The sequence below is a fragment of the Streptomyces sp. NPDC031049 genome (assembly GCF_055571015.1).
The window spans coordinates 172072-226651 of record NZ_JBVIGC010000010.1; the positions used below are offsets into that span (position 1 = coordinate 172072).

Consider the following 54580-nt stretch of genomic DNA (forward strand, 5'->3'; position numbering starts at 1 on the left):
TTCGCTCCTCCCCTCCATCACAGCTCCCCCCCCCCCCCCCCCCCCCCCGCCCCCTCCCCCCCCCCCCCCCCCCCCCGGCGCCGATCAGCGGGCGCACGGGGAGCGGGGGCGTGCGCGCTGGGAGCAGGCGCGCGCGGAGAGCGGGGGCGGGCGCGCGGGGAGCGGGGGCGCGGGGAGCGGGGGCGCGGGGAGCGGGGGCGCGGGGAACCGGTGCGGGGCGACCGCCGTTGTACCGACGACGGTGGTGGCGGTCGGGACCGACCGGAAGCGGGAACGTCCGGAAGGCCGGAGGCCGCCCGGGAGGCCCGGGACTCGGGAGGCCGACGGGCCGGGAGCCCGGGGTCCAGGAGGCCGCAAGCCCGGGACACGGGAGGCCCTGGGCACGGGAGGCCCTGGGCACGGGAGCCCGGGGTCCGGGAGCCTGGGAGGCCCGGGGCCCGGGGCCCGGGGCCCGGGGCCCGGGAAGCCGGAGTGGAGGCTTCCGGGCAGGGCCGACCGGATCGGGGCCGGTACGGCGGCGCCGGAAGCCACTACCATCGGCCAGCATCGGCGGGCGCCCGCCCGACCCCCAGGCCAGGGAGCGAAACGTGCTGATCACCCATGACACCCGGTGTGCCCTCGACACCGTGGTCGATCTGGTGAACACCGCACCGGAGGACGAGTCGACGCCGGACGGGCTGCCGGACGTCGCCGCCCTCGCGGATTTCGTGGAGAACCACGAGATCAGCGACGTCGGAGTGCTCTCGGAGCTGGATCTGTCGGCGGTGCGCAAGATCCGGGGGCGCTTCGCCGCGGTGTTCGCCGCGCCCGACGCCCGGGCCGCCGCCGGGCTGATCAACGAGCTGGTCGCGGCGGCGGGCACCACCCCCCGGCTCACCGACCACGACGGCTACGACTGGCACGTCCACTACTTCGCCCCGGGCGCCTCGGTCGCGGACCACCTGGCCGCGGACTGCGGGATGGCCCTGGCCTTCTTCGTCGTCGCCGGGGAGCGTGAGCGGCTGCGCCGCTGCGAGGCCCCGGACTGCCGGCGGGCCTTCGTCGACCTCTCCCGCAACCGCTCACGGCGCTACTGCGACAGCCGCACCTGCGGAAACCGCCTGCATGTGGCCGCCTACCGCGCGCGCCGCAAGGAGGCGGCGGGCTGACCCTCCGGCGCCTTTGCCGCGCCGGGCTGCGGGGCCGTGCCGGCCTGCCGGGCGATGCGGTCCGACGCGCCCCCGGCGGGTGTCGCCGGGGAACGCGGGTACGGCTCACAGCAACAGCAGGTCGTGCAACGAAGCCATGAGCAGCAGACACCCGATCACCGCAAGGAAGATCATCAGCGGTGGCTGGGAAAGGGCGAAGAGACAGCCGCGCGGCTCGTCCTTCCGCGGCGCGGCGTCGCTCCCTGTCGTGTCCGGCTGCGTCGTGTCCAGCATCTCGCGGGCGATGATGGCGCAGTTCGCGCTTCCCGCGCGATCTCCGCACGTGTTGTGCACAGGAGTTCGCCGTTACGGTGATCTTCGGTTCGGGTTGTGATCACTTGCGGACGGCGGCCGACGTCCTCTGCCCGAAACCCGGCGCCGGCCGGGCTCAGATGCCGTGCTTCTTCAGGATCGCCTCGATGTCGCTGAAGTCGTCGTCGGCCGCCTGCTTGCCCGTGGGCCGGGCCGCCGGACGGGAGCCGGAGGAAGCGCCCGCAGCGGAGCCCAGGGAGGGCGCCGAAGCCGCCGGGGCCACCGCCTCGCCCTGTGCGGCGGCGCGGGCAGCCTGCCTGCGCTCCTTGCGGGTGCCGCCGCGCCGGCGCTCCACGGTGCGTGTGGTCAGGAACAGCAGCCAGGAGACGCCGAGCACCGCGAAGCCCGCCCAGGCCATGGGGCTGAAGGCGGTGTCGGCCAGCCACTGCACGATGCCGGTCATCACCAGGCCGACCGGGATCAGGGAGTAGGCGGCGATGCGGGCCGCCGCCAGGAAGCGCCTGCGGTACGCGGTGATCGCCGCGATGCCCAGGCCCGCCGCGGACACGGCGGAGCAGACGGTCTCGGCAATCATCCGGTCCTCCAGGGCTGGGCTCGCTCGGTCAGGGGCACTTCGTCCCTTCCATCCTGCACCGTCCGGGCCCTCCGGGGCCATGGCCGGGGCGGACATCAGGGACATCTCCGGGTCGGTCTCCGGGTCGGCTCCTCCCCGGGCCCCGGTGCGGTGGCGCCCCCTGACGTGCGGGAGGTCCGTTTGGGCCGCCGCTGCCGGGGCTGGGAGACTGTCGCCCATGAGCGACTCCTCCCCCGACCGTCCCACCGCCGTTCTCGACGTCTGGTGCGAGCTCCAGTGCCCGGACTGCCGCACCGCCCTGGACGACGTCCGCGCTCTGCGCGCCCGGTACGGCGACCGACTGGAGGTGCGGCTGCGGCACTTCCCCCTGGACAAGCACAAGCACGCCTTCGCCGCGGCCCAGGCCGCCGAGGAGGCCGCCGTGCAGGGGCAGGCCTGGCCGTACGTCGAGGCGGTGCTCGTCCGGGTGGCGGAACTGGAGCGACGGGGCGAGCCCGTGCTGGTCGAGACGGCCCGGGAACTCGGCATGGACGCCGAGGAGTTCGACACGGCGCTGATCGACGGCCGGCACATCCTGATCGTCGACGCCGACCAGGCCGAGGGCAAGGCGATCGGTGTGACCGGCACCCCGACGTACGTCATCGGCGGGGAGCGGCTCGACGGCGGCAAGAGCCAGGAGGGCCTGCGCGAGCGGATCGAGGAGATCGCGGACCGCCTGCTGGCCGGGCCGGAGGCCTGAGGACGACAGGGCGGCAGGGCGGGAGGACGGGAGAACGGCCTCCGACGGGGCACCGCACCCGGCGGCGCGGTCCCAGGACCACGGCCCGCGCCCTCCGGCGCTCCCGCGAGCTGCGCCCCAGGGCCCCGGGCCTCGGCCCCTCCCCTCCCCCACGACCGCCGGCCGCTACACCAGCGGTTTGTACAGGGTGTGCCGTGTGGTCCGGTAGCCCAGTGACTCGTACAGCCGCTCGGCCGCGGTGTTCCCGGCGAAGACGTTGAGGCCCAGGACGGTCCGGCCGGCGGCGATCGTCTGGCTCTCCGCGAGCAGCATCAGGGCGCGGCCGTGCCCCCGGCCGCGGTGCGCCGGGACGGTCTCGACGTCGAAGACGTAGGCGTCGTCCCGGCGCAGTGCCAGCCACAGGGTGCCGACCCGCACGCCCTCGTGCTCCAGCACGCTGAAGAGCATGTCCCGGGTGGCCGGCCCGTCCGGCAGCAGCGTCTCGTGGTCGCGGCGGGCCTTGGCGCGGGCCACCGCCTCGGGTATGCCCCGCTCGGTCCAGGTGCGCACGTAGTCCTCCGACTCGTGCGCCCGCCACTCCTCGTACTCGGCCTCCGTCATGGGCCGTGACCGGCTGCCCGCGGGAAGGACGGGCGCGGTGTCGCCGAGCCTCTTCTCCATGCCGCGGTTGCGCGGGACATAGCCGAGCATGTCGAACAGCCGCAGCGCCGCCTCGGCGTCGGCGGGCACGGACGTCTCGATCTGCCGGCAGCCCCAGCCCCGGGCGACCTCCTCCGCCGCCAGGGCGGCGACGGTTCCCCGGCCCCGGCGGCGGTCGGGTTCGTCGATGCGCAGGTGCAGGACGCGGGCCACGAAGTCGCCGAAGGAGGGCGAGGTGCCGAGATGGACGGCGCCGACGGGACGGCTGTTCACGCACACCTGGTAGCGGCGTGAACGCGTCCCGTCGGCAGCGCGCTGAAGCGGCTCGGTCGGCCGCAGGGTCGTGGTCATCAACGGGTTTCTACCCCGTCGCCGGCCCCCGCGTCAGCACGGTTTCCCGGGTCTCGCCGGACTCGCGCCGGGGGATCAGGGGTCCAGGTCCTGCCCGGAGCGCTCCTCGAAGATCCGCATGGCCTTGGCGGTCACCGGGCCCGGGGCGCCCGGCAGGTCGCGGTCGTCGACCCGGTGCACCGCCTGCACGTCCCGCAGCGTGGAGGTCAGGAAGATCTCGTCGGCCCGCTCCAGCACGTCCATGGGCAGGTCGGTCTCCTTGGCCCCCGTCCACTCCACGGTCAGGGCGCGGGTGACGCCCGCCAGGCACCCGGAGGCGAGCGGCGGGGTGTGGATCTCGCCGTCCAGGACGACGAAGACGTTGGAGCCGGTCCCCTCGCACAGCCGGCCCAGGGTGTTGCCCAGCAGCGCCTCGGAGGCGCCGTGCTCCCGGGCGCGGGCCAGGGCGACGACGTTCTCGGCGTACGAGGTCGTCTTCAGGCCGGCCAGCGCGCCGCGCTCGTTGCGGGTCCAGGGCACGGTGACCACGGCCGTGGAGTCGGGGCGGCGGGCGGTCTCGCCGACGGCGACGACCAGGGTCGAGCCCTCCTCGCCGCGGTCGGAGCCGAGCGGGCCGTGGCCGCCGGTGTAGGTGATGCGCAGCCGGGCCAGCGGCAGGGGGTTCGCGGCCAGGACGGCGTCGCAGGCGCGGCGGACCTCGTCGAGGTCGGGGTCGGGCAGGCCGAGGCCCCGGGCCGAACGGGTCATCCGGTCGAGGTGCCGGGTCAGCGCGAACGGCCTGCCGTCCACCGCCTTCACGGTCTCGAAGATGCCGTCGCCCACGGTCAGGCCGTGGTCGAAGACGGAGACCCGGGCCTCCTCGAGCTCCTGCAGCCTGCCGTCGAGCCAGATCCTCACGTCTGTACTCCCTCTCCACTCACCTCGTAGGCTCCCGACGCTACCGCCAGCAGCCGTGACGCCTTCAGCTCGGTCTCGCGCCACTCCCCCTCGGGGTCGGAGCCCCAGGTGATGCCGGCGCCGGTGCCGAAGCGCAGCAGGGCACCGCCGCCGGCCGCGCGGTCGATCCAGAAGGTGCGGATGCCGACGGCCAGTTCCGCCGTGCCGCGGTCGGCGTCCACCCAGCCGACGGCCCCGCAGTACGGTCCCCGGGGCGCCGTCTCCAGCGCGTCGATGATCCGCAGGGCGCTGGACTTCGGGGCGCCGGTGACCGAACCGGGCGGGAAGGCGGCGCCGAGCAGCTCGGGCCAGCCCGCCCCGGCGCGCAGTTCGCCGCGCACCGTGGACACCAGGTGGACCAGCCCGGGGTGCTTCTCCACGGCGCACAGGTCGGGCACCGTCACGCTCCCCGTGGCGCACACGCGCCCGATGTCGTTGCGGACGAGGTCCACGATCATGACGTTCTCTGCGTAGTCCTTCTCCAGCAGATCCGCCTCGGTGCGGCCGGTCCCCTTGATCGGCCCCGACTCGACGACCCGGCCGTCGCGCCGCAGGAAGAGCTCGGGTGAGGCGGTGGCCGTCTCCACCCCGTGGTCCGGCAGCCGAATCGTTCCGGCGTACGGCGCGGGGTTGCCGCGGGCCAGGAGTGCGGTGAGGGCGTCGACATCGGCGCCGGGCGGTACGGGCGCCGACAGCACCCGGCAGAGGTTGGCCTGGTAGACCTCGCCGGCCGCTATGTGCGCGCGGATGCGGCGTACGGCCGCCGTGTACGCCTCGCGGTCCAGTGACGACGTCCAGTCACCGACGGCCGGTCCCCGCCACCGGCCGGGCACGGGAGCGGGCACCGGCTCCACGCGGACGTCCTCGAAGCGGGCGCAGGTCAGGCGCCCCTCGAAGTCGGCGGCGACGGCCCAGAAACCGCTGGAGTCGAGGGCCGCGGGATCGCTGGTCACATCGCGGAGACCGGTGGCGACGCGGTCGCCGAAGCGGGCGAGGGGAGGGAGGTCGTGCACGCCGTCGAGTCTATGACCGGTGTCGCGGAGGTGAGCCGAACGTGTCCTTCCCGACGTCCTGACCAGGTCGGCGGTGGGGGGCGGCGCAGCACGCTGCACAAACGCGTTTTTGTACTGGCCCCGGAATCCGCTAGAGTTCAACACGTCGCCGGGACGCGGAAGCGGACCGAATCGACAGGCGGACGTAGCTCAGTTGGTAGAGCGCAACCTTGCCAAGGTTGAGGTCGCGAGTTCGAGCCTCGTCGTCCGCTCGAAGGAAGAGGGGGATCTCCGGGTCCTCCGCACTCCTGGTGGAGTGGCCGAGAGGCGAGGCAACGGCCTGCAAAGCCGTCTACACGGGTTCAAATCCCGTCTCCACCTCCAAGGACGATTAGCTCAGCGGGAGAGCGCTTCCCTGACACGGAAGAGGTCACTGGTTCAATCCCAGTATCGTCCACTGGTCCGCGAGGACCTCGATCCGCAAGGATCCCCGCGCGATTAGCTCAGCGGGAGAGCGCTTCCCTGACACGGAAGAGGTCACTGGTTCAATCCCAGTATCGCGCACGGTACGTGACCGTACGGTCACGGTCCCGAGGACGATTAGCTCAGCGGGAGAGCGCTTCCCTGACACGGAAGAGGTCACTGGTTCAATCCCAGTATCGTCCACAGCCCGGAGCCCCCGGCCGTCATGTGCGGCCGGGGGCTCTTTCGTGCGGGCTCAGCTGGAGAACAGCATGTGGCCGAAGCTCTTGTGCCGGCGGTGGCCGTGGTGGTGGCCGTGACCGGCGTGCGGGGCGCCCCAGGCCGGTGCGGCGGGCGCCGCGGGGGCGGCCGGGTAGGCCCCCGGGGCGGGCGGAGGCGGCGGGGCGGGCTGGGACCACTGCGACTCCAGCCGGGTGAGGGACTCCAGCTCGCCGTAGTCGAGGAAGATTCCACGGCAGCCGCTGCACTGCTCGATCTGGACGCCGTTGCGGTTGTAGGTGTGCATGGGGGCACGACACTTCGGACACTGCATGTCGGGCTCAACTCCTCGCCGGTCGGTCCTGCTTCGCGTATCGCCAGGACAGACTCCGTCCGGCCGCGTCCGGTTGCACCTGGTCCGCGTGACGTCGGCTCAGCCGGGAGGAAGCGACGCGATGCGCGCGCACGCGTCGACGAGCGCCGTCTCCGCCTCGTCCAGGGAGCGGCCCTCGGCGAGCGCCTTGGTGAGGGCACGGGCGGCGGTCTGCACGGTCAGGGCGCGGGCCGGGACGTCCAGGGCGGGCCAGGGGTCGCCGTCCGCCGGGACGGCCGGGCCTGCGGCGGTGCGGTAGGCGGTGAGGAAACGGGACCAGTCGTCGGGTGGGAGCAGTCCGCACGCGTACCAGGCGGCCGGGCGGGCGAGGTCCCAGGCCGGTACGCCGGTGCCGAGGTCGTCGACGTCGATCAGCAGCCAGGGGCCGTCGGGTGCCGGGTGGCGTATGAGCTGGCCGAGGTGGAAGTCACCGTGGCAGGGGGTGGTGGTGTCCGGCATGGGGGCCTCGTCGCGGGCCCAGGCGGGCAGAGCGGCCCAGGCGCGCAGGACCGGGGCGACGCCGGGACGGCCGGGGCCGGCGTCGCGGAGCCGGGCGACCGCCGAGGCCGCCTTCGCGGGTCCGCGCATGACCGGCAGTCTGCGGTGTGGATCGGCCGGGGCGCGGTGCAGCCGGGCGAGGAGCACCGCGGCGGCCTCCCACGGGGCGGCGGCGGGGTCGTCCGGGTCGACGGGGGTGCCGTAGGGCCAGAAGGTCACGAGCCGGCCGTGCAGGGCGGTGGGCGTCGCGGTGACCGGCGGCAGGAGCACGCCGGGGAGCCGGTCGGCGAGGGCCAGCCGGCGGGCCAGGGCGTCGGGGTCGGCGCCCGGGGCGTGGGCCTTGGCGACGGTGTCCGCGTGCCGGACGACGGTGGCGTCCGGGCGGTCGGCGAGGGTGGCGGTGCGGCAGGGGCAGCGTGGGGTGGAGCGCCGGTGAACGGCTGCCCCGACGCGAGCGGTCAGGGCGGGGAGGAGGGTCACGGGGCGAGCGTACGGGGGGCCTTCGGCGGTTGCGCCGGGACCGGCGCCGCAGCTGTCGCCGGGAGTGCTCGGGCGCACGGCAATGCCGGCGCAGCTCCCCAGCTGCGCCGGCATCTGTGCCGTCCGCCGCACCCCCGTCCCCACGGGGTTTCATGGGTGGGTGTCCCCGCCCGGACCGCTCTTCCGGGCCTGGGGTCACCGCTCAGCGCCCCAGCACCACACCCACGGACGACGCCTGTGTGGCCACTGTCTCCCACCCGTCGAAGACGAGGAGGAGCAGGGCCGCCAGGGGGAGGGCCATCAGCGTCGCCACCAGCGGGTGGCGGCGGCCCTGGCGGCGCGGGCGGAACGCGGTGGCGTACGCCCTGCGTCCCTGCATGCGGATCAGTGCCCGCGGTGCCGTCTGGGCCATGGCCCCTCTCCTGACCGTTCGATTCGCACGTGTCGTCATTGGCAGCGGCGGGCGTCTGACCTCGGGGGACGAGTGCTGCACCCGCCGCTTGACCTCAAATCTAGGGGTCCGGCTCCCCCGGCACGTCATGCCCTCGTACCGATTGCCGGGCCTCCCGGAGGATGAGCCCCGTCGCGCGGCGTACTCCCCTGGGTGGAGACGGCGGCTCACGCCTCCGGGTCTTCCCGGAGGGGCCGCCCCGCGCGCCCCCGCTGATCCGCGGACCCGTCCGGAGCCCGCTCCGAGCCGTCCTCCCGGGGCACGGGCTGTTCGACCAGGGCCAGCACGCGGTTCGCCATGAAACGCGCCGTGCGCACCACGGCACCGGTGCGGGTGACTTCGCTCACTTCGACCACCCCTCGCCGCACCGCCGTCTCCACCCGGCGCCCCGCCCTGCTCGCCACCACCTCGTACGTCCGCGTCGTGTCCCCCGCGTCCACGACTATCTCCACCCGGTCACCCTTCACAGGCCAATCCCCCTTACCCGTCGAGTCGTTGGGGCACCGGCCGGGGTCAACCCGGCCCGCCCTCCCCACCCCTGACCACCTTTCAAGTCTCCCACCCACCACTGACAATCGACCGGGCCGAGAGGGCGCGGCCTCTGCGCGCAGGCGGCCGTGGAAACGTAAGCTGTGGCTCGTCACAGGGACCGGGCAGCGGGGATGAACATGGCGATGATGCGCCTGAGGCGCGAGGACCCGCGCGTCGTCGGCTCGTTCAGGCTTCACAGGCGGCTCGGCGCGGGCGGGATGGGCGTGGTCTACCTGGGCTCCGACAAGAAGGGGCAGCGGGTCGCGCTGAAGGTCATCCGGCCGGACCTGGCCGAGGACCAGGAGTTCCGTTCGCGCTTCGCCCGTGAGGTCTCGGCGGCGCGGCGGATCAGAGGCGGCTGCACCGCACGGCTGGTCGCGGCCGATCTGGAGGCGGACCGCCCGTGGTTCGCCACGCAGTACGTGCCCGGGCCCTCCCTGCACGACAAGGTCGTCGACGAGGGCCCGCTCGGCGCGGCCGACGTCGCCGCCATCGGCGCCGCCCTCTCCGAGGGCCTGGTCGCGGTGCACGAGGCCGGGGTGGTGCACCGCGACCTCAAGCCGTCCAACATCCTGCTGTCCCCCAAGGGGCCGCGCATCATCGACTTCGGGATCGCCTGGGCCACGGGCGCCTCGACCCTCACCCACGTGGGAACGGCGGTCGGCTCCCCCGGGTTCCTCGCGCCGGAGCAGGTGCGCGGGGCGGCCGTCACCCCGGCCACGGACGTGTTCTCGCTGGGCGCCACCCTCGCCTACGCCTCCATGGGCGACTCGCCCTTCGGCCACGGCAGTTCGGAGGTGATGCTGTACCGCGTGGTGCACGAGGAGCCGCAGCTGCACGGCGTACCGGACGCGTTGTCCCCGCTCGTGCGGGCCTGCCTGGCGAAGGACCCCGAGGAGCGGCCCAGCACCCTTCAGCTGTCGCTGCGGCTGAAGGAGATCGCGGCCCGTGAGGCCCAGGGGCTGGGCCTGGCCGACGTGCGCCCGCCGGCGCCGCGCGGCGCGGAGTCGGACCGGGCCGCGGGGCGGCTCGCCGACACCTACCCGGAGCGGTCGCACCGCCACCCCCAGGGGCAGCCGGGAGGGCACGGCACTCCCGCGCCGCGGCGCCCGGCGGACCTGCGGGGCGGCGACCCGCGGGGGACCGACCCGCGGGGGGCGGACGCTCGGGGCGCCGGATCGCGCGCCACCGGCCAAGGACGCTCCGGCACCGGTACGCCCGCGCGGGGAGCCTCGGCGCGCGGCGGCACTCCGTCCCGGGGCGGTGGCAGCGCGTCCCGCGGCGGCTCCGGTCCGCGGTCCGGAGCCCGGCCGACGCCCGCCGCACGCCGTGGCACCGGCACGTCGGGCAGCACCTCCGGCGGGGGCCGGCCGCGGCGTTCCGACAACGGGGGGCGGCCGACACCGTCGCGCGGCGGAGGCGGCCGTCCGTCGTCACGTCCCACGGGGACCGGGCGCAGGCCCGCCAACCCCCGCCTGCTGCGCCAGCGGCTGTTCGTCTTCGTCGTGGTGACGCTCCTCGTCGCGCTCGGCATCGCCGTGGCGCAGGGCTGCCAGGGCCCGGCGCGCGGACTGGGCGGCGACGGCCCCGGCGTACGCAGCGCGCCGAGCGCCGTACGGCACGCGCCCGGCGGCGTGGGACACGCGTCCGGCGCCGTGGAGCACGCGACCGGCGTCGCGGGAACCGGCCGGCCCGCGTAGCCCGTCGGAGGAACCGCTCGCCTGCGTAGCCCGTCGCGGGAACCGCTGGGCTGCGCAGCCGGAGCGGGCTCTGGCGGCGTAGCCGGACCGCGCTCGGCCTGCGCAGGCGGAGCGGGCTCGGGTCCGGGCGGCCGGTGCCGGGTCAGGCCGTCGGTCGCCCCGTGGCCACCGCGTAGAAGGCGACCGCGGCCGCCGCGCCGACGTTGAGCGAGTCGACGCCGTGCGACATGGGGATGCGCACCCGGTCGTCGGCGGCCTCCAGCGCCCGGCGGGACAGACCGTCGCCCTCGGCGCCGAGCATCAGGGCCACCCGGTCCATCCGGTGCGGGGCGGCCTCGTCGAGGGCCCTGGCCCTGGCGTCGGGGGTGAGGGCGAGGAGCGTGAAGCCCGCCTCGCGGACGGTCTCCAGGCTCCTGGGCCAGCCGTCCAGGCGGGCGTACGGCACGGAGAAGACGGCCCCCATCGACACCTTCACGCTGCGCCGGTAGAGCGGGTCGGCGCAGTCCGGGGAGAGCAGGACGGCGTCCATGCCGAGCGCGGCGGCGGAGCGGAAGATCGCGCCGATGTTGGTGTGGTCGTTGACCGACTCCATCACCACCACGCGCCGGGCGGTGCGCAGCAGGTCGGCCGCGGCGGGCAGCGGCTTGCGCTGCATCGAGGCGAGCGCGCCGCGGTGGACGTGGTAGCCGGTGACCTGTTCGGCGAGCGCCGGGCTGACGACGTAGACGGGCGCGGGACTCGCGTCGATGACGTCGCGCATGGTGTCGACCCACTTGGCGGACAGCAGCATGGAGCGTGTCGCGTAGCCCGCGTCGACGGCCCTTCTGACGACCTTCTCGCCCTCGGCGATGAACAGGCCCTCGGCGGGCTCGCGCCGACGGCGCAGCTCAACGTCGGTGAGGTTCGTGTAGTCGTGCAGACGGGGGTCGTCGGGGTCCTCGATCGTGACCGGTTCGGCCATCACTCGGTGCCTCGCGGGCCCACGCCGACGACCTCGCCGACGACGATGACGGCAGGCGGCCTGACCTCCTCGGCGACGACCGTCTCGGCGACGGTCGCCAGGGTCGCGTCGACCCGGCGCTGGGCGGCGGTGGTGCCCTCCTGGACCAGGGCGACCGGGGTGTCGGGGGACCTGCCGTGTGCGACGAGGGTGTCGGCGATCTTCCCGATCTTGTCGACGCCCATGAGGATCACGAGCGTGCCGGTGAGCCGGGCCAGCGCGGGCCAGTCGACGAGGGAGCGCTCGTCGTCGGGGGCGACGTGGCCGCTGACCACCGTGAACTCGTGGGCGACGCCGCGGTGGGTGACCGGGATGCCGGCCGCGCCGGGCACCGAGATGGAACTGGAGATGCCGGGCACGACCGTGCAGGGGATGCCCGCCTCGGCGAGCGCCTGCGCCTCCTCCATGCCGCGGCCGAAGACGAACGGGTCGCCGCCCTTGAGCCGGACGACCGCCTTGCCCTGCTTGGCGTGCTCGATCAGCGCGTTGTTGATGGCCTCCTGGGCCATGAACCGGCCGTAGGGGATCTTCGCCGCGTCGATCACCTCGACGTGCGGCGGCAGCTCGGCGAGCAGGTCGCGCGGGCCGAGGCGGTCGGCGATGACCACGTCGGCCTCGGCGAGCAGCCGGCGTCCGCGGACCGTGATCAGGTCGGGGTCGCCGGGGCCGCCGCCGACCAGGGCGACGCCCGCCTTGCGGGTGCGGTGGTGCGGGGCGACGAGGGTGCCGTCGCGCAGGCCCTCGACGACCGCGTCGCGGATGGCGGCGGTGTGGCGGGGGTCGCGGCCCCGGGCGTCGGTGGTGAGGACGGCGACGGTCACGCCCTCGCTGGTGCCGGTGGCCGGGGTCCAGGCCGTGGCCTGGTCGGCGTCGTCGGAGCGGACGCACCAGACGCGGTGGCGCTCCGCCTCGGCGGAGGCCCGGGCGTTGGCCTCGGGGTCGCTGGTGGCGATCAGGGCGTACCAGGCGTCCGCGAGGTCGCCGTCGGCGTACGGGCGCCGTTCCCAGGTGATCTCGCCCGCGTCCGCCATCGCCTCGACGGAGGGGGTGGCCCCGGGGGAGACGAGGACGATGTCGGCGCCGGCCGCGATGAGGGCGGGGAGGCGGCGCTGGGCGACCTGACCGCCGCCGAGGACGACCACGCGGCGGCCGGCGAGGCGGAGGCCTACGGGGTAGGCGGGGTGTTCGGCCATGAGGGGACGGCTCCTGTTGGGGCGGCGGTGCGTGGCGCTGACGTGCGGATTTTACGCGGCGGCCGGGCAGCGCGGCGCTGGTGGTCCGGTGGCTGGACTTCGTTGGCGGGTGCGGGATCGTGTGCCGGTCGTGCCCACCCGTTCCGCCGGGGGCACCTCCCAGGCCCTCAAGGCACTGGGGGAGGAACGGGTGGGCACGACCACCGGTACGCCGACGACGGGCCCGGCGCGGTCCTGCCGGGCGGTCCCCGGCGAACCGCTACTTCTCGGTCACCCCCGCCGAGTCGAACGTCGCGACCTCGTGCATCGCCCGTGCCGTGCTCTGCACCATCGGCAGGGCGAGCAGGGCGCCGGTGCCCTCGCCGAGGCGGAGGTCGAGGTCGACCAGGGGGCGCAGGCCCAGCTTGTTGAGCGCGGCGACGTGGCCGGGCTCGGCGCTGCGGTGGCCCGCGATGCAGGCGGCGAGCACCTCGGGCGCGATCGCGCGGGCGACGAGCGCGGCGGCGCCCGCGCTGACGCCGTCCAGGATCACGGGCGTGCGCAGGGAGGCACCGCCGAGCAGCAGGCCGACGATGGCGGCGTGCTCCAGGCCGCCGATCGCGGCCAGCACGCCGATGGGGTCGGCCGGGTCGGGCTGGTGGACCTCGATCGCGCGGCGCACGACCTCGGTCTTGCGGGCGAGGGTCTCGTCGTTGATACCGGTGCCGCGGCCGGTGACCTCGGCCGGGTCGGCGCCGGTGAACACGGAGATCAGCGCGGCGGAGGCGGTGGTGTTGGCGATGCCCATCTCTCCGGTGAGCAGCGCCTTGTTCCCGGCGGCGACCAGGTCGCGGGCGGTCTCGATGCCGACCTCGATGGCCTGCTTGGCCTCCTCGCGGGTCATGGCGGGACCGGTCGTCATGTCGGACGTGCCCGCGCGGACCTTGCGGGGCAGCAGACCGGGCGTGGCGGGCAGGTCGGTGGCGACGCCGACGTCCACGACGCACACCTCGGCGCCCACCTGGGTCGCGAAGGCGTTGCAGACCGCTCCCCCGCCGAGGAAGTTGGCGACCATCTGGCCGGTGACCTCCTGCGGCCAGGGGGTGACGCCCTGGGCGTGCACCCCGTGGTCGCCGGCGAAGACGGCGACGGCCGCGGGCTCGGGGATCGGCGGCGGGCACTGCCGGGAGAGTCCGGACAGCTGTGCGGAGATGATCTCCAGCATGCCGAGCGCGCCGGCCGGCTTGGTCATGCGTTTCTGGCGTTCCCAGGCCTCGCCGAGGGCCTTGGCGTCGAGCGGGCGGATCTGGGCGACGGTCTCGGCGAGCAGGTCGTGGGGTTCCTCTCCGGGCAGGGCGCGGCGGCCGTAGGTCTCCTCGTGCACCACCCAGGACAGCGGACGGCGCTTGGACCAGCCGGCCTGCATCAGCTCCGGCTCGTCCGGGAACTCGTCGACGTACCCGACGCACAGGTAGGCGACGACCTCGAGGTGTTCGGGAAGTCCGAGGGCGCGGACCATCTCGCGCTCGTCGAAGAAGCTGACCCAGCCGACGCCGAGGCCTTCGGCGCGGGCGGCGAGCCAGAGGTTCTCGACGGCGAGCGCGGAGGAGTACGGCGCCATCTGCGGCTGGGTGTGCCGGCCGAGGGTGTGCCGGCCGCCGCGGGTCGGGTCTGCGGTGACGACGATGTTGACCGGGGTGTCGAGGATGGCCTCGATTTTCAGTTCCTTGAACTGCTTGGCCCGGCCCTTGGGCAGCGACTTGGCGTAGGCCTCGCGCTGACGCATCGCCAGTTCGTGCATGGCCCGCCGGGTGTCGGCGGAGCGGATGACGACGAAGTCCCAGGGCTGCGAGTGGCCGACGGACGGCGCCGTGTGGGCGGCCTCGAGGACGCGGAGCAGCACCTCGTGCGGGATGGGGTCGCTGCGGAAGCCGTTGCGGATGTCGCGGCGTTCGCGCATGACCTTCAGCACGGCTTCTCGTTCGGCGTCGTCGTAGGCGGGAGCGGCCGGGCCGGTGGGCTGCCGGGCCTTGGCCGGCTGCTCCTGCCGCTGCGCCGGCTGCGGCTGCTCGTCGGCGTCCTCCTGGCCCGCGTCCCGGGTCTCCAGGTCGTCGGCGCTCTGGGCGGCCTCGGGTACCTGCTCGGGCTCGGCCTCCCGGGGGCCCGGGACGGCGGTGTCCGCCTCCGGCTCCGCGGGGAGGACGAGGGCCTGCGGCGGCGTCGGCGCCAGATGCGGGGTGGTGGGCACCTGGCCCTCGACCGGGACGAACTGACCCAGGCTCTGGTCCTGCGCGTGTGCCTCCGGGGCGGCGGTGAGGCCTGCGGCAGCCTCGCCGGTGACCTCGGCGGTCGTCGCGCCGGGCGCTTCGGCCGCCTCGGTGGCGGCGGGGGCTTCGGTGGCCACGGTGGCGGCGGGGGCGTCGGCGGTGCCGGGCTGTGCGGGCTCGCCGGCCTCCGCCGGCGGTACGGCGACGGGCTCGGCGGACGCCGCCTGTGCGCTCACCCCGGCCGGCTGCGCGGCGGGGTGGGGCTCGGCGGTGGACTGCGGCTCGGCCACGGGCTGTTGCCCGGCCGGGGGCTGGTGTCCGGCCGCGGGCTGTGGCGCCGGGGGCTGCGGTACGTCGGAGGCCACGGCCTCGGGCTGCGCCTGCGCGTCCGGCAGCGACTGGGGGCCCTGGGCGGCGTGGGCCTCGGCGGCGGCCGGCTCGGCGGTGGGAGCCACCTCGGAAGCCGGGGTCGCCTCCGCGGAGGAGGGCGCCTCGTGAGGATGGCCGGCGGCGGGGGCGGCGGGCGCCTCATGAGCTTCGTTCGCCGCCGGGGCCGGGTTCGCCTCAGGGGCGGCGGGCGCCTCAGCGGCGTCGATGCCGTCGGGAGCCGGGTTCGGGTGCGCGACCTGGTTCGGGTCCTGGGCAGGGTGCGGCTGCACGGCCGTGTGCGCCTCCACGGACGGGTCCGCCTGGCCGGCCGGCTGCGCCTGCGGCGACGGAGCGGCCGACGCGACCTGCTGCGCCTCGGGGGCGGCGGGCGTGGCCTCTTCCGGCAGGGCGGGGTCCGTGACGACGGCCTCGGCCGGCTCGGCGCCGGCCTCCTCGACGGCACCCTCCTCGCCCACCGACTCGGAGCCGGGCTCGGCGTCGGCAGGGGCGGGCGCGGGCACGTCGGCGGCCTGGTCGGGTCCGTTGACGGCCGCGACGGCAGGATCGTCCGGGACCTCGGGGGCCTCGGAAACCATCTGGGCCTGCATGGCTTCCTGGGTCTCCTGAGTCTCCTGGGTCTCTGCGGACTCCGCGGGCGCCGTCGGCCCGGTCGCCTCGGTCACCTCAGGGCTCGGCGCGGTCTCCGGTGCCTGCTGCGCCAAGGACTCCTGGGCCGGAAGCTCCTGGGCCGGGGACTCCGGCGTCTCCGGACCGGCCCCGGAGACGACCTGGGCCTCCGCCGGCGTACCGGACTCAGCCGACGCGCCGGAGTCGTCCTGAGTGCCGGGACCTCCGGCCTGGGCGGCGGGCTCGCCGGCGTCGCCGGGGTTCCCGGCGCCGCCACCGGTCTCCGGCCGTGGCCCGCCCGTGGCCGCGACCGCCTCGGTCGCCACGCGGGCGACCACCGCGTCGGCCGCGCCGACGGGCCCCGCGGCCCCCTCGGGCACCGGCGCCTGCGCCTGCGCCTGCGCCTGCGCCGGGACAACCGTTTCGGCAGGCTCCGCCCCCGCGCCCACAGGGTCCTGCGTCGCCGCCGGTGCGCCCCAAGGGACCGCTCCCTGCGGGGGCATGGCGGCGGCCTGCGGCGCGTCGAGGTACTCGGGTCCGGAGGCGGGCGCGGCCACGGCGGCCTGCCGCACCGGGGCCGCGGCCGGGCCCCGGTCGGCCAGGGAACGGACCGGGCTCGCGGAGGCGTCGGGGATGGGCGGCCCGAGGTGCAGCGGCCGGCGCGCGTGCGCTGCCGGAGCCGGCTCCTGGACCCGGTCCTGAGGCTGGGTCTGCCCCTGGGCCTGGGCCTGAGTCCGGGGTTCGCCGTGGGCATGGGTGTGGGCCGGGTCGGGGAGGCGGACGCCGTTGAGGTCGACCGAGCCGCTGTCGCGGCCGGACGTCTCGTGCGGGCCCGGCTCGTGCACGGCCTCGACGACCGGCTCGGGCGCGGGCGGCGGGACCTCGTTGCCCCAGGCGCCCTGGGCGCCGGGCAGCAGCAAGAGGTCGTCGTCCTCCGCGGTGGTCTCGGAGAGGTAGGCGTACGCGTCGGACGCGGGAGCGTCCGGCTGCTCACCCGTGCCTGCGTTCTCCGGCAGTCCCTCGCCCGGGACCTGGCCGGTGTCGGTCATGCGTACCCCTCGCCCCATCGGTTAGTGCTTCCTACGACCAGCTCACCCGGAACGGCGCACCGACCGCCCCCGCAGTGAAGAACGAGCGTGCGTGCCCAGCGGCACGAACGACTCGCCGGAAAAGGCGACAAAGCCATTGAGTGGCATTCTTGCGGTCGTTCGCCCGCCACGACAGCTCGATCCGCGACGGTCCGCTGTGGACTGCGCCACGTTGCGTGTCCTCAGGTTCTGCCGTACCACACCCGGCCCGAAACAGGTGGGTTTTTTTGGACATCGGCCGACGAAGCGCCGGTGCCCGAGTGCGGTACAACGATCGGCCAGCCTACCGCGCGCGGTACGACAACCTGATCACGGGGCGCGGTCCGGCGGCCACGCCGCGGTGCCGGCCGTCGGTCCGGCCGGCACCCGTCAGCGAGGCGACTCGCGCCGCAGGATCTCCGCGCTGAGCAGGAACGCGACGCTCCGCTCCGTCTCCGTCCAGGCGCGGGTGTCCAGGCCGACGGACTGGAGCAGGGCGCACTCGACGCGGTAGCCGTGCTCCGTCAGGTCCCGGCCGACGAGTTCGGCCGCGTCCCGGGTCGCGGCGTGGGTGACGATGCGCTGCGGACGGCGGTCGGCGACGGCGGAGACGACGGCCGCTCCCCCGCCGCCGACGCGGACGACGTCCGGCTCGGGGAGGTTCTCCAGGACGTGCGGGGCGGTGCCGTGCACCACTTGGAGCTGGACGCCGTGCCGGCGGGCGGTGGACTCGGTGCGGGCGCAGGCGGCCACGTCTCGGTCGACGGCGAGGACGGCGGCGCCGGCACGGGCGGCCTCGGTGGCGAAGGCACCGCTGCCGCAGCCGATGTCCCACACGAGGTCGCCGGTGCGCGGGCCGAGCCGGGCGAGCTGGGCGGCGCGCAGCAGGTCGGTCTCGCCCTCGCCGAGGTCGCCGCCGTAGGCCTCGGCGGGCAGCGACCAGCCGCGCGGTCCTGCGGCGGGGTCGCGGCCGGCGATCCAGCCGCCGCCCTCGCCGGTGCCGCCCCGGCCGACGGTCCCGCCGACGACGATGACGACGTTGGGGTCGCGCCAGGTGTGGTCGGCGGCCTTCTCGGAGGTGACGACCGTGACCTGTTCGCGCGCGGTGCCGAGTTCCTCGCAGATGACGAAGGTGCGGTGGACGCCCTCCAGCAGCAGCCCGAGTTCGGCGGGGCCGGCGCCCGGTGAGGTGAGGACGGCGACCTTGGTGTGGGCCCGGCATACGTTCACCGCGCGCCGCAGCGTTCGAGGGTGGGCGACGACAACATGAGCGTCGTCCCAGGGCATACCGGCGCGGGCGAAGGCGGCGGCGACGGAGGACACGGCCGGGACGACCTCGACCTCCAGGCCGAACTCGGGGGCGCGCAGGGTCCGCACGACGCCGAAGAAGCCGGGGTCGCCGTCGGCGAGTACGACGGCGGTGCCGCGGTGGGCGGCGATGCGCCGGGCGGCGAGGGCGACGCTGCCGAGGCGGATGCGTTCGGCGGCCGGCGGTACCTCGGGCAGCGCCAGGTGGTGGCCGGCGCCCGCCACCAGGGTGGCGGCGCCGAGGGCGGAGCGTGCCGCGGCCGTCAGCGGCGAACCGTCCCAGCCGATCACCGTGACCCGGTCGGCCATCGTTGTCAGTCTCCAGGAGTGTGCGCAGGTCGTGGCGGACAGTGCCCGCGGGCGGGCTCCGTGAGGGTATCCCGTGGTGCCGGGGCGAGGGGCGGCGGTCCGCGGTCCGCGGCCGGCCCGCCGGTCAGTTCCAGTCGTCGAAGGACGTGAAGCCGCCGGCCAGCTGGTCGCCGACGCCTTCCAGGTCCTCGGGCAGCAGACTCCAGACGATGAGGTCGGTGCGGACATCGGTCCACTCGCCGCTGTCGGTTCTGGTCCGCGCTATCCAGGCGTTGCGCAGGACGCCCTCGCTGATGCAGCCGATCTTCTGGGCCACCTGCTGGGAGGCGGTGTTGCCGGCCGCGGTGCGCAGTTCGAGGCGCTCGAACTTCTGGTCGTGGAAGAGCCACTGCGCGGTCGCGAGGGCGGCCTCGGAGGCGTAGCCCTCGCCACGGGCCCAGGGCGCGACGACGTAGGAGATCTCGGTGGAGCGGACGCGCCAGTCGGTGTTCCGCAGTTGCACGATGCCGACCAGGCGCTGGGTGAGGAACTCGGTGACCGCGAAGACGATGCCGCGGCCCTCGGTGCGCTCCCCGGGGGCGTGTTGGGTGATCCAGGCGCGGGCGTGGTCCTCGGTGCAGGGGTGCGGGGCGGAGGTCCAGGAGGTGACCAGTTCGTCGTTCATCATCTCGGCGAACGCCTCGGTGTCCGGCTCTTCGAGAGGACGCAGCACCAACCGCTCCGTGCTGAGGGAGATGTTGGGGAAGGTGCTCGTCATGCGCCGCTCCGTAACCTTCGAAAAACCGTCGGCGCCCGGAGAGCGCCGACACCGTCGGGTCATGCTGAACTGCCCAGCATGCAGCATGAAAGCACCGGACCGCACCACGGGGTCGACTCGTGCGCGGAGTCGGCCCCGGGTGTGTCGGGCGGGCCGGATCAGAAGGAGGCGACCACGGAACCGGCGTACGTGTCCGCGATGAACTTCTTCACCTCGGGCGAGGTGAGGAGCTTGGCGAGCTTCTCGACGCGCGGGTCGTCCTCGTTGCCCGCCTTGACCGCCAGGAGGTTGCTGTTCGGGTTGTTCTCGGCGGACTCCAGGACGAGCGCGTCCTCGGACGGCTTGAGGTCGGCCTCGATGGCGTAGTTGCCGTTGACGACCGCGGCGTCGACGTCCTTCAGCAGGCGCGGCGTGGCCGCGGCCTCGACCTCCTTGAACTTCAGGTTCTTGGGGTTCTTCGTGATGTCGGCCGGGGTCGCCGCGTTGCCGACGCCGTCCTTGAGCGCGATGAGCCCGTTGGCGGCGAGCAGTTGCAGGGCGCGGCCCTCGTTGACGGTGTCGTTCGGGACGGCGACGGTCGCACCGCTCTTCAGCCCGTCGGCCTTCTTCACCGTGTCCGAGTAGAGGCCGAGCGGCTCCAGGTGCACGTCGACGACGGAGACGATGTGGGTGCCGTTCTTCCTGTTGAAGTCGTCGAGGTAGGGCTGGGTCTGGAAGAAGTTGGCGCCCACCGAGCCGTCCTCCGTCGCCGTGTTCGGCGTCACGTAGTCGGTGAACTCCCTTACCTCCAGGTCGAGGCCCGCGTCCTCGGCCAGTTCGTCCTTGACGAAGGTGAGGATCTCGGCGTGCGGGACGGGGCTCGCCGCGACGACGAGCGGGCCGGAGGTGCCGGAGGCGGAGTCCTGGCCCGCGCCACAGGCGGTGAGGCCCAGGGTGAGGGCTCCGGCGGCGAGGACGGTGGTGGTGATCTTGGCGGTGTTACGCACGAAAAGTGCCTTTCCTGAGGTGGTGCGACCCCGTCATGGGTGTACGGGGAGTCTCGGGGGCGCCGGGGCACCCGGCCTTGGAGGCCGGACGGCCCTGGCCTGCCTCGGAGGCCGGACGGCCTGGCCTTGCCTTGGTCGTCAGGCGACCTTGCTCACGTCGGCCGTGGCGGGCTCCTCGGCCTTCAGCAGCCGCGGCCTGGGCGCGGGGCCCGAGCGGGCGCCGCGGCGGTGCAGGGCACGGGCGGCGTGGTCGCCGGCGAACTGGATGAGGGAGATGGCGATCGCGAGGACCGCGACGGTGACCCACATCAGGCCGGTCTCGAAGCGCTGGTAGCCGTAGCGGACCGCGAGGTCGCCGAGGCCGCCGCCGCCGACGGTGCCGGCCATGGCGGAGTAGCCGATGAGGGCGATGACCGTGGTCGTGGTGCTGGCGATCAGGGACGGCAGGGCCTCGGGGACGAGGACCTTGCGGACGATCGTCCAGGTGTTGCCGCCCATCGCCTGGACGGCCTCGACGAGCCCGTGGTCTACCTCGCGGACGGCTGTCTCGACCAGCCGCGCGAAGAAGGGGATGCCGCCGATGGCCAGCGGCACGATCGCGGCCGTGCTGCCGATGGTGGTCCCGGTGATCCAGCGGGTGAAGCCCATCAGGGCCACCATCAGGATGATGAACGGCATCGAGCGGCCGATGTTCACGATCTGGCCGGTCACCTTGTTCACCAGGGTGTTCTGGAGCAGGCCGCCCTTGTCGGTGAGGACGAGCAGGACACCGAGGGGCAGGCCGGCCAGGACGGCGATCAGGGTGGACCAGCCGACCATGACCAGCGTTTCGGTACAGGCCTGCTCCAGCAGGGGCTGCATCTCGGACCAGGTCACTGGGCACCTTCCTTCACCAGCGCGGGCACGGTGTCCGCGCCGTCCGCGGGCTCCACGACGTCGATCTGCAGGCCCTGCTCTCGCAGGAAGCCGACGGGGACGACGTTGTCCTCGTAGCGGCCGGGCAGTTCGATGCGCATCCGGCCGACCTGGAGGCCGCCGACGGTGTCGATGGCGGCGCCGAGGATCGATATGTCGATGTTGTAGGTGCGGGCCAGCTGGGAGATGACGGGTTGGGTCGCGGCCTCGCCGTGGAAGGTGACGTCCAGGACGGTGCGGTCCGCGCCGGTGGCGTCGCCGCCGACCGGGAAGAGGGCGGCGGCCAGTTCGGAGCCCGGGGTGGCGAGCAGGTCGCTGACGGTGCCGGACTCGACGATGCGTCCCTTCTCCATGAGGGCGGCCGAGTCGCAGATGCTCTTGACGACGTCCATCTCGTGGGTGATGAGCAGGACGGTCAGTCCGAGCTGCCGGTTGAGGTCGCGCAGCAGCTGGAGGATGGAGCGGGTGGTCTCGGGGTCGAGGGCGCTGGTGGCCTCGTCGGAGAGGAGCACCTTGGGGTCGCCGGCCAGCGCGCGGGCGATGCCGACGCGCTGCTTCTGGCCGCCGGAGAGCTGGGCCGGGTAGGCACCCGCCTTGTCGGCGAGGCCGACCAGGTCGAGCAGTTCCAGGGCCTTGCGGGAACGTTCCTTCCCGGACGTGCCGAGGATCTCCAGCGGCAGTTCGACGTTGTCCTGGACCGTCCGCGAGGAGAGCAGGTTGAAGTGCTGGAAGACCATGCCGATGCGGCTGCGCGCCTCCCGCAGCTCCTTGCCGGCGCGCGGGCCGCGGCCGGCGAGCGCGGTGAGGTCCTGGCCGGCGACGGTCACCGTGCCGGCGGTGGGGCGCTCCAGGAGGTTGATGCAGCGGATGAGCGAGGACTTGCCGGCACCGGACTGGCCGATGACGCCGTACACCTCGCCTTCGCGGACGTGCAGGTCGACACCGTCGAGGGCGGTGACCTCACGGCCGCGTGAGCGGTAGACCTTGCTCAGGCCCGATGTGGTGATCACGTGGGTTTCCGTCACTGTCGAGTGCGCGGGCGCGGGTGGGCCCGGCACGGGTGCTTTCGGTCAGGGACGCGGCACGGTTCTCGCTGCGCGGGGAACCGGGAGAAACGTGTGCGCGGGGCAGGGGCTCGGTCGCCCGCGCCGGGCGCGGCGGCGGGCAGGAGCGGGCGCTCGCTTCGGGGCGCGAGGCTCAGATGGTGCGGGGGCCCTCTAGAAGGCGCACATTCGGCACATACGGCGCGAACGACACAGACAACGAGCACCGGGCGTCATGGTCGCCTCGGTCGCAGGGATGCGGTCGCTCGTCGTGGTCATGCGTTCAGTAAAGCAGACGTGTGCTGCTGACCGGACACGGGTGTCCGGATGTTGGACGGTGGTGGACCGGAACGCGGACCCGGTGGGTGGCGGCGGGCACGGGCGGCGGTCCCCGGGCCCGCCGGTGACCAGGGGCCACAAGGCGGAGGGGCCGCGCGGACGGGCCGGTGCCGGGCCGGGTGAAGGGCCGGAGTGTGGCCAAGGCCACGGCGGCGGGCGGTGGCCGGGGCCGACGGTATGGGTCCGGTTCCGCCGTAATAGGCTCGCCGCCATGCTTGACGTGCTGACGCCGGCGACGGGTGTCGCCGCGCTGCTGCTCGCCGCGTGGTGCGGCTGGGCCGCCTACCGTGACCAGCCGACGAAGGACTGGCACTTCATCGGCATGGGCGTGGTGACGCTGCTGGCCCTGATCCAGCTGGTGGCCGGGATCGTGCTGCTGGCGCGCGGGCAGGAGCCGGAGCAGGGCACGACCATCTTCGTGGCGTATCTGCTGGGCGCCTTCGCCTGCGTCCCGGCGGCCGGCTTCATGTCGCTCGCCGAGCGCACCCGCTGGGGCTCGGTCACGGTGGCCGCCGGCGGAGTCGTCCTCGCCGTCCTCGAGGTGCGGCTGTATGACATCTGGGGAGGCTGAGGTGTCCGCGACGCGGAACGGGCCGCCGAAGACGCGGCAGCGGCTGGTCGGCGGGCCCGGGATCCTGCTGGTGTGGCTGTACGGCGTGATGGTCGTCGGCGCGGTGTCGCGCTCGGCGTACCAGATCGCGACCGAGTTCGACCGGGCGCCGCTCGCCTACTCGCTGTCCGCCGTCGCGGGCGGCGTCTACGGCTTCATCACCTACACGTTGGTGCGCGGCGGCGAGACCGCCCGGCGCGCGGCGCTGGTGTGCTGCGTCGCGGAGCTGGTCGGGGTGCTGACGGTGGGCACGTGGACGCTGGCCGATCCCTCGGCGTTTCCGGACGCGACGGTGTGGTCGGACTACGGGATGGGGTATCTGTTCATCCCCGTGCTGCTGCCCTTGTCGGCGATCTACTGGCTGCGCCGCGCGCGGGCGCGGCAGGGGGCGGCCGGCTGAGACGGACCGGCGGCCGCCCGCCCTCGGGACCGCCGGCCGGCGGTCAGGCCGTCGCCGCGTAGGCGCCGGCCTGCTTCTCCAGGACGATCATCGGGACGCCGTCGGCGCCCTGCGCGGTGCCCACCGTCTGGTAGCCGACGCGGCGGTACAGGCGGAGGTTGCTCTCGCTGCGGTGGCCGGTGTGCAGGCGGAAGCGGGTCGCTCCGTGCCGCTCGGTGAGCGCCGACTCGGCCGCCTTCAGCAGACGGGCGCCGATGCCGTGGCCCTGGAGGCGGGGGTGGACGCAGAGCTTGCCGATGGACGCGGAGCCGTCCTTCGTCAGATGTCCGCGCACCGAGCCGACGACCTCGTCGCCGAGCCGCGCGACGAAGACGCAGTCCGCGGCGACCTCGTCCCGGACGGAGTCGAGGGTCTGGACGAGCGGGTCGATGCGGTAGTTGCCGTAGAGCGCCGCCTCGCTCTGGAAGCAGAGGTACTGCAACCGGAAGATCTGCTCGGCATCCCGGTCGGTCGCCGCCGAGATGGTCACGCTCATGCCCATGTGCGCATGCCTCCCGCTCATCTGATCACCTGTCGTCCCTCACTCCTATCCCCGTCGTCAGCGGGCCGCAACCTCCGGCGTCAGCAATCGGCGCAGACATCCCAGACATCGGGAACGTTCCGGCCCAAGACTCCCCTGTGAGATACCCAACTCCCCTGCGATCTCCCGGTATGTCAGGTCCTGGGGCGACAGCAGCGCCTCCATCAGCCGGGGGCAGCGGCCGGGCAGCCGGCGCACCGCGTCCCGCAGGGCGCGGCGGCGGGCGGCGGCGAGGGCGAGCTGTTCGGGTTCGTGATCGGCGGCCCCCAGGGGCTCGGTGTGGTACGGGCGTTCGCGCCGGGCCGTGCGGCGGGTGCGGCGCGCCTCGATGCGGACGGCGCTGCGCAGCCAGCGGTGGGGATCGCGGGGCGGGCCCTCGGCGTGCAGGCGCTCCAGGAGGCGCAGCCAGACCGCCTGCTCCAGGTCGCCGGGCTCCGTCCCGGTGGCATGTGCCTCGGCCAAGGCCTCGGCGGTGAGCAGTGGCCGCAGGGTGGTGACCAGGTCGTGCGTCATATGCAGTGCGACCCGGTCGCCCGGGCGGTGGTTGTCCCGGGCGACCCGAGGTTCACTCCAAGCGGGTGCGGGCGCTCAGTCGTTGACGAACTCCTCGCGGGCCAGCAGGCCGGTGTCCGGGTGGTCGGTGAAGACCCCGTCGATGCCGGTGGCGAAGTAGGCGCGGTAGGCGCCGAAGACGTCCCCGTAGGCGTCGGCGTCGGTGCCCTTGCGGAAGTCGGCCGGCAGGAACGGGTTCTCGTTGCGCAGCGTGTAGGGGTGCAGGAGGAGGCCGGCGCGGTGGGCGTCGCGGACGAGGGTGGTCGGCTCGGTCAGCCGGCCCGCCGCGTCGCGCGGGATGACCAGGTCGAGGGTCGGGCCGATGCCCTGGGCGTAGGAGGCGATCTCGCGCAGGCCCTCGGGGGTGATCAGGTCGGCGACGGTGCGCGGGTCGCCGCTCTCCTCGAAGTCCCAGGGGCGACTGTCCGCGGTCCACAGCAGGACGACGAGCGGGGTGGCGACGAGCCTGCTCAGGCGCTGGATGCTGGTGGGCTCGAAGGACTGGAGGATGACCGGCGCGTTCCTGCGGTCCTTGCCGTGCCGGCGCAGCACCCGGGCGACCCGCTCCTCCAGGCCCAGGCCGAGCCCGCGGAAATAGGTGGGGTGCTTCAGCTCGGGGTAGATCCACACCTGCTTGCCGCGCTTGCGGGTCTGCTCGTCCTGCCAGCGCAGCACCTCTTCGAAGGTGGGGATCTCCCAGCGGCCGTCGTAGAGGGTGTTGTGCGGCCGGTTGGCCGGGATGCGCTCGGTCGCGCGGAGCGTCTTCAGCTCGGCGAGTGTGAAGTCCTCGGTGAACCAGCCGGTGACCGGGGTGCCGTCGAGCCGCTTGGTGCGCTTGCGGTCGGCGAACTCCGGGTGGTCGGCGACGTCCGTGGTGCCGCCGATCTCCGGTTCGTGCCGGCAGACGAGGTGACCGTCCTTGGTGGGCACCAGGTCGCCGGCCTCGACGATGTCGGCGCCCATGTCGAGGGCGAGCTGGTAGGCGCCGAGGGTGTGCTCGGGCCGGTAGCCGCTGGCGCCGCGGTGCCCGATGATCGTCGGCACGGGCAGGCTGCCCAGCCCGCCGCGTCCGCGGCGCCCGGCGCCCCGCGTGTCGTCGGCTCTCGCCGTGCCGGACATGCCCAGGACGGCTCCGCCCGCGCCGAGCACCGCCGCGCCGAGCAGTGCCCGCCGTCCGGTGCCGCCCGCGTGTCCGTTGGTCTCCTGCGTGCCCATGAACGCCCTTTCCTGCCGCTTCGTCGATGGCGGCCCGATCGTAGGGGCGCGTACATGACGTACGGGAGGCCTCGGGCGGAACGGGCGGGTGACACCCGGTGACGCACGCGGACGACACCAGATGGCGTAGACGTGTCGTAACCGCCGGCCGGTCGGCTTCACGCGACCGGGGCCGGGAACCCGGGCGGTGCCCACCGCCGCGCCGCGCGGGAGGCGACATGCCTCACATGTTCCGCCCGGGTTACCGGCGGGCGACGGCGCACCCGCGCAGGTGAACCGGGGTCAACAGTGCGTAAGACCTCGGTGAACCCGGCGTGCGCGACCACCGGTGCCGCGAGTAATGTCCTCACCTGCACAGACTCATACCTTGACCACGGAGGGCCCGTTGTCCCGCTTCGCGCTCATCAAGGCAGTGCTCGGTCCGATCATGCGCCTGATGTTCCGCCCACGGGTGGAGGGCGCGGAGCACATCCCGGGCGACGGTCCGGTGATCCTGGCCGGCAACCACCTCACCTTCATCGACTCCATCGTCCTGCCGCTGGTCACCAAGCGGCAGGTGTTCTTCATCGGCAAGGACGAGTACGTCACCGGCAAGGGGCTCAAGGGCCGCCTGATGGCGTGGTTCTTCACCGGCGTCGGCATGATCCCCGTCGACCGGGACGGCGCCAACGGCGGTGTGGCGGCGCTGATGACCGGCCGCCGGATCCTGGAGGAGGGCAGGATCTTCGGGATCTACCCGGAGGGCACCCGCTCCCCCGACGGCCGCCTGTACCGCGGCCGGACCGGTATCGCCCGGCTCACGCTGATGACCGGGGCGCCCGTCGTCCCGTTCGCGATGATCGGCACGGACAAGCTCCAGCCGGGCGGCGCGGGCCTGCCCCGTCCGGGCCGGGTCACGGTGCGCTTCGGCGAGGCGATGGAGTTCTCCCGCTACGAGGGGATGGACCGCGACCGCTATGTCCTGCGGGCCGTCACGGACTCGGTGATGGCGGAGGTCATGCGGCTGTCCGGCCAGGAGTACGTGGACATGTACGCCACGAAGGCGAAGAAGGCGGCGTAACCGCCGCGCGACGCCGGAACGCCGACGGCGGGCCCTCTTCCGGGGCCCGCCGTCGGCGTTCGGGTGCGGGAGGCACGGTCAGGCGTGGTCGACGCCGTCCTCCAGTTTCTGGCCCCGCAGCAGGAACCAGGCGGCGACCGCCGCGGCCAGCAGCACGACGGCTCCCACGCCCGCGGCGAGGGTCAGACCGTCGACGAAGGCCTGCCGGGCGGCGTCGAGCATGGCCGCGGCGGTGTCGGCGGGCAGGTGCTCGGCGGCCTCGACGGCACCGCCCAGCGACTCGTGCGCGGCGGCGGGGGTGCCGGCCGGGCCGGTGAAGTCCCGGTAGACGCCGGTCACGATGGAACCGAGCAGGGCGATGCCGAGGGCTGCGCCGAGTTCGTACGCCGTCTCGGACACCGCCGAGGCGGCGCCCGCCTGTTCCGTGGGCACGCTGGAGAGGATGACGTCGGCGGTGACGGTGAACGAGAACCCGGCTCCGACGCCGACCACCAGCAGGGCCGCGCCGAGCAGCGGGTAGCCGGTGGACTGGCCGATGACGGTCAGCGCGGCGAGTGCCAGGCCGACGGCGGCGAGACCGCCGGAGACCACCACCCGCACCGAGAACCGCCGGGCCGCCCGGCCCGCGACGAGACCGGCCGCGACCGCCCCGATCGCGGCGGGCAGTTCGGCCAGCCCCGCCTCGAACGGCCGCCTGCCCTGCACCAGCTGGAGGTACTGGGAGAGGAAGAACACCAGCCCGGACAGGCCCAGGATGGTCAGCAGGTCGGCCAGGACGGCACCGCTGAAGCCGCGGCTGCGGAACAGCCGCATGTCGAGCAGCGGCGTCGGCAGCGTCAGCTGGCGCCGGACGAACCCGTACAGCGCGGCGGCGCCGGTCAGTCCCGCGCCGAGCGTCGCCCAGGCGAACCCGTGCGCCGCGGTCTCCTTGACGGCGTAGACGACGCCGACCATGCCGATCAGCGACAGCGCGACGCTGACCAGGTCCCAGGGGCCGGGGTTCGGATTGCGGGACTCCGGCAGCAGCTTGACGCCGACGAGGACCAGGACGGCCATCACGGGCAGGTTGATCAGGAAGACCGAGCCCCACCAGAAGTGCTCCAGCAGGAAGCCGCCCGCGATCGGGCCGACCGCGGTGCCGGCCGAGGCGGTGGCGCCCCAGATGCCGACGGCGAGGCTGCGCTCGCGGGGGTCGTGGAAGAGGTTGCGGATCAGGGCCAGGGTGGCCGGCATCAGCGTGGCGCCGGCGACACCGAGCAGCGCCCGGGCGACGATCATCAGCTCTGGCGTGGTCGCGTAGGCGTTGAGCACGGAGACCGCGCCGAACGCCGTGGCGCCGAGCAGCAGGATCTTCTTGCGTCCGATCCGGTCGCCGAGGCTGCCCATGGACACGAGCAGTCCGGCGATCACGAACGAGTAGACGTCGCCGATCCACAGCAACTGGGTGCCGGAGGGCGCCAGGTCCTCGCTGATGTAGGGGGTCGCGAGACCGAGGACGGTCGCGTCGACGGCCACCAGCAGCACGGCCAGGACGAGGACGGACAGCGCCAGCCAGCGGGCGGGGCGCTTCACCGCCCCGTTCGCGTCGGCCGGCTGCAGGGTGCTGGTCATGGTTCCTCTCTTCGCAGTGCGCCGCCGAGCAGCAGCTCGACGATCGAGTGGGTGAAGTCGTTGCGGGCCACGCGGCCTTCCATGACGGCCCAGGCGCCGGAGGCCAGCAGCCCGTACAGCGCCTCCGTGAGCCAGGCCGGGGTGAGGTCGATGCGGAACTCGCCGCTCTCCTGGCCGCGCCGGAAGAGCGCACCGAGCCGGGCGTCGATGCGGGCCCAGCCCTCGTTCTGCTCCTCGCCCTCGAACAGCTGGTTCTCGGAGTAGAGGAAGGCGAGCAGGCCGGTGGAGGGCTCCAGCTCCCGGACCAGCCGGCGCACCGCGTCGGACGCCGGTCCGTCGTCGGGGCGGGCCGCCTCCAGGGCGGCCTCGCACTCGGCGATGCCCAGCGCCTCCAGCGCCCGGACGAGGGCGTCGCGCCCGGCGAACTGCCGGTGCAGGGTGGCGCGGCTGATCCCCGCGGCCCGGGCGACCTCGTCCATGGTCGCCGTGGATTTGCGGGTCAGCAGGGCCGCGGCGGAGCGCAGTACGTGGTCACGGTCGACAGCCATGAGACAACCATAGACCATGTGAGACATTCTTGTCTCATGCTGGGCATGAGTGACTCATATGCGGGCTGTGAATGACCGGCGCCGGCCGGCTTGCTCAGTGCCAGGGCAGCTGCCTGCGCCGCTCCCAGTAGGCGCGCGGCTCCTCGGCCAGCTCGGCGAGGCGGGCGACCTGGTCGTCGTCGAGGTCGACGACGGCGGCGTGCAGGTTGGAGCCGAGCTGGTTGACGGTCGCCGCGCCGGACAGCACGACACCGGCCCAGGGCTGCCGCAGGATCAGGGCGAGGGCGACCGCGTCGCAGCCGAGGCTCGTCTCCTCGGCGACGGCCTTCAGCGCGGCCGGCGCGTGCTGCTCGGCCAGCCGGCCGTTGGCCATGCCCTCCTTGACGATCACCGTCAGCCCGGCGGCGTGCGCCTCGGCGAGGGCGGGCCCGGCGGAGGTCTCGAGCGCGTTGTACGTCGACTGGACGGTACGGAAGAGGGGCTCGCCGTCGACGGTCACGGCGAGCGCGGCGCGGATGGCGTCGGCCTGGGCGGGGCCGCTGGTGGAGAAGCCGACGGAGACGCCCCGGTCGGCGGCCTCGGCGAGCCGGGCGTGCAGGGCCTTGTCGGTGAGGGCCGGGCTGTCCGGGGTCACCGAGTGGATCTGGTACAGGTCGAGCCGGTCGCCGAGCAGGGCCTCGGTCTCGGCGCGCTGCCGTTCGTAGGTGGCGAGGCCGTGGTCCTTGACCTCGTGTCGCTCGGCGTCGGTGGACCAGTCGGCGGTGTAGGTGTAGCCCCACTTGCTGCCGATCACCACGTCGTCGACGTCGGGGCGCTCCCGCAGCCAGTCGGCGAGGAACTCCTCGGAGCGGCCGTAGGAGCGGGCGGCGTCGACGTAGCGCACGCCCTGTGCGTAGGCGGCGTCCAGCAGGTCGTGGGTGCGGGTGCGCAGCGCCTCGACGCCGCGGTCCTCGCCGAGGTCCCGGTCGCGGCCGAGGTTGATGTAGCCCGGACGGCCGACGGCGGCCAGCCCCAGGCCGATGTGGCAGGTCGGGGTCGTCGCGGTCGCGAGGCGGGCGAAGGGCATCGCGGGCTCCGTTCGGTCGCTGCGGTGAGGCGTGCGACCAACGTAACCCGCGATGCCCTTCGCTTCAGATCCCGGTGGGTGCGGTGGGCCGTCGGGCGGGGGTGCCGGGTGTGCCCCGCGCTCCACCGGGCGGCGCCGCCCTCAGGCCCGCCGCTTGGCGCCCGCCCACTCGTGCTGGGCGGCCACGTCCGACTTGACCTCCGCCAGTTGCACGGCGACCGCGCTGGGTGCCGTGCCGCCCCTGCCGTCGCGCGAGGCCAGGGCGCCCGGCACGTTGAGGACGGTGCGGACCTCGGGGGTCAGGTGGGGGGAGATCTTGGCGAACTGCTCGTCGGTGAGGTCGTCCAGTTCCTTGCCCTCGGCCTCGGCGACCTTCACGCACTCGCCGGCCACCTCGTGCGCGACCCGGAACGGCACCCCCTGCTTGACCAGCCACTCGGCGATGTCGGTGGCGAGGGAGAAGCCGGCCGGGGCCAGTTCCTCCATGCGCTCGCGGTGCACGGTGAGGGTGGCCGTCATCCCGGTGAAGGCGGGCAGCAGGGTCTCCAGCTGGTCGATGGAGTCGAAGACCGGCTCCTTGTCCTCCTGGAGGTCGCGGTTGTACGCCAGCGGCAGCGCCTTGAGGGTCGCCATCAGGCCGGTCAGGTTGCCGATGAGGCGGCCGGACTTGCCGCGGGCCAGCTCGGCGATGTCCGGGTTCTTCTTCTGCGGCATGATCGAGGAGCCGGTGGAGAACGCGTCGTGCAGGGTCACGAAGGAGAACTCCTTCGTGTTCCAGATGATGATCTCCTCGGCGATCCGGGAGACGTCGACACCGATCATCGCGGTGATGAAGGCGAACTCTGCGGCGAAGTCGCGGGCGGCGGTCCCGTCGATGGAGTTGCCGGCGCTGCCGTGCTCGAAGCCGAGGTCCCGGGCGACGGCCTCCGGGTCCAGGCCCAGCGAGGAACCGGCCAGGGCACCCGAGCCGTACGGGGAGACCGCCGTGCGCTCGTCCCACTGGCGCAGCCGTTCGGCGTCCCGGGACAGCGCCTGGACGTGGGCGAGGACGTGGTGGGCGAACAGCACGGGCTGGGCGTGCTGGAGGTGGGTGCGGCCCGGCATCGCCACGTCCGGGTGGGCCTCGGCGAGGCCGATCAGGGCGTCCTGGAGGTCGGCGATCAGTCCGCCGATGATCCGGGCGTGGTCCCGCAGGTACATCCGGAAGAGGGTCGCGACCTGGTCGTTGCGCGACCGGCCGGCGCGCAGCTTCCCGCCGAGGTCGGGGCCGAGCCGCTCCAGCAGTCCGCGCTCCAGGGCGGTGTGCACGTCCTCGTCGGCCATCGTGCCCACGAAGGAGCCGTCCGCCACGTCCGCCTCGAGCCGGTCGAGGCCGGCGATCATGCGGGTCAGCTCGTCCTCCGTGAGGAGGCCCGCCTTGTGCAGCACGCGCGCGTGGGCGCGCGAACCGGCGATGTCGTACGGCGCGAGCCGCCAGTCGAAGTGGACGGACGCGGACAGCTTCGCCAGGGCCTCGGCGGGGCCGTCGGCGAAACGGCCGCCCCAGAGCCGTACGTCACCGCTGTTGCTGCTCACTTGCGCTGCTCCTCAAGGGTTCCGCGGGTTGTCTCACGCTACATCACTGTGATGCATGATTATGCAGGGTCCTGCATGAATCGTCAATCGCCCGGGGCGGTGGGCGCCCCCACCCGGGGCCGCCGGCGGCAGAATTCCTTAGACAGGCGAATGATCAGCCCCCATAATCGTTAGTCATGGGAAAGACCTATGAGCGCATAGACGGCCGGCTCCGCACCTTCATCGAGGAACAGCCCCTCTTCTTCACCGCCACCGCTCCCCTCGCCGCCGACGGGACGGTCAACCTGTCCCCGAAGGGCCTCAAGGGTTCCTTCGCGGTGCTCGACGAGCACACCGTGGCCTACCTCGACTTCGCCGGTTCCAACGCCGAGACCGTCGCGCACCTGCGCGAGAACGGGCGGATCACCCTGATGTGGTGCGCCTTCCAGGGCCCGCCGAACATCGTGCGGGTGCACGGCCGCGGGGAGCCGGTCTTCCGCGACGACCCCCGCTTCCCCGGGCTGCTCGCCCGCTTCCCCGACATCGACACCACCCGGCACGGCCTGCGCGCGATCATCGTGGTCACCGCCGAACTCGTCCGCGACACCTGCGGGTACGCCGTCCCCTTCATGGCGTACGAGGAGGACCGCGACCTGCACGGCAAGCGTTTCGCCCGGGAGGACGACGCCTCGCTCGACGCCTACTTCACCAAGAAGGAGCACATCGCGACCAGCCTGGACGGACTGCCCGGGCTGCCGTTGCCGCTGCCCCCGTCTACGGTCTGAGCCATGCGCCCAGGTGTCGTCGCCGTCCTCGTCTCCGCCTCCTTCCTCGCACTCGGTGCCGCGCCCGCCGCCGGGCCGGCGCCCGAGCCGCTGCCCGCCCGGATGGCGGACACCGGCGGCGGCACCCAGCTGATCACCGCACTGGCCCCGGACACCCGGTCCACCACGGGCACGGTCACCTGGTGGGACCGCGAGGGCGACACCTGGGTCGAGGCGGGTTCGGCCCCCGCCCGCTTCGGCGCGAACGGCCTGGCGGACGGGGAGAAACGGCGCCAGGGCACGAACACCACCCCCACCGGGCTGTACGACCTCCCCTACGCCTTCGGTATCGAACCGGCACCGCCCGGCACCACGTACCCGTACCGGCCGGTGCGGCAGGACTCCTGGTGGTGCCAGGACAACGACTCGCGCTCCTACAACCGCTGGACCGAGCCCCGCCCGGCCGACTGCGCCGCCGCCGAGGCCGAGCACCTCGTCACGTACGGGACGCAGTACGCGCACGCGATGGTCGTCGGCTTCAACTACGACCGTCCGGTGCGCGGCCGGGGCGCCGGCATCTTCCTGCACGTCGACGGGCGCGGCGCGACCGCGGGCTGTGTGTCGGTGCCGGCCGACGCGATGCGCCGCATCCTCGACTGGGCCGAGCCGGCCGCCGATCCGCACATCGCCATCGGCACCGCGGACGGGCCGACGGCGCTCACCCGCCACTGAGCGCCGGGGCGGGCTGAACACTCCGCGGGAGCGGCACGTATCTGTGGGCCAAGGGTCTTGTCCCACGGAGGAACCGTGACCACCACGCTCGCCGGCGGCCGCGCCGCCCGACGCCAGACCATGCGGCGCATCCGTCCGCGCCGCTCACCGGCCGTCCCCCTGCTGCTCGCCGTGTGGGCGGGCGCGGCGGGCGTGTTGTGGCTGTGGTGGCGCAACACGCCCGCCATCTCCGACGACACCGGCCGGATCCTGAACGCGGGGCGGATCACCGGGCTGCTCGCCGGCTACCTCATGGCCCTGGTGGTCCTCCAGATGGCCCGGGTGCCCGCGCTGGAGCGACGGGTGGGCTCGGACCGGGTCGCCCGGTGGCACGCCATGACCGGCCGGTACACGCTGTGCCTGCTGGTCGCGCACGTGTTCCTGATCATGTGGGGCTACGCCCTCCAGTCGGGCCGGGGCCTCGGCGACATCGCCGCGCAGACCGCCGACTCCGTCACGCAGCTGCCGGACATGGGCAAGGCCGCCGTCGGCACCGGCCTGCTGGTGCTCATCGGCCTGGTCTCGGCCGGCCCGGTCCGGCGCCGGATCCCGTACGACGCCTGGTACCACGTGCACCTGCTGACGTACGCGGCGGTGTTCCTGACGTTCTGGCACCAGCTCACCACCGGGAACGACTTCGCCGTCGAGCCGGTCGCCAAGACGGTCTGGTACGCGCTGTACGGCTCGGTCACGGCGCTGGTGCTCTGGTACCGGGTGCTCACCCCGCTCCGGTTGAACCTGCGGCACCGGATGCGGGTCGAGGCCGTCATCGAGGAGACTCCCGGGATCGTCTCGGTGCTGATCGGCGGGCGCAGGCTGCACCGGATGGGCGCGGAGGCCGGGCAGTTCTTCCGCTGGCGGTTCCTGGCGCCCGGGATGCGGTTCAGCTCCCACCCGTACTCGCTGTCGGCGGCGCCGCGTCCGGACATGCTGCGGATCACGGTCAAGGCGATCGGCGACCACAGCAGCCGGCTGCGCGAGCTGCGGCCCGGCACCCGGGTGTGGGCGGAGGGCCCGTACGGGGCGCTCACCGCGCAGCGCCGCAGCCGCGGCAAGGTGCTGCTGGTGGCGGGCGGGGTCGGCATCACGCCGATGCGCGCCCTGTTCGAGACGCTGCCCGGCGCGGCCGGCGACATCACCCTGCTGTACCGGGCCAACAGCACCCAGGACCTGGCCCTGTGGGACGAACTGGCCGCGATCGCCGACGAGCGCGGGGCCCGGCTGATGTACGCGGTCAACAGTCCCGACGGGGAGCGGCCGGACATCTCGGCGGATTCCCTCAGCCGGAAGATCCCGGACATCGACCGCCACGACGTGTTCCTGTGCGGGCCGCCCGGCTTCGCGCAGTCGGTCTACGAGGCACTGCGCGGCGCGGGGGTCCCCGCCCGGCGCATCCATCACGAGTCGTTCGAGATGTGAGCGAGAGTCAGGAGCCCAGGCAAGATGAGGAAGAGCCATCCGGTCCGGCGTGCCGTGCTCGCGGGCGCCGCGACCGTCTCCGGGATCGTGCTGCTGCTGTCCATGAAGCCGGCCTCCGACCCGGGCTCCGCCGCGGCGGCGGGCGGTGCGGCACCGCCGGTGGCGGCCCAGTCGCCGCAGGGCGGCCGGGACGGCGCCACCGGCACGGTCCTCGGCGACGCGGTCCGCACCCAGTACGGTCCCGTACAGGTCCGGCTGACCGTGGAGGGCGGGCGGATCACGCGGGCGGAAGCCGTGCAGGCGCCCGCGGGCGGGCAGTCCGACCAGATCAACGCCAAGGCCGTCCCCGCACTCAACCAGGCCGCCGTCACCGCGGGCAACGCCGACATCGACGCCGTCTCCGGAGCCACCTACACCAGCGCCGGATACAAACAGTCCCTCCAGTCGGCGCTGGACAAGGCGGCGGCTGCGGCCGGCGCGGGACAGGGCGCCCAGGACCCGCAGGCCCCGCAGAACACCCCGGGCGCGGGCTCCCAGGACGCCCGGACCGTCACCGGGGCCGCCGCGCAGACCCAGTACGGTCCCGTGCAGGTCCGGATCACCGTCAGCGGCGGCAGGATCACGCGGGCGGAAGCCGTGCAGGCGCCCGCGGGCGGGCAGTCCGACCAGATCAACGCCAAGGCCGTCCCCGCACTCAACCAGGCCGCCGTCACCGCGGGCAACGCCGACATCGACGCCGTCTCCGGAGCGACCTACACCAGCGCCGGATACAAACAGTCCCTCCAGTCGGCGCTGGACCAGGCCGGTGGCTGACACGGTGGCCGGGCCGGCCGGGGCTCCCGCGGTGCGGCACGTGGAGGAGGCGATGGGCACCGTCTTCTCCTTCGACGTGCGCGGCGGGGAGCCCGCCGTGGTGCGCGCGGCGCTGGCCGAGGCGGTCGCCGGGCTGCACCGGGCCGACGAGGTGTTCAGCACCTACCGTGACGACAGCCAGGTCAGCCGGCTCGCCCGGGGCGAGCTGACGCTCGACGACTGCGACGCCGAGGTCGGGGAGGTGCTGGAGCTGGGCGCCGAGGCGCGGCGGCTCAGCGGCGGCTGGTTCAGTACGTCGTACCGGGGCCGCCTGGACCCGACGGGCATCGTCAAGGGCTGGGCGGTGGAACGCGCGGCACGGCACCTGCTGGCGGCGGGGGCGAGCGGGGTCAGCGTCAACGGGGGCGGGGACGTGCAGCTGCTCGGCGTGCCCGGGGGGCACCGGCCGTGGCGGGTCGGGGTGTCGGACCCGGTGCGGCCGGGCGGGCTGGCGGCGGTGGTCTCCGCGGCGGGAGCCGAGGAGCTGGCGGTGGCGACCTCCGGTACTGCGGAGCGGGGCACGCACATCGTCGACCCGCGCACGGGGCGCTCCGCGGTGACCGACCTGGTGGCGGTGACCGTGGTGTCGCCGTCCCTGACGTGGGCGGACTGCTGGGCCACGGCGGCGTTCGCGATGGGGTCGGGGGAAGGGCTGCGGTGGCTGGAGTCGCTGGACGGCGTGGAGGCGCTGCTGATCACGGCCGGCGACGAGGTGCGCTGCACGGAGGGGCTGGGGGCGTGGCTGGGCTGAGGCGCGGAACGGGTCGACGTCCGGCTGGGCTGAGGTACCGGGGGTGTCGCTCACCGGCGCCGGCGGGGTGCCGCCCGGGGAGCGCCCCGAAGGGGCGCGGGGAACTGCGCGAGCAACCACCCCCCGCCCGCACCCGGCACACCACGGCCCCACCCCTTTCCGCAGCCGCCCACAACCCGGCCGCGCCCCTCAGTGGCCGTTCTGGGCCAGCCTCAGCAAGTGGTCCGCCAGCGCCTGACCCCCCGTCGGCTCCCGGCTGATCAGCAGCAGCGTGTCGTCGCCGGCGATCGTCCCCAGGATGTCGTGCAGCTCGGCCTGGTCGATCGCCGAGGCGAGGAACTGCGCCGCCCCGGGAGGCGTCCGCAGGACCACGAGGTTCGCCGACGCCTCCGCGGAGATCAGCAGCTCCGCGGAGAGCCTGCGCATCCGCTCCTCCTTCGCCGACTCCCCCAGCGGGGCGCGCGGCGTGCGGAAGCCGCCCTCGCTCGGCACCGCGTAGATCAGGTCGCCGTCGGTGTTGCGGATCTTCACCGCGTTCAGCTCGTCCAGGTCCCGGGAGAGCGTCGCCTGCGTGACCGTCAGCCCGTCATCGGCGAGCAGCTTCGCCAGCTGGCTCTGCGACCGCACCGGCTGCCGGTTGAGGATGTCCACGATCCGGCGGTGGCGTGCGGTGCGCGTCTGCGGCACGGCGGGCCCGGCGGCCCCGTTCTGCCCGTGGTCCTGCGCCTGACTCATCGTCGTCTCATTCTCCGGATCGTCCGTCCCCGTCGGCCCGCTGGGCCTTGTCAAGGATGCCGGGCAGCGCCCCGAGGAAGGCGTCCACCGCGTCGTCGCCGAGGGTCAGCGGCGGCATCAGCCGTACGACATCGGGCGCGGGCGCGTTCACCAGGATTCCGGCGTCCTGAGCCGCCTGCTGCACCTGCGGCGCGAGCGGCCCGGTGAGCACGATACCCAGGAGCAGTCCCGCGCCCCGGACATGGCCGATCAACGGGTGCCCGAGCGCCTCGATGCCGCCACGGAGCTTCTCGCCCTGCCGCTTGACGTTGTCCAGCAGCCCCTCGTCGCCGATGGTGTCGAGCACGGCGAGCCCGGCGGCGCAGGCGACCGGGTTGCCGCCGAAGGTCGTGCCGTGCTGGCCCGGCCGGAGCAGCTCGGCGGCCCGCCCGAAGGCGATCGTCGCGCCGAGCGGCAGTCCCCCGCCGATGCCCTTCGCCAGCGTGACGACGTCCGGCAGGACGCCCTCGTGGGCCTGGTAGGCGAACCAGTGCCCGGTGCGGCCGACACCGGTCTGCACCTCGTCCAGCACGAGCAGCGCCCCCGTGGCCGCGGTGATCGCGCGGGCCGCCTTCAGATAACCCGCCGGCGGCACCACGACGCCGTTCTCGCCCTGGATCGGCTCGATGATCACCAGGGCGGTGTCCTCGGTGACCGCGGCGGCCAGCGCCTGGGCGTCGCCGTAGGGCACGTGGGTGACGTCGCCGGGCAGCGGCAGGAACGGCTGCTGCTTGGCGGGCTGGCCGGTGAGGGCGAGGGCGCCCATGGTGCGGCCGTGGAAGCCGCCCTCGGTGGCGACCATGTGGGTGCGGCCGGTCAGCCGGCCGATCTTGAGGGCGGCCTCGTTGGCCTCGGCCCCGGAGTTGCAGAAGAACACCTTGCCGTCGCGGCCGAAGAGCTGGAGCAGCCGTTCGGCGAGGGCGACCGGCGGCTCGGCGACGAACAGGTTGGAGACATGGCCCAGCGACGCGATCTGCCGGCCGACGGCCTCCACGACCGCGGGGTGGGCGTGGCCGAGGGCGTTGACCGCGATGCCGCCGACGAAGTCGAGGTACTCCGTGCCGTCGGCGTCCCACAGCCGCTCCCCCGCGCCGCGCACCAGGGGCAGCCGGGGGGTGCCGTAGTTGTTCATCAGCGCGCCCTGCCACCGCGCCGTCAGTTCCTGATTGCCCGTCATGCGAGCTCCCCCTGGTGTTCGTCGGGCACGACCATGGTGCCGATGCCCTCGTCGGTGAAGATCTCCAGCAGGATCGAGTGCTGGACCCGGCCGTCGATGACCCGGGCGGTGGTGACGCCGTTGCGCACGGCGTGCAGGCAGCCCTCCATCTTCGGCACCATGCCGCTGGACAGCTCGGGCAGCAGTTTCTCCAGCTGGGAGGCGGTGAGCCGGCTGATCACCTCGTCGCTGTCCGGCCAGTCCTCGTAGAGGCCCTCGACGTCGGTGAGGACCATGAGGGTCTCGGCGCCGAGCGCCGCCGCCAGTGCCGCCGCGGCCGTGTCGGCGTTGACGTTGTAGACGTGGTGGTCGTCCTCGGAGCGGGCGACCGAGGAGATCACCGGGATGCGGCCGTCGGCGAGCAGCGCCTCGATCGCGCCGGTGTCGATCCCGGTGATCTCGCCCACCCGCCCGATGTCGACCAGCTCGCCGTCCACCCGGGGCCGGTGCTTGGTGGCGGTCATGGTGTGGGCGTCCTCGCCGGTGAGGCCGACGGCGAGCGGACCGTGCCGGTTGAGCAGCCCGACGAGTTCGCGCTGCACCTGCCCGGCCAGCACCATCCGTACGACGTCCATGGCGTCCTCGGTGGTGACGCGCAGGCCCGCCTTGAACTCGCTGACGATGCCGTGCTTGTCGAGGGCGGCGCTGATCTGCGGGCCGCCGCCGTGCACGACGACGGGCTTGAGGCCGGCGTGCCGCAGGAACACGACGTCCTGGGCGAAGGCGGCCTTGAGGTCCTCGTCCACCATGGCGTTGCCGCCGAACTTGATGACGACGGTCTTGCCGTGGTGCCGGGTCAGCCAGGGCAGCGCCTCGATGAGGATCTGGGCCTTGGGGAGCGCGGTGTGCTTCCTCGTCGTGCTCATGAGCTGTAGGCGCTGTTCTCGTGGACGTAGTCGGCGGTGAGGTCGTTGGTCCAGATGGTGGCGGTTTCGGAGCCGGCGGCGAGGTCGGCGACGATGTGCACCTCGCGGTAGCGCATGTCGACCTTCTCCCGGTCCTCGCCGACGCCGCCGTTCTTGCAGACCCAGACGCCGTTGATGGCGACGTTCAGGCGGTCGGGTTCGAAGGCGGCGGAGGTGGTGCCGATGGCGGACAGGACGCGGCCCCAGTTGGGGTCCTCGCCGTGGATCGCGCACTTGAGGAGGTTGTTGCGGGCGATGCTGCGGCCCACCTCGACGGCGTCGCCCTCGGTCGCGGCGTTCACGACCTCGATCTTGATGTCCTTGCTGGCGCCCTCGGCGTCCCGGATGAGCTGCTGCCCGAGGTCGTCGCAGACGGCGCGGACGGCCTCGGCGAAGTCGGCGTACTCCGGGGTGACGGCGGAGGCTCCGGAGGCCAGGAGCAGCACGGTGTCGTTGGTGGACATGCAGCCGTCGGAGTCGACGCGGTCGAAGGTGACCTTGGTGGCGGCGCGCAGGGCCTTGTCGAGGACGTCGGAGGGGAGGTCGGCGTCGGTGGTGAGGACGACCAGCATGGTGGCGAGGCCGGGGGCGAGCATGCCGGCGCCCTTGGCCATGCCGCCGACGGTCCAGCCTCCCCCGGTGACGACGGACGTCTTGTGGACGGTGTCGGTGGTCTTGATGGCGATGGCGGCCTTCTCGCCGCCGTGCTCCGACAGCTGGGCGGCGGCGGTCTCGACGCCGGGGAGCAGCTTGTCCATGGGGAGCGGTACGCCGATGAGCCCCGTCGAGCACACGGCGACCTCGCCGGCGCCCACGCCGAGCAGTGCGGCGGCCTTCTCGGCGGTGGCGTGGGTGTCCTGGAAGCCCTTCGGGCCGGTGCAGGCGTTGGCGCCGCCGGAGTTGAGGACGACGGCGGACAGCCGGCCGCCCTTGAGCACCTGCTCGGACCAGAGCACGGGCGCGGCCTTGACGCGGTTGGCGGTGAAGACGCCGGCGGCGGCGCGGCGCGGCCCGTCGTTGACCACGAGGGCCAGGTCCGGGTTGCCGTTCTCCTTGATCCCGGCGGCGATGCCCGCCGCCGTGAATCCCTTGGCTGCCGTCACACTCACGGCGCAACTCCGATCGTCGTCAGTCCGGTGGTCTCGTCGAGACCGAGGGCGATGTTCATGCTCTGGACGGCACCGCCCGCGGTGCCCTTGGTCAGGTTGTCGATGGCGCTGATGGCGACGACGCGGCCGGCGCCGGCGTCGTGGGCGACCTGCACCTGCACGGCGTTGGAGCCGTACACGGACGCCGTGGCGGGCCACTGGCCCTCGGGGAGCAGGTGGACGAAGGGCTCGTCGGCGTAGGCCTTGTCGTAGGCGGCGCGCAGGGTCTCGGCGGTGACGCCGTCCCGGGCCTTGGCGCTGCACGTGGCGAGGATGCCGCGGGGCATCGGCGCGAGGGTCGGCGTGAAGGAGACGGAGACCGGCTCGCCGGCGGCGGCGCCGAGGTTCTGGATCATCTCGGGGGTGTGCCGGTGGACGCCGCCGACGCCGTACGGCGACATGGAGCCCATGACCTCGCTGCCCAGCAGGTGCGGCTTGGGCGCCTTGCCCGCGCCGGAGGTGCCGGAGGCGGCGACGATCACGGCCTCGGGCTCGGCGAGGCCTGCCGAGTAGGCCGGGAAGAGCGCCAGGGACACGGCGGTGGGGTAGCAGCCGGGTACCGCGATGCGCTTGGACCCCTCCAGCGCGGCGCGGGCACCCGGCAGTTCGGGAAGGCCGTAGGGCCAGGTGCCGGCGTGCGGTGAGCCGTAGAAGCGCTCCCAGTCGCCGGCGTCCTTCAGCCGGAAGTCGGCGCCCATGTCGATGACGAGGACGTCCGGTCCGAGCTGCTCGGCGACGGCGGCGGACTGGCCGTGCGGCAGCGCGAGGAACACCACGTCGTGCCGCCGGCCGCGCCCGGCGAGGACCTCCGGCGTGGTCTCCTCCAGGACGCGGTCGGCCAGCGGCAGCAGATGCGGCTGGAGCGCGCCGAGCCGCTGGCCGGCGTTGGAGTTGCCGGTCAGGGCGCCGATCTCGACCTCGGGGTGCGCGAGGAGCAGACGCAGCAGCTCTCCGCCCGCGTATCCGCTCGCTCCGGCCACCGCCGCACGTACCGCCATGGAAACCCTCCTCCTCGATGGCATGACTATACGTATCGCCGCAGTTTTATGCAATCGCTGCCCAGGTAGCCGGCGGGTGTGCGGCTCCGCCGGAGGCCGGGGGCTCAGCCGAGCGACGCCCGTCGCAGCTCGGTGATCGAGGCGTCGATCGCGTCGGCGAGGTCGGCGACGCCCGGCAGGGCGTCCGGGTCGGTGCACACCCCGACGCCGACCGTGCCGGCGTAGGAGATCGCCGAGACGCGCAGGGCGTGGTGCTGGGCCGGTTCCGCGGCGGAGTGGAGCCGCTCGACCGGCCGGCCGATCACGGTGAGCGCCGAGCGCGGCCCGGGCACGTTGGAGATCGCCAGGCTGAATTCGTGCGGTCCGGCGGTGAGGCGCCGGACGGTGTGCCCGAGCGGCGGGCAGCGGCCGAGGGCGTGGAAGAGGTCGTACAGCTCCTGGGCGTCGCCGGCCGTCTTGCCGGCGGCGGTCTCGGCGCTGATCCGGTCCAGGCGGGCCAGCGGATCGGGCTCGGTGAGCGGCAGCCCGACGTTGAGGAAGGAGTCGCGGTTGCCGAGCCGGGAGGGGTCCTCGTCGCGGTGGTGCAGGCTGACCGGCACCTGGGCGCGCAGCCGGCCGAGGCGCTCGCCGGTCTCCGTCAGCCAGCGGCGCAGGCCGCCGCAGACGGCGGCGAGCAGGACGTCGTTGACCGTGGCGCGACGGGGCCGGGACACCCCGATCCCCTTCAGTTCGGCGAGCGGCGCGGCGGCGAAGGCCAGCTCGCGTGCGGCGCCGATCCTCGCGTCGAGCACCGAGCGGCCCGCCCGGTGACCGAGTTCGCGCAGCAGCGTCCCCGGGAGCCGCCGCAGTTCGTGACCGCGCGCCCCGGTGGCGGCGGCGCGGGGCGGCCGGGAGGGCACCGGGTCCGACGGCTCCCACAGCACCTCGTCGAGGAAGCGCAGGCAGCTGATCCCGTCGGCCATCGCGTGGTGGATGCGGGAGACGATCAGCTCGCGGCCGTCGGCGAGCGGTCCGACGACGTCCAGTGCCCACAGCGGGCGGCCGTGGTCGAGGCGCTCGGCCATCAGCGCGCCCGCCACCGCCCAGGCGGAGCGCTCGTCGAGCCCCGCGGTGCCCGCGCGGCGGTTGACGTGGGCGGCGACGTCGAACGCGTCGTCGGGTACCCAGCGCGGGCCGGAGAGGTCGACGCGCTCCCGGCCGGGTGAGCCCGCCGCGAGCCTGGAGTCGACGCTCGCGCGCAGCCGGGCGACGTCCAGCGGGCCGTCGCCGGGCCCGAGGACGGCCATCTTCAGCGTGTGACCGGCGATCGCGGCCGACTCCGTCCTCAGCAGGAGCGCGTCGTCGGCGCTCAGCCGGTGCGTTCCCTCCACACACCGACCCTACGACCGGACGTGCCTGGCGGCGATCCGAACGCCGGGCGCACGAGGGGGCGGGCCCGGACGGATCCGTCCGGGCCCGCCGTGCACCCTGCCTCCCGCCGGCGGCACGTCCGTGCCCGCCGGCCCGGCGCGGGCTAGCTCCGCTTGATCCGCAGGAACGTGACCGAGTTCGCCGGGAACGTGTACGTGAACTCGTCGGCCACCCCCGAGAAGGTGGACGTCACCGGGCTGACCGGGGTGTCCGTCTCGGTGTTGACCGCGTCCGGGTCGGCGGCCAGCGTGGTGACGCGGGCCTTGGGGGCGACCTTCGCGCCGCCGAGGTCGACGGCCGTGCGGGCGGCCTTGTCCTGGGCGTTGACCACCTTGAGGATCAGCTCACCGGTCCGCTCGTCCTCGGTGACGACCTGGCGGAACGGCTCGGCCGGCTTGTCGTCGGTGAAGCTGCCCCACTCCTGGCCGTCGAGGTAGAGGGTGACCTGCCGGTCCCTGACCTTGACGTGGATGTCGTAGGTCCGGCCGGTCTCGATCGACCCGGCCTTGGACAGGAGGGTCGACTTGCCGCCGTCCACGGCCTGTTCGACCGCGGACTGGGTGTTGTTCCAGCCGCCCAGGTTCCACCAGTAGTAGTTGCCGGTGTCCTTGACGCCGAAGGCGATCAGGAAGCCCTCCCTGCCGGACTTCTTGGTGGCCTGCACCCTCAGGTCGTAGTTCTTCCAGGCCGGATCGCCGGCCGTGACCAGCGTGTTCTCCGCCGTCTCGTCGGTCTGGAGATAGGCGCCGTCCTGCACGGTCCAGTTGCCGCCACCGGTGTGCGTCCACCGCGAGGCGTCACCGGAGAAATCCTCGCTCAGCAGTTCCGTGCCGTCCGCCGCGGTGACCGTCACGTCGTCGTAGGCCGCGCTGGTCGCCCACGTCGACAGGCCGACGGCGCCGGTGATGGGGCCGCTGACGTCCGGGCTGGTGGTCTGCGTGGAGGGCACGACACGGTCGCCGACGTTGTTCATGAACAGCTTCTGGACCTCGTAGTTGGCCGAGCCCCAGGAGGCGTGGTTGTTGAACCAGATCATGTCCGGCGACCACTGGACGTAGTCCTCGTTGGCCAGCAGCGGCGCGTAGGAGGCGAGTTTCACGATGTCCGCGTTGCGTTCCAGACCGGTCATGAACGCGGCCTCCGCCAGGCCGTTCTTCCAGGCGTTGCCCTGGGAGGCGTACTCGCCGAGGAAGACCGCGGGGCCCTGGCGGTCGTAGGAGTCGTAGCGGTCGTTGTTCTGGAGGAACCACTGCGGGCTGTTGTAGTAGTGCTCGTCGACCATGTCGACGCCGCCCTCGCGGTTGAGCTGCCAGGCGGTGTCGAAGACGGTGCCGGAGTCGTCCGGGCCGGAGTTGGAGACGACGGTGATGTCCGGGTACTCCGCCTCGATGGCGGCCCGGAACTTCTGGAAGCGGTCGAAGAACTCCCGCGGGAGGTTCTCCTCGTTGCCGACGCCGATGTGGGTGAGGCCGAAGGGCTTGCGGTGGCCCATCTCGGCGCGCACCCTGCCCCATTCGGAGGTCGCCGGGCCGTTGGCGAACTCGATGAGGTCGAGCGTGTCCTGGATGTGCCGCTCGAGCAGTTCCTCGTCGTCGGTGGCCCGGTTCTGGCCGCAGCCGGTGACCAGGGCGGGCACGACCGGCAGCGGCATGGCGCCGATGTCCTCGGCGAAGCGGAAGTACTCGTAGTAGCCGAGGCCGTAGCTCTGGTTGTAGCCCCAGAAGTTGGCGTTGGTGGCGCGCTCCTCGACGGGTCCGACGGTGTCCTTCCACTGGTAGGAGCGCTTGCGCTGCCAGCCGGAGGCCTCGCTGTAGTCCTCCATGGAGCCGGTGTTGACCAGGCAGCCGCCGGGGAAGCGCAGGAAGCCGGGGTCGAGCGCCTCGATCTTCTCGGCGAGGTCCTTGCGCAGACCGTTCGGCTGTCCCTTGTAGGTGTCCCGGGGGAAGAGGGAGACCATGTCGAGGGCGGCGGCGGAGGTGGTGGCGACCGACAGCCGGCCGCGGTTGCTGGTGCGGGTCGCGGTGAAGGTGGCGGTGTACTTGCGCCAGTCGCCCCGTGCGGCCACCTGGCGGGCGCGGGCCAGGGTGCCCGCGGCGTCCTTCAGGGTGACGGTGAGGGTGGTGGGCGCCTCGGCGCGGGCCCACACCGAGAAGTCGTACTTCTTGCCCTTCTCGACGCGGATGCCGGTGTTGTACCCGGCGTTGGTGACGGACGAACCGGCGCCCAGGGCGAGGTAGTTGCGGTTGCGCTCGTTGAGCCGTCCGGCGTCGTTTTGGACCTCGGCGGTGCCGTCGGCGGTCCAGGAGGTCAGGGGCGTGTAGGAGCCGTTGTCGGCCGTCGAGTACTCGAAGGACCGGTTCTGGACGAGTTCGGCGTACAGGCCGCCGTCGGCCGCCCGGTTGATGTCCTCGTAGAAGACGCCGTACATCGTGTCGTCGATCGCGGGGCCGGCGGCGTCGGGGTCGACGGTGATGGCGTAGTCGGTGACCGCTTCGGCGTGGGCGGGCATCGGCAGCAGGGCCGATGCCGTCAGGAGGGCGGTGGCGCCGAGACCTAGTCTCCAGCGGGTGCGTGGCATGGATACTCCGCGGCTCTGAAAGGGTCCTGTCGGGTTCCTGTCGGGTCCTGCTCGACTGACTTGCCGTCCGACATTTCGAACGTTGGTCAGCACTTCGAACGGCAACATAGGGAGGGTGCGACAGGGCGTCAATGGGTCGCGCGGCAACGGGTGATGGCGCGTGTGCCGGAGAGGGAGTGTCGATGGGCGAGTTCTGGCCGGTGCCGGACGTACTGGCGTACCTCGCCGGCACCTGGCGGGTACGGCGGTCGGTGCGCGACCTCGCCGGCGGCGACGAGGGCCGCTTCGAGGGGACGACGCTCTTCGCCCCGCCGGACGAGGGCGAGGGGCTGCTGCACCGGGAGCGCGGCACGTTCGTCTGGCGGGGCGAGGCCAGGCCCGCCGAGCGCACGCTGCGCTTCCTGCCCGGGAGCACGCCCGGCACGGCCGACGTGCGCTTCGCGGACGGCCGGCCCTTCCACGACCTCGATCTGACGGCCGGACGGCACGTGGCGGACCATCCGTGCGCCGCCGACCTCTACCGGGGCGAGTTCACCGTCCGGGACGCCGACCACTGGCGGACGGTGTGGCGGGTGGGCGGCCCGGCCAAGGACCTGCTGCTGACCACCGACTACGCCCGCGCGGGCTGACCCTGCGCCCCCTCGAAGCGGAGGTTCCAGCGGCCCGCCCCGCCGGTCACGGTCGTCGTCGACAAGGGACGCACGTCCAGGTTCCAGTACGTCGAGGGCGGCGCCTTCAGGACGTACACCAGGGCCGCGCGGATGACGGAGGGCTCGGCCACCGCGACGACCCCGCAGCCGTCCTCCACGGGCCGGGTGTCCAGCCAGCCGCCGACGCGGGTGATGAACGCCACCAGGGACTCACCGCCGTGCGGGGTGCCGCGGGGGTCGGCGAGCCAGGCGTCCACCGCCTCCGGCTCGCGGGCCATTGCCTCGCCGAGCGTCAGCCCGCGCCAGCGGCCCATGTCGCAGTCCCGCAGGGCCGGCTGCACCAGCGGGGCGTAGCCGAGGCCGTCGCCGGTGGCACGGCTGCGCGGCGTCGGCGAGCAGTAGCGCAGCTCCGCCGCCGCCAGCGGTACCAGGTCCCGGGCGACACGCTGCACCTCGTCCCAGCCGGCCTGGTCCAGCGGCCGGTCGTCCTCGAAGCGCTCCGCGAGCAGCGGTGAGCTGCGCGCGGCTGCGACGAACGTGACCCGAAGCGGCATGCGGCGATGGTGAGCCGCGGAAGTGCGCAGGTCAAGGGGGACGACACAGGGGTCACCGAGGGTGGACGGAACCTTACTTCGGGGTCAGGATCAGGCGGGCGAACCAGCGGAAACCGGGCCTGCGCCCGAGCCGGGGCCCGGGTCCGGGTCCGGGTTCGGATTCGGGTTCGGGTCCGGGTTCGGGTTCGGGTCCGGGTTCGGGAAGTACAGCGCCATCCACTGGTCCGGCTTCTCCAGCGGGGCGAACCCGAGCTTCTCGTAGACGCCGTGCGCGTCGTGCGTGGCGAGCAGGACGCGCTTGACGCCGTACGGCCGCAGATGCTCGCGCACGGCCGCGACCAGCGCCGTGCCGATGCCCTTGCCCCGCACCGGCCGGTCGACGTACACGTCGCACAGCCAGGCGAAGGTGGCCCGGTCGGTGATCACCCGGGCGTACGCCACCTGCTGTCCGGACGCGGACTCGTACACCCCGAAGTTGAGCGAGCCGGCGATCGCCGCGTCCTGCTGCCCGCGGGGCCGCCCGAGCGCCCAGTACGCGTCGGTGGACAGCCAGCGGTGCACGCGTCCGGTGTCGACGCGAGCGGTGTCGGTGGAGATCTCGTAGCCCTCGGCGAGGGGCGGAACATCGGTCATGCGGCGAGATTCGCAGGCCGGGGGCGCCCGCGTCGAGCGGTTTCGGCCCCGCCGGGCGGCAGGCGGGTCAGCGGTCCGTCGCGGCGCTCGGGGCGGACAGCCCGTCACAGGCCGCCCGCAGCCGCCGCACCCCCTCCGAGATCTCCCCCGCGCCCGCCACCGCCGCGAAGCTCAGGCGCGTGTACCCGGCCGGGGGCTCCGCGCTGAAGTACGGGCGGCCGGGCGTGATCGCGACGCCCGCGCGCAGGGCGGCCGAGGTCAGGGTGGACTCGGCGGTGCCGTCGGGCAGCCGCAGCCACAGGTGGTAGCCGCCGCGCGGGACGTGCGGGAGGGCGAGCCCGGGCAGTTCCCGGTGCAGGGCGGCCGTCATCGCGTCCCGTCGGGCCTTCAGCTCGGCGGAGATCGTCCGCAGATGGCGCGGCCAGGCCGGCGAGCCCACCAGTTCCAGGGCCGCCTCCTGCAACGGCCGGGGCACGAAGAACGTGTCCACGACCTGGATGGCCCGCAGCCGCTCCAGCACCGGCCCGCGCGCGGCCAGCGCACTGACCCGGAAGCTGGGTGAGGTGGCCTTGGTCAGCGAGCAGACGTGCACGACGACGCCGTCGGGGTCGTCGGCGGCCAGCGGGGGCGGCAGCGGACCGGCGTCCTCGTGGACGAGCCGCCGGACGAAGTCGTCCTCGACGACGAAGGCGCCGGTCTCGCGGGCGATGCGCAGCACCTCGCCACGCCGTCCGGGGGCGAGCACGGCGCCGGTCGGGTTCTGGAACAGGGGCTGGCAGACGAAGACGCGCGCCCCGGTCGCCCGGAAGGCGTCGGCCAGCAGCGCGGGGCGCACGCCGTCGGCGTCCACGGGAACCGGCACCGGGCGCAGCCCGGCCGCGCGGGCGATGGCCAGCATGCCGGGGTAGGTCGGCGACTCGACCAGCACGGGCGAGCCGGGCGGGGCCAGCGCGCGCAGGGCGGTGGTCAGCGCCGACTGGCCGCCCGCGGTGACCAGCACGTCGGCCGCCGAGACGGTCCCGCCCGGGCCGCCGATGCTCCGCGCGAACCACTCCCGCAGCTCCGGCAGCCCCTCCATCGGCGGCCGGCCCCACGCGCCGGGCCGGCGCCCCGCCCGGGCCAGGGCCGCCGCCATCGCCCGCTCGGGCTGGAGGGACGGGTGGAGGTAGCCGCCGTTGAACTCGATCACGCCCGGCGGCGGGGCGGCCAGCGACACCAGGACGCCGGAGGCGTCCACCGAGCGCGGCACCAGCTCGGCGGCGGCGTCCGCGCTGAGGGCGACCTCCTGCCAGGAGGTGTCCCCGGCGGGAGCGGCGGCGGGCCGGGGCCCGGCGCGGAACGCCCCGGCGCCGGGGCGGGTCACGACCAGTCCCTCGGCGGCGAGGTGGGCCAGCGCCCGCGAGACGGTCACCGGGCTCACCCGGAACCGTTCGACGAGCGCCCGGCTGGAGGGGAGCTTTTCGCCGGGTGAGTAGCGGTCAAGCTCCTTCCGCAGCTCGCCCACCAGATCACCGGCACTGCTACGCTGTTGCATGAGAGCACAGAGTAGCGCTACCGCAGCCAGCGGGATAGCGGTCGGCGCCCCCGGCAGCCGCCCCGTCGGCACCCTCCAGGCCGCGCTGGGTGTCACCGCCTTCTCCCTCACCTTCCCCGCCACCGCGTGGGGCCTGGAGGGCTTCGGCCCCTGGTCCCTGGTCGCCGTGCGCAGTGTCCTCGCGGCGCTGATCGCCGGGGCCTGTCTGCTGGCGGTGGGGGCCGCGCTGCCGGACCGGCGGCACTGGGCGGGCCTCGCGGTGGTCGCCGCCGGAGTGGTGCTCGGCTTCCCGCTGCTGACCACGCTGGCGCTCCAGACGTCGACCACGGCGCACGCGGCCGTCGTGGTCGGCCTCCTCCCGCTGACCACGGCGCTGCTGTCCGCGCTGCGCATCGGGACCCGGCCCTCACGCACCTTCTGGCTCGCGGCCCTGGCGGGAGCGGCTGCGGTGGTCGCCTTCACCGTGCAGCAGAGCGGCGGCGCCCTGACCGCGGCCGACGCCTACCTGTTCGCGGCGCTGCTGGTGTGCGCTGCCGGGTACACCGAGGGCGGCCGGCTGGCCCGGGTGATGCCGGGTTGGCAGGTGATCGGCTGGGCGCTGGTGCTGTGCCTGCCGCTCGCCGTGCCGGCCGCGGCCGTCGCGCTGGCCTTCGAGCCCCTGCGGCTGACCGCGCACAGCGTGACCGGGGTGCTGTGGGTGGCGGCGGGGTCGCAGTTCCTCGGGCTGGTCGTCTGGTACCGGGGCATGGCGGCCATCGGCATCCCCAAGGCCAGCCAGTTGCAGCTGGCCCAGCCGCTGCTCACACTGGTGTGGTCGGTGCTGCTCCTGGGCGAGCACCTGACGGTGGCCGCCCCTGTGACGGCCGCGGCGGTGCTGGTGTGCATCGCGGTGACCCAGCGGGCGCGAGGCTGAGCGGCACGTGCGCGCAGGTCCTCACCCGGCCCTCCGCGCCGTAGACTCGAGGCCACGGACCGCTGCTCCCGCACATGGTGAGGAGGCCCCGCAGATGCGTGCAACCGTGGGCGACCAGCTTGTCCAGCACGGCAGGGTCGTCGGGCAACACGACAAGGTCGCCGAGATCGTCGAAGTCATGGGCCAGGAGGGCAACCCCCCGTACCGCGTCCGCTTCGAGGACGGGCACGAGGCCGTGTGCTCACCCGGCCCCGACTCCGAGATCCGGCACCACGAGGAGACCCGGCCCTAGAGCACGGGTCACGAGCGATCAGCGCGGGGCGTCGGCCGGCTGGGCGTAGTGGTCGGCGGCGACCCGCGCCATCGCCCCGGCCCGGTCGGTGGCCACGTCCCGCGCGCCGAAGAAGACGTGCCCGCGCACCTCGGGATGGCGGGCGGCCAGCGCCAGGTGCCGGGACAGCTCGTCGGTCTCCTTCCACGCGTCGTCCTGCGCCGGGTCCCCGGCCTTGTAGAGCGCCTCGCCGATGTACAGCTTGGTGCGGCTGCCCCTGGCCACCTCGGCCCACCACCGCAGCAGCTCCGCGTAGTCGGCGGCGTCCTGGCCGATGTGCCAGTACAGCTGCGGGACGATGTAGTCGATCCAGCCCTCCCTGACCCACTTACGGGTGTCCGCGTGCAGGTCGTCGTAGGACTGCACGCCCGCCCGCGTGGCCGAGCCGCGGCTGTCGGTGGCGGCGTTGCGCCACACGCCGAAGGGGCTGATGCCGAACTGCGCGCTCGGCCGGATCTCCTTGACGCGCTCCGCCGTCTCGCGCACCAGCAGGTCGACGTTGTTCCGCCGCCATGCGGCCCGGCTGCCGGAGCCGGTGCCGTGGGTGCGGTACGCCGCGTCGTCGTCGAAGGCCCGGCCGGCCACCGGGTACGGGTAGAAGTAGTCGTCGAAGTGGACGCCGTCGACCGGGTAGCGGCGCACCGCGTCGAGCATCGCCTCCTGCACGAAGGCGCGCACCTCGGGCAGCCCCGGGTTGTAGTACAGCTTCCCGCCGTAGGGCACGGCCCAGCCCGGGTTCCGCCGGGCGGGGTGCGAGGCCGCGAGCCGGGACGGGTCATCGTGCACGGCGACCCGGTAGGGATTGAACCAGGCGTGCAGCTCAAGGCCTCGGGCGTGCGCCTCCCGCACCGCCGTGCCCAGCGGGTCCCAGCCGGGGTGGCGGCCCTGGATGCCGGTCAGGTACTCCGACCAGGGCTCGTGCGGCGAGGGCCACAGCGCGTCGGCCGTGGGCCGCACCTGGAAGAACACGGTGTTGAGGCGGTAGCGCACCGCCAGGTCGAGGTGGGCGATCAGATCGCGGCGCTGGACGTCCGCGGTCAGGCCCGGCCGGGACGGCCAGTCCCGGTTGGCGACGGTCGCCAGCCACATGCCGCGCATCTCGCCCGCCGCGGCCCCGCCCCTCCCGGGCGCCGCCGCGCCGCGCACCTCCGGCCCGGCGTCGCCCCGGATCTCCGGCCCCGCCCCGCTGCCGTGCCCGGGTGCCGCCGACGCCCTGGGTGCCAGGGTGAGCGCCGACAGCGCGGCCACCGCGAACGCCCGACGTGAGACTCGGCCCATGTACGTGACCTCCCTACGCTGCGGATCCGCTCGGTCACGGATCGTTTCCGCGCCTCAGCATGCCCGACCCGGAGGCCCGATCACCGGCACTGCGGGGGTAACGTGCACGATCGGAGCAGACGCCGGCGACCCCGGCGGGCCTGCCACAGCCGTAGGACAGCGAAAGGGACGATGTGACCGGCATCTCGGGAGATATCGCACGCGTCGGAGTGGTCGGGTGCGGGCAGATGGGGGCGGGCATCGCCGAGGTGTGCGCCCGCGCCGGCCTGGAGGTCATGGTCGCCGAGACCACCGGCGAGGCCCTGGAGATCGGCCGGACCCGGCTGTTCAACTCCCTCGCCAAGGCCGCCGAACGCGGCAAGATCAGCGAGGAGGAGCGGGACGCCACGCAGGCCCGCCTCGGCTTCACCACCGACCTCGGCGAGTTCGCCGACCGTGATCTGGTCATCGAGGCCGTCGTGGAGAACGAGCAGGTCAAGACCGAGATCTTCCAGGTGCTCGACCAGATCGTGACCCGGCCGGACGCGATCCTGGCGTCGAACACCTCCTCCATCCCGCTGGTGAAGCTGGCGGTCGCCACCTCCCGCCCGGACCAGGTGCTCGGCATCCACTTCTTCAACCCGGCCCCGGTACAGCAGCTCGTCGAGCTGATCCCGGCGCTCACCACCTCCGAGGGCACGCTCAGCCGCGCGCAGCTGTTCACGGAGAAGGTGCTCGGCAAGCACGCCATCCGCGCCCAGGACCGCTCCGGGTTCGTCGTCAACGCGCTGCTGATCCCCTACCTGCTCTCCGCGATCCGGATGTTCGAGTCGGGCATCGCCAGCCGCGAGGACATCGACAACGGCATGGAGATGGGCTGCGCCCACCCGATGGGCCCGCTGAAGCTGGCCGACCTGATCGGCCTGGACACGGTCGCCTCGGTCGCGTACTCGATGTACGAGGAGTACAAGGAGCCGCTGTACGCCGCTCCCCCGCTGCTCCAGCGCATGGTCGACGCCGGCCGCCTGGGCCGCAAGAGCGGCTCGGGCTTCTACACCTACGGCTGATTACGCTCCGCGACGCTCCACGGGCCCGGCACCTGGCAGGTGCCGGGCCCGTGTCATTCACACACCGTGTGCGCGGCGGGCCCGCATATGCCCTTCGCACACTCTCCCCATGCGCCCACCAGGCGAGTTGACTCATCATGCGCATGCAAGGGATGCGAGACGACTACGGAAAGGAGCGGTTTCGTGACCGCCGATCCCGAGCAGTCCGTCCATCAGGGAGAACTCGCAGAGTTACGACGCCGGCTGGACGTGGCCTACGCCCGCGTCGAGGGCGGGCTCGCCCTGCTCTCCCATCGCACCGAGGAGACCGCCAAGGAGCTGGACGACCTGAACACTCGGCTGACCGCCCTGGAACACGCCCGCTGGCCGCTGCCCTCGGTGGCGGTCCTCACAGCAATGGGCGCGCTGGTCGTGGCGGTCTGGCAGGCCCTGGGGCACTAGCCGCCGGGCGGGGCGTCCTGTCCGAGCCTGAGATGGTGCAGCAGGAGTAACGCGGCCGCCATGTTGGCGGCCGGGACCTCCCCCCGGGCGACCAGGTCGGGGACGACCTTGAGCGGGACCCATTCCCGGCGGTCCGACTCGAAGTCGTCCACGGGGTGTCCGACGTACTCCCCCGCGTCGGCCCAGTAGACGTGGTGCCGGGCGTCGGTGAGCCCGTTGGACGGCTCCACGCTCATGAGGTGGCGCAGGGGTCCCGGCCGCCAGCCGGTCTCCTCCTCCAGCTCCCGGGCCGCCGCGACCGCGATGTCCTCGCCGTCCTCGACGACGCCGGCCGCGAGTTCCCAGCCCCAGCTGTCGGTGATGAAGCGGTGGCGCCAGAGCAGGAGGACCTCGTTGGCCTCGTTCACCACCGTGGCCACGGCGACGGGCCGCAGCCGTATCAGGAAGTGGTCCAGATGCCGGCCGTCCGGTAGCTCGACGTCCGCCAGATTGACGCTGAACCAGCGGTTCGAGTACACAGTTTGCTCGTTCTGTTTCGTCCACTGCACGGTTCTGCCACCTTCCGACGAGTAGATGGCAATATCGCAGCCCGAGCGGGTCGGCAGCAGGCGCACGGCGGCCGCTCGGGGCGCAGCGTCGGGCGCAGTGACCGCACTGTCGGGCGCGGTGTCCGCGCTCTCGGGCGCAGTGTCCGCTGGTCGGGGACCCGGTGGGGTCCTACAGCGGCACGCGCAGGGCCCCGTCGATGAGTTCGGCCGCCTCGGCCGTGCCGGCGCAGCCGCTGCGCACCAGGTGCTCGCGCACCGCACGGAGCCGGTCGCGCAGCCGCTGGGACTCCATCCCCCGGGCCTGCTCGGCCATCTGCACCGCGGTGGCCACCGCCTTGTCGGCGTTGCCCTGGCGCAGCTCGATCGTGCTGAGCATGGCCAGCCGGTGCACCCGCCCGCGGTCGTGCGCCGGGTTGCCGACGGCCGCCGCCGCGTGCTCCGCCGCCGCGGCCAGCTCGCCGAGGCTGAGCAGCGCCTCCGCCACCTGTACGTTGACCAGGCCCGGTTGGACATAGCCGGTCTCGTCGGGCTCGTATCCGCGCCGGATGCGTTCGGCGGCCTGCTCGGCCCGCCGGATGCAGGACAGCGCGCCGGTGCCGTCGCCGAGGTGGGCGTACGCCTTGGCCTGCATCGCGTACAGGTCCGAGGCGAGCGCCGGGGTGATGTGGCGGCCCGCCGCACGCAGCGCGGCCTCGGCGAAGGCGACCGCCTGCCGGTACTCCCGCATGAACAGCGCCTGGTTGACCAGCAGCGCGATGACATAGGCGCCGAGCCCCCGGTCCCCGCTGGCCTTGGCCAGGCGCAGTGCCTGGTGGAAGTAGCGCTGGGCGAGGCCGTGGGCGTCGGAGTCGTAGGCGCAGATGCCGGCGATCGCCACCAGCCCGCCGGTGGCCCGGTGCAGTTGGCGGCCGGTGGCGTCGGTGTAGCTGCCCCGCAGCAGCGGCGCGGCCTCGGCGTTCAGGAAGCCGACGATGCGGGCGCGGGTCGCGATGCCGCCGGCCTTGCGGTACATCTGCTCGTAGTGGGAGCGGGCGGCGCGCAGGGTCTCCAGGTCGGCGGGGGTGACCCGGTGCCGGCCGCCGCGGGAGACGTCCACGTCCTCGGGCGGGTTCTCCCACTCCCACACGGGCATCACGGCGGGTGTGCCGGTGAGCGCGGGGGCGCCCAGGATGTGCGGGCGCTGCTGCTGGTCGGAGCGCCACAGCGCGGTGGCGCGCTCGACGAACCCGGACAGCGAGCCGGTGTGCGCCGCGGAGGGTTCGCCGGGCACGCCGAGGCCGATGTCGTCGAGGGTGACGGGCCGGTG

Annotated in this window: 53 protein-coding genes and 5 tRNA genes (1 of these 58 cut by a window edge); 21 read left to right on the plus strand and 37 right to left on the minus strand. The window is 73.7% G+C overall.

From position 1 onward, the window contains the following. Window positions 1-587: 587 nt before the first annotated feature. Entirely contained in the window at window positions 588-1148 is a 561-nt protein-coding gene (locus ACZ45Q_RS18760) for a CGNR zinc finger domain-containing protein (RefSeq protein WP_468262210.1), read from the plus strand. Between the two features lie 105 nt (window positions 1149-1253). Here the strand turns inward: ACZ45Q_RS18760 and ACZ45Q_RS18765 are convergent, their stop codons facing one another. Beyond that, the gene (locus ACZ45Q_RS18765) at window positions 1254-1421 is read right to left on the minus strand and encodes a hypothetical protein (protein WP_468262213.1); all 168 of its coding nucleotides are present in this window, start codon (window positions 1419-1421) and stop codon (window positions 1254-1256) included. Window positions 1422-1575: 154 nt separating this feature from the next. Continuing rightward, window positions 1576-2034 (minus strand): hypothetical protein, encoded by a 459-nt coding sequence (locus tag ACZ45Q_RS18770; protein WP_468262216.1) that lies wholly within the window; start codon window positions 2032-2034, stop codon window positions 1576-1578. Between the two features lie 217 nt (window positions 2035-2251). On the opposite strand from ACZ45Q_RS18770, the gene ACZ45Q_RS18775 reads away from it, so the two are divergent. Next, window positions 2252-2773 (plus strand): DsbA family protein, encoded by a 522-nt coding sequence (locus ACZ45Q_RS18775; protein WP_468262219.1) that lies wholly within the window; start codon window positions 2252-2254, stop codon window positions 2771-2773. A 165-nt stretch (window positions 2774-2938) separates the two neighbouring features. On the opposite strand, the gene ACZ45Q_RS18780 is transcribed toward ACZ45Q_RS18775, so the two are convergent. The 3 genes from ACZ45Q_RS18780 to ACZ45Q_RS18790 form a co-directional block, all read right to left on the minus strand. Next, window positions 2939-3763: a GNAT family N-acetyltransferase gene (locus ACZ45Q_RS18780; protein ID WP_468262221.1), complete on the minus strand. Its 825-nt coding sequence runs from the start codon at window positions 3761-3763 to the stop codon at window positions 2939-2941. A gap of 75 nt (window positions 3764-3838) precedes the next feature. Further along, complete coding sequence (locus ACZ45Q_RS18785) at window positions 3839-4660, minus strand: aminotransferase class IV (RefSeq protein WP_468262224.1); 822 nt, start codon at window positions 4658-4660, stop codon at window positions 3839-3841. Then, complete coding sequence (locus ACZ45Q_RS18790) at window positions 4657-5712, minus strand: chorismate-binding protein (protein WP_468262227.1); 1056 nt, start codon at window positions 5710-5712, stop codon at window positions 4657-4659. The genes ACZ45Q_RS18785 and ACZ45Q_RS18790 overlap by 4 nt, the downstream gene beginning before the upstream one ends. Window positions 5713-5890: 178 nt before the next feature. Here ACZ45Q_RS18790 and ACZ45Q_RS18795 point away from each other — a divergent pair. The 5 genes from ACZ45Q_RS18795 to ACZ45Q_RS18815 all read left to right on the plus strand — a co-directional run bounded on the left by ACZ45Q_RS18795 (window position 5891) and on the right by ACZ45Q_RS18815 (window position 6357). After that, window positions 5891-5963, plus strand: a tRNA-Gly gene (locus ACZ45Q_RS18795). Window positions 5964-6001: 38 nt separating this feature from the next. Beyond that, window positions 6002-6075 (plus strand) — tRNA-Cys (locus tag ACZ45Q_RS18800). 1 nt (window position 6076) lies between these two features. Then, window positions 6077-6148, plus strand: a tRNA-Val gene (locus ACZ45Q_RS18805). Between the two features lie 35 nt (window positions 6149-6183). Then, a tRNA-Val gene (locus ACZ45Q_RS18810) sits at window positions 6184-6255 on the plus strand. A 30-nt stretch (window positions 6256-6285) separates the two neighbouring features. Then, window positions 6286-6357 (plus strand) — tRNA-Val (locus ACZ45Q_RS18815). A gap of 52 nt (window positions 6358-6409) precedes the next feature. On the opposite strand, the gene ACZ45Q_RS18820 is transcribed toward ACZ45Q_RS18815, so the two are convergent. The 4 genes from ACZ45Q_RS18820 to ACZ45Q_RS18835 all read right to left on the minus strand — a co-directional run bounded on the left by ACZ45Q_RS18820 (window position 6410) and on the right by ACZ45Q_RS18835 (window position 8641). After that, complete coding sequence (locus ACZ45Q_RS18820) at window positions 6410-6706, minus strand: TFIIB-type zinc ribbon-containing protein (RefSeq protein WP_468262230.1); 297 nt, start codon at window positions 6704-6706, stop codon at window positions 6410-6412. A gap of 99 nt (window positions 6707-6805) precedes the next feature. Further along, the gene (locus ACZ45Q_RS18825; protein ID WP_468262233.1) at window positions 6806-7723 is read right to left on the minus strand and encodes a phosphotransferase family protein; all 918 of its coding nucleotides are present in this window, start codon (window positions 7721-7723) and stop codon (window positions 6806-6808) included. 202 nt (window positions 7724-7925) lie between these two features. After that, entirely contained in the window at window positions 7926-8135 is a 210-nt protein-coding gene (locus tag ACZ45Q_RS18830) for a hypothetical protein (protein ID WP_468262236.1), read from the minus strand. Between the two features lie 206 nt (window positions 8136-8341). Further along, window positions 8342-8641, minus strand: a complete 300-nt coding sequence (locus ACZ45Q_RS18835) for a hypothetical protein (protein WP_468262238.1) — start codon at window positions 8639-8641, stop codon at window positions 8342-8344. A gap of 195 nt (window positions 8642-8836) precedes the next feature. Between ACZ45Q_RS18835 and ACZ45Q_RS18840 the strand changes: the two genes are divergently transcribed. Beyond that, the gene (locus tag ACZ45Q_RS18840; protein ID WP_468262241.1) at window positions 8837-10405 is read left to right on the plus strand and encodes a serine/threonine-protein kinase; all 1569 of its coding nucleotides are present in this window, start codon (window positions 8837-8839) and stop codon (window positions 10403-10405) included. 142 nt (window positions 10406-10547) lie between these two features. On the opposite strand, the gene ACZ45Q_RS18845 is transcribed toward ACZ45Q_RS18840, so the two are convergent. The 8 genes from ACZ45Q_RS18845 to ACZ45Q_RS18880 all read right to left on the minus strand — a co-directional run bounded on the left by ACZ45Q_RS18845 (window position 10548) and on the right by ACZ45Q_RS18880 (window position 22192). Next, window positions 10548-11366 carry a TrmH family RNA methyltransferase gene (locus ACZ45Q_RS18845; RefSeq protein WP_468262244.1) on the minus strand — a complete coding sequence of 273 codons (819 nt, stop codon included), beginning with the start codon at window positions 11364-11366 and terminating at the stop codon, window positions 10548-10550. Next, the gene (gene cobA / locus ACZ45Q_RS18850; RefSeq protein ID WP_468262247.1) at window positions 11366-12598 is read right to left on the minus strand and encodes a uroporphyrinogen-III C-methyltransferase; all 1233 of its coding nucleotides are present in this window, start codon (window positions 12596-12598) and stop codon (window positions 11366-11368) included. Before cobA ends, ACZ45Q_RS18845 begins: the two co-directional genes overlap by 1 nt. A 259-nt stretch (window positions 12599-12857) precedes the next feature. Further along, entirely contained in the window at window positions 12858-16889 is a 4032-nt protein-coding gene (cobT, locus tag ACZ45Q_RS18855) for a nicotinate-nucleotide--dimethylbenzimidazole phosphoribosyltransferase (protein WP_468262251.1), read from the minus strand. A 408-nt stretch (window positions 16890-17297) separates the two neighbouring features. After that, on the minus strand, window positions 17298-18524 hold the full coding sequence (cbiE, locus tag ACZ45Q_RS18860) for a precorrin-6y C5,15-methyltransferase (decarboxylating) subunit CbiE (RefSeq protein WP_468262253.1): 1227 nt from the start codon (window positions 18522-18524) through the stop codon (window positions 17298-17300). Between the two features lie 124 nt (window positions 18525-18648). Further along, on the minus strand, window positions 18649-19281 hold the full coding sequence (locus ACZ45Q_RS18865; RefSeq protein ID WP_468262256.1) for a GNAT family N-acetyltransferase: 633 nt from the start codon (window positions 19279-19281) through the stop codon (window positions 18649-18651). A 158-nt stretch (window positions 19282-19439) separates the two neighbouring features. Next, a complete protein-coding gene (locus tag ACZ45Q_RS18870; protein WP_468262258.1) occupies window positions 19440-20267 on the minus strand; it encodes a MetQ/NlpA family ABC transporter substrate-binding protein in 828 nt (275 codons plus the stop codon). Between the two features lie 138 nt (window positions 20268-20405). Next, window positions 20406-21143 carry a methionine ABC transporter permease gene (locus tag ACZ45Q_RS18875; RefSeq protein WP_468262261.1) on the minus strand — a complete coding sequence of 246 codons (738 nt, stop codon included), beginning with the start codon at window positions 21141-21143 and terminating at the stop codon, window positions 20406-20408. Next, window positions 21140-22192 carry a methionine ABC transporter ATP-binding protein gene (locus ACZ45Q_RS18880; RefSeq protein ID WP_468262264.1) on the minus strand — a complete coding sequence of 351 codons (1053 nt, stop codon included), beginning with the start codon at window positions 22190-22192 and terminating at the stop codon, window positions 21140-21142. Before ACZ45Q_RS18880 ends, ACZ45Q_RS18875 begins: the two co-directional genes overlap by 4 nt. 583 nt (window positions 22193-22775) lie before the next feature. On the opposite strand from ACZ45Q_RS18880, the gene ACZ45Q_RS18885 reads away from it, so the two are divergent. Next, on the plus strand, window positions 22776-23135 hold the full coding sequence (locus ACZ45Q_RS18885; RefSeq protein ID WP_468262266.1) for a hypothetical protein: 360 nt from the start codon (window positions 22776-22778) through the stop codon (window positions 23133-23135). Beyond that, window positions 23116-23574: a hypothetical protein gene (locus ACZ45Q_RS18890; RefSeq protein ID WP_468262268.1), complete on the plus strand. Its 459-nt coding sequence runs from the start codon at window positions 23116-23118 to the stop codon at window positions 23572-23574. The genes ACZ45Q_RS18885 and ACZ45Q_RS18890 overlap by 20 nt, the downstream gene beginning before the upstream one ends. A gap of 43 nt (window positions 23575-23617) precedes the next feature. On the opposite strand, the gene ACZ45Q_RS18895 is transcribed toward ACZ45Q_RS18890, so the two are convergent. From ACZ45Q_RS18895 to ACZ45Q_RS18905, 3 genes are all read right to left on the minus strand, one after another. Beyond that, window positions 23618-24115 (minus strand): GNAT family N-acetyltransferase, encoded by a 498-nt coding sequence (locus tag ACZ45Q_RS18895; protein ID WP_468262512.1) that lies wholly within the window; start codon window positions 24113-24115, stop codon window positions 23618-23620. Between the two features lie 57 nt (window positions 24116-24172). Beyond that, window positions 24173-24667 (minus strand): RNA polymerase sigma factor, encoded by a 495-nt coding sequence (locus tag ACZ45Q_RS18900; protein WP_468262270.1) that lies wholly within the window; start codon window positions 24665-24667, stop codon window positions 24173-24175. A gap of 75 nt (window positions 24668-24742) precedes the next feature. Then, on the minus strand, window positions 24743-25921 hold the full coding sequence (locus tag ACZ45Q_RS18905) for a glycerophosphodiester phosphodiesterase (protein ID WP_468262273.1): 1179 nt from the start codon (window positions 25919-25921) through the stop codon (window positions 24743-24745). A 385-nt stretch (window positions 25922-26306) separates the two neighbouring features. Here ACZ45Q_RS18905 and ACZ45Q_RS18910 point away from each other — a divergent pair, with 385 nt between their 5' ends. Continuing rightward, a complete protein-coding gene (locus ACZ45Q_RS18910; protein WP_468262515.1) occupies window positions 26307-26981 on the plus strand; it encodes a lysophospholipid acyltransferase family protein in 675 nt (224 codons plus the stop codon). A 78-nt stretch (window positions 26982-27059) separates the two neighbouring features. On the opposite strand, the gene ACZ45Q_RS18915 is transcribed toward ACZ45Q_RS18910, so the two are convergent. The 4 genes from ACZ45Q_RS18915 to argH form a co-directional block, all read right to left on the minus strand. After that, window positions 27060-28592, minus strand: coding sequence for an MFS transporter (locus tag ACZ45Q_RS18915; protein WP_468262276.1), 1533 nt, complete (start codon window positions 28590-28592; stop codon window positions 27060-27062). Then, a complete protein-coding gene (locus ACZ45Q_RS18920) occupies window positions 28589-29140 on the minus strand; it encodes a TetR/AcrR family transcriptional regulator (RefSeq protein ID WP_468262278.1) in 552 nt (183 codons plus the stop codon). The genes ACZ45Q_RS18915 and ACZ45Q_RS18920 overlap by 4 nt, the downstream gene beginning before the upstream one ends. 94 nt (window positions 29141-29234) lie before the next feature. Then, on the minus strand, window positions 29235-30206 hold the full coding sequence (locus ACZ45Q_RS18925) for an aldo/keto reductase (protein WP_468262282.1): 972 nt from the start codon (window positions 30204-30206) through the stop codon (window positions 29235-29237). A 141-nt stretch (window positions 30207-30347) separates the two neighbouring features. After that, window positions 30348-31781: an argininosuccinate lyase gene (argH, locus tag ACZ45Q_RS18930; RefSeq protein WP_468262285.1), complete on the minus strand. Its 1434-nt coding sequence runs from the start codon at window positions 31779-31781 to the stop codon at window positions 30348-30350. A gap of 176 nt (window positions 31782-31957) precedes the next feature. Between argH and ACZ45Q_RS18935 the strand changes: the two genes are divergently transcribed. From ACZ45Q_RS18935 to ACZ45Q_RS18955, 5 genes are all read left to right on the plus strand, one after another. Continuing rightward, entirely contained in the window at window positions 31958-32545 is a 588-nt protein-coding gene (locus tag ACZ45Q_RS18935) for a pyridoxamine 5'-phosphate oxidase family protein (protein WP_468262287.1), read from the plus strand. Between the two features lie 3 nt (window positions 32546-32548). Beyond that, complete coding sequence (locus ACZ45Q_RS18940) at window positions 32549-33256, plus strand: L,D-transpeptidase family protein (RefSeq protein WP_468262290.1); 708 nt, start codon at window positions 32549-32551, stop codon at window positions 33254-33256. 75 nt (window positions 33257-33331) lie between these two features. Further along, entirely contained in the window at window positions 33332-34714 is a 1383-nt protein-coding gene (locus tag ACZ45Q_RS18945) for a ferredoxin reductase family protein (RefSeq protein ID WP_468262292.1), read from the plus strand. 24 nt (window positions 34715-34738) lie between these two features. Next, window positions 34739-35527: an FMN-binding protein gene (locus tag ACZ45Q_RS18950; RefSeq protein WP_468262295.1), complete on the plus strand. Its 789-nt coding sequence runs from the start codon at window positions 34739-34741 to the stop codon at window positions 35525-35527. Further along, complete coding sequence (locus ACZ45Q_RS18955) at window positions 35520-36317, plus strand: FAD:protein FMN transferase (RefSeq protein ID WP_468262298.1); 798 nt, start codon at window positions 35520-35522, stop codon at window positions 36315-36317. The genes ACZ45Q_RS18950 and ACZ45Q_RS18955 overlap by 8 nt, the downstream gene beginning before the upstream one ends. Window positions 36318-36506: 189 nt before the next feature. Here ACZ45Q_RS18955 and ACZ45Q_RS18960 read toward each other — a convergent pair whose 3' ends face one another. The 7 genes from ACZ45Q_RS18960 to ACZ45Q_RS18990 form a co-directional block, all read right to left on the minus strand. Next, on the minus strand, window positions 36507-37052 hold the full coding sequence (locus ACZ45Q_RS18960) for an arginine repressor (protein WP_468262300.1): 546 nt from the start codon (window positions 37050-37052) through the stop codon (window positions 36507-36509). 7 nt (window positions 37053-37059) lie between these two features. Continuing rightward, a complete protein-coding gene (locus tag ACZ45Q_RS18965) occupies window positions 37060-38268 on the minus strand; it encodes an acetylornithine transaminase (protein WP_468262303.1) in 1209 nt (402 codons plus the stop codon). Next, window positions 38265-39173, minus strand: a complete 909-nt coding sequence (gene argB / locus ACZ45Q_RS18970) for an acetylglutamate kinase (protein WP_468262306.1) — start codon at window positions 39171-39173, stop codon at window positions 38265-38267. The genes ACZ45Q_RS18965 and argB overlap by 4 nt, the downstream gene beginning before the upstream one ends. Next, entirely contained in the window at window positions 39170-40321 is a 1152-nt protein-coding gene (gene argJ / locus ACZ45Q_RS18975; RefSeq protein ID WP_468262309.1) for a bifunctional glutamate N-acetyltransferase/amino-acid acetyltransferase ArgJ, read from the minus strand. Before argJ ends, argB begins: the two co-directional genes overlap by 4 nt. Then, window positions 40318-41358: an N-acetyl-gamma-glutamyl-phosphate reductase gene (argC, locus tag ACZ45Q_RS18980; protein ID WP_468262311.1), complete on the minus strand. Its 1041-nt coding sequence runs from the start codon at window positions 41356-41358 to the stop codon at window positions 40318-40320. Before argC ends, argJ begins: the two co-directional genes overlap by 4 nt. A 104-nt stretch (window positions 41359-41462) precedes the next feature. After that, complete coding sequence (locus ACZ45Q_RS18985) at window positions 41463-42728, minus strand: wax ester/triacylglycerol synthase domain-containing protein (RefSeq protein ID WP_468262314.1); 1266 nt, start codon at window positions 42726-42728, stop codon at window positions 41463-41465. A gap of 143 nt (window positions 42729-42871) precedes the next feature. After that, complete coding sequence (locus tag ACZ45Q_RS18990; protein ID WP_468262317.1) at window positions 42872-45346, minus strand: alpha-L-arabinofuranosidase C-terminal domain-containing protein; 2475 nt, start codon at window positions 45344-45346, stop codon at window positions 42872-42874. Between the two features lie 182 nt (window positions 45347-45528). Here ACZ45Q_RS18990 and ACZ45Q_RS18995 point away from each other — a divergent pair, with 182 nt between their 5' ends. Beyond that, window positions 45529-45975 (plus strand): DUF6314 family protein, encoded by a 447-nt coding sequence (locus ACZ45Q_RS18995; protein WP_468262319.1) that lies wholly within the window; start codon window positions 45529-45531, stop codon window positions 45973-45975. On the opposite strand, the gene ACZ45Q_RS19000 is transcribed toward ACZ45Q_RS18995, so the two are convergent. The 3 genes from ACZ45Q_RS19000 to ACZ45Q_RS19010 form a co-directional block, all read right to left on the minus strand. Continuing rightward, window positions 45957-46550, minus strand: a complete 594-nt coding sequence (locus ACZ45Q_RS19000; RefSeq protein ID WP_468262322.1) for a histidine phosphatase family protein — start codon at window positions 46548-46550, stop codon at window positions 45957-45959. The two genes, ACZ45Q_RS18995 and ACZ45Q_RS19000, sit on opposite strands and share 19 nt — an antisense overlap. Window positions 46551-46640: 90 nt before the next feature. Continuing rightward, window positions 46641-47183 (minus strand): GNAT family N-acetyltransferase, encoded by a 543-nt coding sequence (locus ACZ45Q_RS19005; RefSeq protein ID WP_468262325.1) that lies wholly within the window; start codon window positions 47181-47183, stop codon window positions 46641-46643. Window positions 47184-47250: 67 nt separating this feature from the next. After that, a complete protein-coding gene (locus tag ACZ45Q_RS19010) occupies window positions 47251-48717 on the minus strand; it encodes an aminotransferase-like domain-containing protein (RefSeq protein ID WP_468262328.1) in 1467 nt (488 codons plus the stop codon). On the opposite strand from ACZ45Q_RS19010, the gene ACZ45Q_RS19015 reads away from it, so the two are divergent. After that, a complete protein-coding gene (locus tag ACZ45Q_RS19015) occupies window positions 48716-49630 on the plus strand; it encodes a DMT family transporter (RefSeq protein ID WP_468262331.1) in 915 nt (304 codons plus the stop codon). The two genes, ACZ45Q_RS19010 and ACZ45Q_RS19015, sit on opposite strands and share 2 nt — an antisense overlap. A 94-nt stretch (window positions 49631-49724) precedes the next feature. Continuing rightward, the gene (locus ACZ45Q_RS19020) at window positions 49725-49922 is read left to right on the plus strand and encodes a DUF1918 domain-containing protein (protein WP_468262334.1); all 198 of its coding nucleotides are present in this window, start codon (window positions 49725-49727) and stop codon (window positions 49920-49922) included. A gap of 18 nt (window positions 49923-49940) precedes the next feature. Here ACZ45Q_RS19020 and ACZ45Q_RS19025 read toward each other — a convergent pair whose 3' ends face one another. Then, entirely contained in the window at window positions 49941-51239 is a 1299-nt protein-coding gene (locus ACZ45Q_RS19025; RefSeq protein WP_468262337.1) for a glycoside hydrolase family 10-like protein, read from the minus strand. A gap of 173 nt (window positions 51240-51412) precedes the next feature. Here ACZ45Q_RS19025 and ACZ45Q_RS19030 point away from each other — a divergent pair, with 173 nt between their 5' ends. Both ACZ45Q_RS19030 and ACZ45Q_RS19035 read left to right on the plus strand, forming a co-directional pair. After that, window positions 51413-52285 carry a 3-hydroxybutyryl-CoA dehydrogenase gene (locus tag ACZ45Q_RS19030; protein ID WP_468262340.1) on the plus strand — a complete coding sequence of 291 codons (873 nt, stop codon included), beginning with the start codon at window positions 51413-51415 and terminating at the stop codon, window positions 52283-52285. A gap of 183 nt (window positions 52286-52468) precedes the next feature. Beyond that, on the plus strand, window positions 52469-52726 hold the full coding sequence (locus tag ACZ45Q_RS19035) for a hypothetical protein (RefSeq protein WP_468262343.1): 258 nt from the start codon (window positions 52469-52471) through the stop codon (window positions 52724-52726). Here ACZ45Q_RS19035 and ACZ45Q_RS19040 read toward each other — a convergent pair. Continuing rightward, window positions 52723-53274: an NUDIX hydrolase gene (locus ACZ45Q_RS19040; protein ID WP_468262345.1), complete on the minus strand. Its 552-nt coding sequence runs from the start codon at window positions 53272-53274 to the stop codon at window positions 52723-52725. The two genes, ACZ45Q_RS19035 and ACZ45Q_RS19040, sit on opposite strands and share 4 nt — an antisense overlap. A gap of 169 nt (window positions 53275-53443) precedes the next feature. Further along, window positions 53444-54580, minus strand: the 3' portion of a protein-coding gene (locus ACZ45Q_RS19045) for a transcriptional regulator (RefSeq protein ID WP_468262348.1). Its footprint extends 204 nt past the window's final position; 1137 of the gene's 1341 nt are visible here — the last part of the coding sequence; its start codon lies beyond the right edge, outside the window — the gene reads right to left on this strand; the stop codon is at window positions 53444-53446.

Excerpts from the sequence above, each read along its gene's own strand:
- ACZ45Q_RS18765 (WP_468262213.1), bottom strand. The coding sequence starts at position 1,421 with ATGCTGGACACGACGCAGCCGGACACGACAGGGAGCGACGCCGCGCCG.
- ACZ45Q_RS18770 (WP_468262216.1), bottom strand. The coding sequence starts at position 2,034 with ATGATTGCCGAGACCGTCTGCTCCGCCGTGTCCGCGGCGGGCCTGGGC.
- ACZ45Q_RS18775 (WP_468262219.1), top strand. The coding sequence starts at position 2,252 with ATGAGCGACTCCTCCCCCGACCGTCCCACCGCCGTTCTCGACGTCTGG.
- ACZ45Q_RS18780 (WP_468262221.1), bottom strand. The coding sequence starts at position 3,763 with ATGACCACGACCCTGCGGCCGACCGAGCCGCTTCAGCGCGCTGCCGAC.
- ACZ45Q_RS18820 (WP_468262230.1), bottom strand. The coding sequence starts at position 6,706 with ATGCAGTGTCCGAAGTGTCGTGCCCCCATGCACACCTACAACCGCAAC.
- ACZ45Q_RS18830 (WP_468262236.1), bottom strand. The coding sequence starts at position 8,135 with ATGGCCCAGACGGCACCGCGGGCACTGATCCGCATGCAGGGACGCAGG.
- ACZ45Q_RS18840 (WP_468262241.1), top strand. The coding sequence starts at position 8,837 with ATGAACATGGCGATGATGCGCCTGAGGCGCGAGGACCCGCGCGTCGTC.
- ACZ45Q_RS18845 (WP_468262244.1), bottom strand. The coding sequence starts at position 11,366 with ATGGCCGAACCGGTCACGATCGAGGACCCCGACGACCCCCGTCTGCAC.
- cobA (WP_468262247.1), bottom strand. The coding sequence starts at position 12,598 with ATGGCCGAACACCCCGCCTACCCCGTAGGCCTCCGCCTCGCCGGCCGC.
- cobT (WP_468262251.1), bottom strand. The coding sequence starts at position 16,889 with ATGACCGACACCGGCCAGGTCCCGGGCGAGGGACTGCCGGAGAACGCA.
- cbiE (WP_468262253.1), bottom strand. The coding sequence starts at position 18,524 with ATGGCCGACCGGGTCACGGTGATCGGCTGGGACGGTTCGCCGCTGACG.
- ACZ45Q_RS18865 (WP_468262256.1), bottom strand. The coding sequence starts at position 19,281 with ATGACGAGCACCTTCCCCAACATCTCCCTCAGCACGGAGCGGTTGGTG.
- ACZ45Q_RS18885 (WP_468262266.1), top strand. The coding sequence starts at position 22,776 with ATGCTTGACGTGCTGACGCCGGCGACGGGTGTCGCCGCGCTGCTGCTC.
- ACZ45Q_RS18890 (WP_468262268.1), top strand. The coding sequence starts at position 23,116 with ATGACATCTGGGGAGGCTGAGGTGTCCGCGACGCGGAACGGGCCGCCG.
- ACZ45Q_RS18895 (WP_468262512.1), bottom strand. The coding sequence starts at position 24,115 with ATGGGCATGAGCGTGACCATCTCGGCGGCGACCGACCGGGATGCCGAG.
- ACZ45Q_RS18900 (WP_468262270.1), bottom strand. The coding sequence starts at position 24,667 with ATGACGCACGACCTGGTCACCACCCTGCGGCCACTGCTCACCGCCGAG.
- ACZ45Q_RS18905 (WP_468262273.1), bottom strand. The coding sequence starts at position 25,921 with ATGGGCACGCAGGAGACCAACGGACACGCGGGCGGCACCGGACGGCGG.
- ACZ45Q_RS18915 (WP_468262276.1), bottom strand. The coding sequence starts at position 28,592 with ATGACCAGCACCCTGCAGCCGGCCGACGCGAACGGGGCGGTGAAGCGC.
- ACZ45Q_RS18920 (WP_468262278.1), bottom strand. The coding sequence starts at position 29,140 with ATGGCTGTCGACCGTGACCACGTACTGCGCTCCGCCGCGGCCCTGCTG.
- ACZ45Q_RS18925 (WP_468262282.1), bottom strand. The coding sequence starts at position 30,206 with ATGCCCTTCGCCCGCCTCGCGACCGCGACGACCCCGACCTGCCACATC.
- ACZ45Q_RS18935 (WP_468262287.1), top strand. The coding sequence starts at position 31,958 with ATGGGAAAGACCTATGAGCGCATAGACGGCCGGCTCCGCACCTTCATC.
- ACZ45Q_RS18940 (WP_468262290.1), top strand. The coding sequence starts at position 32,549 with ATGCGCCCAGGTGTCGTCGCCGTCCTCGTCTCCGCCTCCTTCCTCGCA.
- ACZ45Q_RS18950 (WP_468262295.1), top strand. The coding sequence starts at position 34,739 with ATGAGGAAGAGCCATCCGGTCCGGCGTGCCGTGCTCGCGGGCGCCGCG.
- ACZ45Q_RS18960 (WP_468262300.1), bottom strand. The coding sequence starts at position 37,052 with ATGAGTCAGGCGCAGGACCACGGGCAGAACGGGGCCGCCGGGCCCGCC.
- ACZ45Q_RS18965 (WP_468262303.1), bottom strand. The coding sequence starts at position 38,268 with ATGACGGGCAATCAGGAACTGACGGCGCGGTGGCAGGGCGCGCTGATG.
- argB (WP_468262306.1), bottom strand. The coding sequence starts at position 39,173 with ATGAGCACGACGAGGAAGCACACCGCGCTCCCCAAGGCCCAGATCCTC.
- argC (WP_468262311.1), bottom strand. The coding sequence starts at position 41,358 with ATGGCGGTACGTGCGGCGGTGGCCGGAGCGAGCGGATACGCGGGCGGA.
- ACZ45Q_RS18990 (WP_468262317.1), bottom strand. The coding sequence starts at position 45,346 with ATGCCACGCACCCGCTGGAGACTAGGTCTCGGCGCCACCGCCCTCCTG.
- ACZ45Q_RS18995 (WP_468262319.1), top strand. The coding sequence starts at position 45,529 with ATGGGCGAGTTCTGGCCGGTGCCGGACGTACTGGCGTACCTCGCCGGC.
- ACZ45Q_RS19000 (WP_468262322.1), bottom strand. The coding sequence starts at position 46,550 with ATGCCGCTTCGGGTCACGTTCGTCGCAGCCGCGCGCAGCTCACCGCTG.
- ACZ45Q_RS19005 (WP_468262325.1), bottom strand. The coding sequence starts at position 47,183 with ATGACCGATGTTCCGCCCCTCGCCGAGGGCTACGAGATCTCCACCGAC.
- ACZ45Q_RS19015 (WP_468262331.1), top strand. The coding sequence starts at position 48,716 with ATGAGAGCACAGAGTAGCGCTACCGCAGCCAGCGGGATAGCGGTCGGC.
- ACZ45Q_RS19010 (WP_468262328.1), bottom strand. The coding sequence starts at position 48,717 with ATGCAACAGCGTAGCAGTGCCGGTGATCTGGTGGGCGAGCTGCGGAAG.
- ACZ45Q_RS19020 (WP_468262334.1), top strand. The coding sequence starts at position 49,725 with ATGCGTGCAACCGTGGGCGACCAGCTTGTCCAGCACGGCAGGGTCGTC.
- ACZ45Q_RS19025 (WP_468262337.1), bottom strand. The coding sequence starts at position 51,239 with ATGGGCCGAGTCTCACGTCGGGCGTTCGCGGTGGCCGCGCTGTCGGCG.